Below are 57,671 nucleotides of genomic sequence, written 5' to 3'. Positions count from 1 at the left end.
GTTGTTTAATGTCATAATTTGGATCTTCCGCTTTATGATTTAAGCCATCTTTGATGGCAAATACCAATTTAGGGAATACAGCCGTTTTACGATTTTTGCCTAAGCCAGCAATGCGATTTTTCAAAATTGACTGTTGAATCAATTTAGAGGCCCAACTGGTCCCTAGACCAAAGCCGAAAGTGACAAACGGAGTTTGCCCATTCGCGGTATGCAAAGTGTTGACTTCATATTCAAGTGACTGGAATGCGTCGTAGCACTCTTTTTCTGTACGGGACATAGCAAAGGCTTCGGGATGATGAATATCCCACTCTTTTGCTATTTCTAAATGTTTGTCGTAACTGGCTGTCACATAAGGTTCAAGCACTTCATCGATACGGTTGATGGTGGTGCCGCCGTAAATATGGCTCGCAACCTGAGCGATAATTTGCGCGGTCACTGCGGTGGCGGTTGAAATTGATTTTGGCGTATCAATTTCCGCATTACCCATTTTAAAGCCATGAGTGAGCATGCCTTTTAAATCAATCAGCATGCAGTTAAACATTGGGAAAAAGGGAGCGTAATCCAAGTCATGATAGTGGATATCACCCTCTTCATGCGCTTGCACAATATCACGCGGTAAAATGCGGGTTTTAGCGTAGTGTTTCGCCACAATACCAGCCAGTAAGTCACGCTGCGTTGGGATAACTTTGCCGTCTTTATTCGCATTTTCATTGAGCAGATCGGCATTACTTTCTTCGATAAGGCCTTCAATCTCTTGCGTCAAGGCACTTTGCTTTTCACGCGCGATATCACGATCGTGTCGGTACTCGATGTATGAACGAGCTAATGCTTTATAGGGCCCTTGCATTAGCTCGTTCTCTACTAAGGTTTGAATCTCGGCGATATGGACTTCATCGTAATCTTTGAGCTTCAGTTCTACCGCCAACGCCACATTGAGTGCGTAAATAGCGATCTCTTTATCAATATGTTCAGCTGCACTTTCCACGGCAGATTGAATGCGATCACGGTTGAACGGGGCTCTCGATCCGTCACGTTTGATTACGATAGGTTTCACCATTTCTCCTTACCCCTAGCATACTCACAGAGTTATCCACAAATACACTATATAGAGCAGTTTATTATCCGACTGACACAATATATTGTGGTGCATTTAACGAAAACTCCCAACTCAGGGTATTGATTTGGATCAATAAAAACCGAGCATTGAACAAGATCAATGCGATCTTGGAGTAGTAGATCTCACTTAGAAAAGAAACGATGAAAATTGCAAATTTTTGATTTTTCCTCTTGAAATTTCACCGAACCTGATAGGCTAAGCCTTCGGATTCGATCAGTGAGGTATTGCGATGTTAAAATCAAAATGTGTATGTCAATTAGCGGCAGCAATACTCTTTATTCCCTCTTTCGCGACTTGGGCACAAAGTCTCACATTAGCGACATGGAATGTCGAATTCCAACACACTATTTCATGATTAATCGAGGTCATTTCGTTGCCAAAAAATATCATCCATACTTTTCTTGGAATGGCTTTTCTTGAAACACTGTCCTCGGGCGAGCCAAGTGATAATAGATGGCCGAAATGAAGTTAATAGGAATGTTCAATCCGCACATTGATCGACTTTAACAACTACAGCACGATTTTTACCCGCCGACTTGGCTTGGTACATTAAACTGTCCGCAACAGTAAGTGAGACTTTATCAGGAACAAGATCGTAATAGGCGCCACCCAAACTGATACTGAGCGTGATGGTATCATTGGCTACTCGCATTGGATTTTCATAGACAGATTGACAGATATATTGAGCTTTCAATTTGACCTCTTCAAAGGTATAGAGAGTAAGAATAATGGCGAACTCTTCTCCACCTAAACGAGCAATAAAGTCATTATTGGATAACTTTCTCTGTACATGTCTAACCACATGAATAATGGCTTGATCACCCACTTCATGGCCAAACTGATCATTGATTAGCTTAAAGTTATCAATGTCAAATACCAATAAGGTGAAGGGGACGGGAGTTCCTTGCAATTCTGCTATCTTTGATTGGAAGTGTCGGCGATTACTGATTTTTGTTAGCTCATCAGTTTGCGCCAATTTCTCTAGCAAGTGATTTGCTCTCTCTAAATCGATGGTTTTATGTATGACTGCGCGTCTTAACATCAAGATGTAAATACAGAGAACCATCAGAGCTACGCTAATGATGATCGGGATAAAATATTTTGGGTAAACCGTTTCCATGTAGATCCAGCGACTAAATAACTGCATTTTAGAGGCATCAGATACCTTATCTGTCGCATTTGCGAGCTTCTGCCAAAGAACGTCATTGCCCTCTTTTACCCCAAAGCGCAACGGCTCAGAATAGAGAAACTTAACTGGCACATATTTTTTCGGGCTATTTTCTGTAAACATAAAGAGATTAGCGACTTGATAATCGCTAATAAACCCTTCTAATTTTGCACTGGAAGCGGCATACAACATATCTTCATTCGTGGCAAAGTAGACCAAGTTTAATTTAGGTAAATATTGAGCTGCGTAATACGCCTCATAGCCACCCAATACAACGCCAACCTTAATATCGATTTCACCTGAAAATATTTTGTCAAAATCCGTACCGAGTAAGTGTTGATCTAAGAATACGTGCGTCTCGATCGCCATAATTTCAGGTCCAAAATCGAGGAATAGATCTCGCTCAGGTGATTGAATTAGACCCGCATGAACGTCGGCTTGCCCATGTTTAACCAGCTCTAGTGATTCGTTCCAGCTTACTAGTTTAAATTCAACATCGAACCCGCTTTGCTCAGCAACGACTTTCCAATAATCGACTAAGATTCCGGCAGGCTCTCCTTGCTTATTAATATACGAATACGGTTTCCACTTGGCTGAGCTTGTAATAAGCAGAGGTTGAGAAAGATCATGCTCGCTGGAGAGCGGTTCACCGACTTCTGCCGTAGAAGCGATGACTGGAAGCTGCAGCGCCAATACAGCCATCACTCGAGAAAATATCATCAATAACGCAGATTTCAGTTTCATGTTTTCCTAACTGGGGAGTTTGGTTGACTCAAACACGATTAAGCTTGCACCGCTTTTCTTGTTATGAAACACCTTTAGTTACAATCATAGCGAATTTATCCGTAATCTACCTATTTAAAACTGCATTTTTAATATCCATTGCCTGCTGACATTTTAAAGCTGATAAAAAGGGCGCTGACTACTCAGCGCCCTTTTTATAGTTAGAGCAAGGGAATAGTTAGAACAGAAAGATCAATGACGCATAACCGTATAATACAAAACAGGAATAACTAATAAAGTTAAGACGGTAGAAACAAAGATGCCGAAAATCAGGCTAATGGCTAAGCCATTAAAAATGGGATCATCTAAAATAAATACCGCCCCGATCATGGCCGCTAAAGCGGTAAGCATGATGGGTTTAGCACGAACAGCCGCAGACTGAATAACCGCTTCGGAAAATGCCACACCTTCTTCAACCTGCTGATTAATGAAATCAACCAGCAAGATGGAGTTACGCACAATAATCCCCGCGAGTGCTATCATCCCAATCATCGACGTGGCGGTGAACTGAGCACCAAGTAACGCATGTCCGGGCATGACGCCAATAATCGTCAGTGGAATTGGAGCCATAATGATCAACGGAATAAGGTAGGACTTAAACTGCGCGACAACCAGTAAGTAAATAAGGATCATCCCAACTGCGTAGGCAATGCCCATGTCGCGGAATGTTTCATAAGTGATCGTCCATTCACCATCCCAGAAGATTTCGACACCATTTAACCCTGTAGGTTGGTGGATATAATACTGTTCCACAGGTAGACCAAGTGCATTGATGTTGAACGCCATTTCAAACATACCGTATAAGGGGCTGTCTGTTTCACCCGTCATATCCGCCACCACCATCACCATTGGTAACAGGTTTTTATGCACAATGTAGTCATCCATTTGAGTTTGGCGAATAGTGACTAAATCAGACAATGGATATGCACTGCCCGCAGTGCTCGCTACTTTCATGTTCAACACTTGATCTAATCGGACTTTGACGTTTTCACTAGCTTGCACTTGAATGGGGATTGGGTACTTGCTGTACTCACTGTGCAAATAGGTGATCGGCTTTCCACCGACGGCCGTCGCCAAAGCATCGACTATCGAAGCATAAGGTACTTGATAGTGTGACGCTTTACTGCGATCAATCACTACTTGCCATTTTTGATGCACTTCCGGTAGATACATATCGATATCGACAATATCCGCTGTTTCGTGGAAGATCCCGCGTAGCATCCTTGCCGCTTGTGCCCGAATCTCATGTGTCGGACCATAAACTTCCGCTAAAATAGGTGACCAAACGGGTGGCCCCGGTGGAACTTCAACGACTTTGACTTTACCGCCAAATCGGCTGGCAACCTCATTAAGCTTGAGGCGTACTTCACTTGCAATCGTATGACTATCTTTATCGCGCTCTTTTCGCCCTAACAGGTTCACCTGAATATCACCTTGGTTGGCTTGATTGCGCATAAAATAATGACGAACAAGGCCATTGAAGTTGATCGGTGCGGCTGTACCTGCGTAAATCTGATATCCACTGACTTCAGGCACGCTATTTAACACCGTGCCAAGTTCAAATAAAACGCGTTGCGTTTTCTCAAGCGACGCCCCTTCAGGCATATCCAATACCACTTGAAACTCTGATTTATTATCGAAAGGCAGCATTTTTAAAACCACGGCCTTTGTGATTGGCAGTAATAGGGAGCCAGCAATAAGCGCAAATACCGCAAGCATCAAGAAAAGCCGGTTACGTCTTTGTGCAGCCGAGACCACGAAAGGATTCATGATTCGGTGAAAGATGCCTTGAGTTGATTGAGATTGTGCTTGATGCGATGAAGGCTTAAGAAACTTGGCCGCTAACCAAGGTGAAAAGACAAATGCAACCGCCAATGAAATCAGCATTCCCATCGAAGCATTGATGGGAATTGGGCTCATATACGGGCCCATAAGCCCAGAGACAAAGGCCATTGGCAACAGTGCGGCAATCACGGTTAAGGTAGCAAGGATTGTGGGTCCACCCACTTCATCAACCGCCGTAGGAATGAGATCCACCAGCTTGCGCTTACCTAACGCCATATGACGGTGGATATTTTCCACAACAACAATGGCATCGTCCACTAAAATGCCAATAGAGAAAATTAACGCAAAAAGCGAGACCCGGTTGAGTGTAAAACCCCATGCCCATGATGCAAACAGTGTCATCATCAAGGTGACAACAATAGCCATACCGACCACGATAGCCTCGCGCCATCCCATCGCAATAACCACCAAAATAACGACTGCAGTGGTTGCAAAAATCAATTTACCGATCAATGTATTGCTTTTATCGGCGGCGGTTTTCCCGTAGTCACGCGTGATTTCAACACTGATTCCGTGTGGAATTAACTGATTTTCAAGTTCTGCAACTCGAGCTTCAACCATCTCAGCCACACGAACGGCGTTTTCACCTCCTTTTTTAGCGATGGCTAAGGTAACTGCTGGATAAATACCTTGCTTATCACTGGTCCAAACTTGTTGGGTTGATGTATCAACACCCAATTGAACCGTAGCGACATCAGCTAAATATACCGGTGTCTGGTTATGCAGCCCAATCACCAATTGCTTTACTTCTTCAACTTTTGTTAAAAACTGACCAATTTGGATGGGAAACTGCTGATTTTCATGCGTCAGTTTCAACATTGGAGAGCTGTGGTTCGCCGCAGGAAGATGCTGATTCAGTTGATCTAACGTGATGCCAAAGCTGTTCATTTTAACGGGGTCTAAACGTACATCAACAATAGTAGGGTGGCGACCTATCGTATAAATATCTCGTGTACCATCAATGCGTTTGAGCTCTGTTTCTAAACCATGGGCCACTTGCGTTAACTGCTGGTTGTCCAAGGTGCCCGTTTTATCGGATAACGTAATGCTGACGATAGGCACATCTTCAATGCCTTTAGGTTTGATGATCGGCTCGCCCACCCCAACGCCTTTTGGCATCCAATCTTTATTGGAATAGAGTTTATTATAAATACGAACCACGGCGTCGTTTCTAGGGACGCCGACATCAAAGATAGCCACAATCATCGCACCATCGGGTTGTGAAAAAGAGTAAATTTTATCAATTCCCTCAATTTCAGAGATGATCTGCTCTGCAGGGTTCGTCACTAAACTCTCCACTTCCGCCGGAGAAGCGCCGGGAAAAGGAATATACACATCAGCAAAGGTCACATCGATTTGCGGCTCTTCTTCTTTAGGAGTAACCATTACCGCAAAAACGCCCATCAGTAACCCAACAATCGCGAGCAACGGCGTCATCGCTGAAGTCTGAAAAGCTTTGGCAATACGTCCTGAGACGCCTAAACGATTATCCATATCACTCACCTACTTGTGTAAATACACGGCTTGCGACCGTATCGCCTTGTTCCAAGCCAGATAATACTTCCACATATTCACCATAGGTTTGCCCTAATCGCACTGGATTTAGCAGTCGTTTATCATCAACGATGCGATATACGGCACTCAGTTCTGCTCGGCGAATCACAGCGGCAACAGGAATGAGCATCACCTCACGTTGACCATAATTAAACTCTGTCTTGACCCACATTCCCGGCATCACTTGCCCGAGCTTGTTAGTTTGATCTGCACGAGGCAACTCAAGACGGATTTTGAATGTATGAGATTGAGGGTCGGCATAGCTGAATAAGCTGTAATCGATTGGAGTTATTTTATCGCCCGTAGGCATAATGACTTGGAATTGAGCCACATTGGTGACTGCAGGCTGATAGCGCTGCGGAATAGCCGTTTCAACGCGTAACTCATTGAATGAGAAACCACTGAGTAGCGCCGTTCCTGGAGCCACCGTTTCACCCAGCTCTACATGTCGCTCCGTCACGACACCATCGTAAGGAGCGGTAATGTTGGTGTATCCAAGTGACTCCTTCGCTTGCACGACCGCAGCTTTTGCCGCTTTGACGGCCGCAGCAGCACTTCGAGCTTGAGCTTCAGCGCCATCCATTTGGTCTTGTGAGATCGCACCTTTAGGAAACAGCAGTTGATAACGCTTTAGTTGAGCTTGAGCTTCACGATTTCGAGCCTCTGCACTGGTTAACTGAGCTTGAGATGCGTCTAAAGAAGCCGATTGCTGAATAGCGCTGATTTCTAATAGCACATCGCCCTTTTTAACAAAATCGTTAACGTCGACATACACACCAACGACTCGACCAGAGGTTTGAGCCGCAACTGTCCCTTTGTTAACTGGCTGGACAACACCTTCGAATGCAATCTGCTGTGGTATCTGCTCATAGGTCACGATATAACGATCATCAGCATAGCCAACGACCCAATAACCGCTCGTGATTAAGGCAATACACACACTCCAGATTCGCCTTTTCATACCCATCCCTCATGTTAATCGTTACGGTTCAAGTTGCTTATTCCATTCTAGTTAGGTTAGGTCGTTTGCGTTTGCTGTTGTTTACTATTTTTAATGCAGATCAACAAATTAGTTGCACCAAGCCCAACCATCATTGAGGCAAAGAAGATCCACACATCAATATTACCCAAGGCAAGGCTCGATAGCGCAGGCCCTGGACAAATGCCGCCTAACCCCCAACCTAACCCAAAAATCGCAGCACCAGAGATAAGCCGGGTATCAACACTGCGAGTCGTCGCTAAACAGAACTTTTCTGCATTTATAGGCTGCTGTCTTGCTTTAATAACGATGAAATAGATCGGCATAAAAACGGCCAATGCGCCTCCCATCACAAACATTAAGCTTGGATCCCAAGCACCAGCCACATCCAAAAAACCTACGACTTTGGCTGGATCAGCCATTCCTGAGATAACCATACCCATACCAAACAAAATACCTGCCACTAACGAGGTTAATCTAAACAACATCTGATTCATTTTGACTCACTTATAGAAGATGAAGGCGTACAAACACAGTAATGGCAGCAACGCCCATGAAGGTACATGTCGCCGCAATAGAACGAGTGGATAGTCGGCCAACACCACAGATGCCATGGCCACTGGTGCAACCATTTCCTAATCGAGTGCCTACCCCAACTAATAGACCAGCAAGCGCCAAAACACCGTTATTAAAGTTAAACGTTTGCGGCACTTGTGCATTTAAAAACCAAACGGCAATAGCACCACCAGTTACCATGCCAAATGCAAATAACAAACGCCATGCAAAATCACGCGTTTTAGGTGTCATCAACCCCGTTAGTACCCCACTTATTCCAGCAATTTTGCCGTTAAACAGCAACATGATTGAAGTTGATACCCCTATTAAAACACCACCTAACAACGATTCCCAAGGAATAGAAAACAACATTATTTATCCTTTTAACCTATGACAAATGAACTAATTACAAAAAACGGTCTGCAAACTTTGAATAAGCTGTACAACCCGCGGATCCGATAGCGAATAGAAGACTTGCTGCGACTCCTTTCTTGCTTTGATCATATTTTGCTTACGAAGCACGGTTAAATGTTGCGAAAAGGCTGATTGACTTAACATCGAGCTTTGCTGCAATTCTCCAACGCCCACCTCACCATTAATTAACTGGCAAAGCACCATCAAACGCTCAGGATGGGCCATCGTTTTAAGCAACTCTGAAACCTCTATCGCATTTGTTTTCATTTGCTCCACATTGACTGATGTGATCTCCATCATTCCCCCTTCGCATTGCATTTAATTAGATAATACTAATGAATGAGCTTTAGTCAATGCTTATTTAGCTTATCCAAAATTAGATAAATTAACATTAGACATTGCTAATCAATAAATTTATAGTGACTTTAATTTACAACGGAGGGTAACAACATGACGATTGAAAATGGGGTAAGAATATTGGCGGGCAGCATGGTACTGCTGTCGATCGTTTTAACTGTGTTTGTCCATTCAAACTTTATTTGGCTAACGGTATTTGTTGGAGTGAACTTAATTCAAAGCGCTTTCACAGGGATTTGTCCAGCGGCCTTTTTCTTGAAAAAGCTTGGCCTGCACTGAGGATTTACTTACCTTACCATGCCGCTTTTGTTTAATTTTACTGGAGTAATTTATGACTAAGATTGTGATTATTGGTGGTGTCGCGGGTGGTGCATCCGCAGCGGCTCGTGCTCGTCGACTCAGCGAAGAAGCTGAAATCATTATGTTTGAGCGGGGCCCCTTCGTTTCATTTGCTAACTGTGGCTTGCCATATCACATCGGCGGTGACATCAAAGAGCGCAGCAATTTGCTGCTACAAACACCGGAAAGCTTTTTAGCGCGTTTTAATGTAGATGTGCGCACTATGAATGAAGTGCTGCGCATTAATCGTGCAGCGAAAACCATCACTGTACGCAATCTGCTCGATCAGTCAGAGTACCAAGAAAGCTATGATTTTTTGCTGCTTTCCCCTGGAGCGGGTCCTATTGTCCCGTCGATTCCTGGGATTCAAAACCCACTGACCCATTCGCTGCGCAACATTCCAGATATGGATAAAATCATCCAGACGCTGCAAATGAATAAACCTGAGCATGCAACTGTCGTCGGCGGTGGTTTTATCGGTTTGGAAATGATGGAAGCGTTCCATCACCTTGGTATCAAAACCACGCTGATCGAAATGGCTGATCAGGTAATGACACCTGTCGATAATGAAATGGCGGGCTTTGCTCATGCGGAGATTCGCGCTAAAGGCATCGATTTACGTTTAGGTGTTGCCTTAAAATCGGTCGAATATAAACCAGCGGCGACGTTACCTAGCACAGAATCGGGTGAAACTCTGGAGCACAAACACATCGAAGGTGAACTGGATCTTGTGCTCAGCAATGGTGAAATACTCACCACTGACATCCTGATTATGGCGATTGGTGTGCGTCCAGAAACCAAACTGGCTGCTGAAGCGGGCTTACAACTCGGTGAACTTGGTGGCATTTGGGTGAACGAACAGATGCAGACCAGCGATCCAGCGATTTACGCCGTCGGCGATGCGATCGAAGAAAAGGATTTTGTTACAGGCAAACAAACGCTGGTTCCACTCGCTGGTCCTGCCAATCGCCAAGGTCGCATGGCAGCTGATAACATGCTTGGTCGTAACGAAACCTATCAAGGAACACAAGGAACCGCAATCTGTAAAATATTCGACTTAGCCGTGGCATCCACAGGCAAAAATGAGAAGCAACTAAAACGTGACGGCGTTGATTACGAAAAAGTGTACGTTCACACAGCCAGCCATGCGAGCTACTATCCGGGCGCTGAAGTGGTGTCGTTCAAAATGCTGTTCGATCCAAAATCAGGCAAAATCTTCGGGGCACAAGCGGTGGGTAAAGATGGCATCGACAAGCGTATCGACGTGATGGCTGTCGCTCAACGTGCAGGTATGACAGTAGAACAACTACAACACTTAGAGCTGACTTACGCGCCACCATACGGCAGCGCGAAAGATGTGATTAACCAAGCAGCTTTCGTCGCGACAAATATAATGAAAGGCGATGCAAAAGCCATCCATTTTGATCAAATCGATTCGCTAAGTGACACGCATATTATTTTGGATGTACGTAATCCAAGTGAACGTGAAAATGGTAATCATCTCAAAGGCGACATCAATATTCCGGTTGACCAACTTCGTCAACGTATGGATGAACTGCCCAAAGACAAAGAGATCATCATTTATTGCCAAGTCGGGTTGCGCGGTAATGTAGCCTACCGCCAACTGGCCAATAATGGCTTTAAAGCACGTAACTTGATTGGTGGGTTCCGTACTTATCTGTTTGCAAAACAATAAAAGATTCAATTGAGTGCTGCTGATGCGGCACTCTTTTTAAATTAACCAATGTAAACCGCGATTGGCATATTAGTCTGTTCTTCAAGCTCTTTTAATTTCGCCAACAAAGTTGAGTTAATTTGATTGCCAGCGGTCAACATTAAGTTTCCATTGGGTAAGTACAAATCACGCTTAATTTTCATCCCCGGTTTCACTTCACTCAAACCAATGCACAATTCTAGGCCATCCTCCAAGTGTTTTAACGAAGTTACTACCATTAAAAAAGCATCCACGACAGTGGGGTCATACAAGGTTCCAGCCTGCTCTTTTATATAACTCTGCGCACTTTTGGTATGCATACGACGTGGATTATTTGGTGATGCAATATAGTAGTCATAATCTTTAACCACTTTAATAATACGTGAACACAAAGGTATTTCTTCACCATGTAAATGGCCTGGCTTACCAGTACCGTCATACAACTCATCTTGGTGGCGAATGATCTCAACTAGTGGTTCAAAGCGCTTAATTCGGCCTAAAATCTCGGCGCCTAATACAGAATTGGCGTTAGGACTCTGAGGAATTGAGGTTTCTGGATCAACAATCAACTTTTCAAGTTCTTTATCTTTCGCACCGATTAATCCTATTTGGTGCATCAAACCACACAAATAGACATGACTTACTTGGCTTTCAGGTAGTTTTAACCGCTGCGCTACTACCTTCGCTTGGTTGGCAATACGCTCTGCGTGATCGGCTGGGTGTCCCGTTCGATATTGAATGATCGCAGTAACCATACCTAGTATATCTTTAAACGTCTTGTTACGACTTATCAATAAATGTTCTAACTTTTTATTAGATGATTGCAGCTCTAACGTTCTCTCTTTTACCTTCTGCTCTAAATCTTGATTAAATTCAGCCAGCTTACGATTATTATCTTCCAAGGCTAGATTCACTACTTCGAGCTCGCTATTGCGTTTTTCTAACTCAATAGCCAAATGTTCTCGCTCTTTTGTCAGACGATAAAACTCCGCTGCTTTTGAAACGATCAATTTTAGGTTTTCGTTATCCCATGGTTTGCCAATATAGGTATGAATTCCGCCGGAATTTACTGCCCTGACGGTTGACTGAATATCACTATATCCAGTAAGCAGGATACGAATCGTCTCAGGATATAATTCTTTTGATTTTGCGAGAAAATCGGCACCATCCATCTCTGGCATCCGCATATCAGAGATAATAATAGAGACCTCATGTTGCTCTAAATATTCCAAGGCTTCCTTTCCGCTATTAAAAGAAACTATGTCATAATCTGTACGCAAAACCCTCGTTAGTGATTTTAGAATTTCGCTCTCATCATCTAGCAGCAGAAGGCTAAGTCTATCACCACCAATCGCTATTTTTTGTGCGACATTTTCCATCGTTCCTCCTCCATTCTAGACAAATAACTGACCACGTCGTCTGATGATAATGCCTGACTCACCAAATGCCCCTGGATAATGGAACAGCCCAAGGTTTTCAATTTATCCGCTTGCTCCTGAGTATCAACCCATTCGGCGATCACTCCCATTTCAAGTGATTCAGCACTGTCTATCATTGCCCTCAGAATAACTTCATTGGACGCTGATTTGCCAATTGCTTGAACAAATCGTCCATCAATTTTAAGTACATCGAAAGGCATTTCGCACAGATATTCATAGCCCGCATATCCAGTTCCAAAATCATCCAGTGCACAGCTCAATCCTAACCCTTTCAGTTTACTGAGTTCTTGTTTCGCCTGAATAAAATCCTCAATAAAGTCATGCTCCGTTATCTCTATTGACAAGTTATTCAAACCGCAACTGAGCTTTGTAGTTAGCTTAGTCAATAATTCGTAAAATTGCCCATTTATCAACATGTTCCCAGGCACATTAACACTGATATTTCGATCTTTAATTAGTTTCTGATGTTGTTTGATGAACATCAGTACGTCTTCCAATATTTTTTCGGTCAACACTGTAGTTAAACCATACTGTTCAATTATGGGTAAGAAGCTGGCTGGATATTGCCACCCATTCTCAACTGTTTTGCGCCTAGCTAATGCTTCAAATCCACAAACATCACCAGTTACCGTCGACAGTTGCGGCTGATAAAACGCGCAGAAATAGCGTCTATCGATATCGTTTAATACAGAAAATAGCGCCAATAACTCTCGGGATTGAGGATCATTATCGAGCCAGTAAATCGGCAGTTGATGATGCAAACGCACTCGCGAGCGTTCATTAAGGTCAGCAATAGATATATCATCGACTTGATGCAACGATTTGACATCACAGAGCAAAACCGTGTATCTGGTTTTAATAAGATGTGTGTCGACTTCAACAGGCTGAGAGAGTCGAGAACATAGGCGCATCACAACTTGATAACCTTTGGGGCTGTATGGAATGCACATAAACAGCTTATCTTTGTAGCGATATATGGTTTCCGGCTCTGTATTACCATCACTCAGATGCCACGCCAGCGTTTTAATAAATTGATTACCAAGCGCTCCGCCGTATTGATGGTTAATTTCGTCTAGATTAGCAATATTCACCATGACCAAAGCGTATGAGGAGTCACCATGTTTTTTCAATTCGATAATCTGTTCATCTAACGTACGCCGGTTTTTTAAGTTCGTCAGCACATCACTACCTAGCAATGCTTCACGCTCCAATAAACTCAAACGTATGGTTTCAATCAGCTCCTCTCTATCCCATGGTTTTTGGAGAAAACGATGCAATTTCCCTTCGTTCAAAGCACGAGACAAACCTTTGATGTCAGCTTGACCAGATAGAATAATGGTTACAACATGAGGATACTGATTGCGAATATTGACGACCAGCTCTGTCCCATCCATATTAGGCATTCGATAATCAGAAATCACAATTTCGATAGGGTGCCGCTCTAAAATAGTCAGAGCCTCAAGGCCGCTACTCGCACAATGAACCACAGAAAAATGCGGTTTGAATTCACGAGTTAAAGCTTTAAGTACCGCTGGCTCATCATCTACAAGCAGAATTTCTTTATATCGAAACATACAATTACCCCCCCAATCCTTTCATCGAATGATGAGGTGCAACATAAAGCGGTAAACGAATATAGACGCAGGTTCCTTGACCTATCGTCGACTGAATTTCAATTTTTCCGAGGTGCTCTTCTATGATTTCTTTCGCAACAGATAATCCAAGTCCTGCGCCATCACCGATACGCTTGGTGGTAAAAAAAGGATCAAAAACGTACACTAAATCTTCCGGACAAATGCCTTTACCGTTATCGCATACCGATAGACAGACACTAGATTTATTCTCGATTAATAAGCTGTTTTCCATATACAAGGCGACAGTGACTTCACCATCAGTATGAGAGAATGACTGTAACGCATTGACTAACAAATTAATCAGTACTTGTTGGAGCTTATGGGTTTGCCCTAGAACATAAAATGGTATTTGAGGAGGTTCATAATTTAAGCGTGCATTCAGCTTCATTTCACCCAACACCATATTAGTTGCAGAGCTAACCACGTCTCTTAAATCGACCATTCCAACTGATAATTTGGACTCGTGATAATACACATTCAAGCTCGCTACAATGTTCTTAATACGCGAAAGCCCCTCTAAACTTTCCACAATGATAGACTCGCTATCATCAAGTATTTCTGCCAACTGACGGTCGTTGATCTGCTGGATCTCTGGGTGTGCCTTCACTTGGGCAAGATAGGAACTTAACGTGTTGAAATTACTCATCACAAAACCGAGTGGATTATTGATTTCATGCGCAACACCGGCGGCCAATTTACCTAAAGAAACCCTTTTTACATCTTGCTCATTTCGTTGAAGATCACTACTACTCTCCCGCATAGACGACAGTAATTTTAAGGCCATCTCGACCAGTAACATGCCTTCTTGGATTTTTTCTAATTCACTTAAGTCAAAAGCATTCAGCGTTGTTCGCGCAAGAAACAGGCTATAGCGCCGCGTCAGTGAGGAGACGGAAAAGGTAACGCCACTTTTCCAAGTAGGAAAGTCATTGTGATAGTCTGAGAATTTCCCCGCATCATTGGCTAAATCAGGGAAGTAACTAAACTCCGTATCGGCTAAGACCGGGTATGTGCCTAACTTCATTGCATCGGTGATTGGAAAACTAGAACGCAGTATCTTGAGCCTCTGCTCAGAATTGTAAGAAAATAGCACGATATGTGTATTAGGGAATAAAGGCTGAACATGAGTAATAAACTGATCTAACTTGTCTTCTTGTGGTTGATTTGAAAACATAACTCCTAGCAAAGAAAGTACGACGTAGTGAAATGTTGAGTCCAAGCTGTGTTCTTCTTGAAAGCGTCTATTCTCTTCCTGTTGCTGGGTTTTACTCACATGCATACTCCCTAATCAAATAACGATAATTTTCACTCTATTGCTAGTGTAGCCAATTCGATTGCGTCTATCGGCAACGTAATGATGAATTCAGTACCTTTATTCACTTCGCTATGAACTGCAATGGTGCCTTTATGACCATTGATGATCCCGTACGAAACTGATAAACCTAATCCTGTGCCGGACCCAACCGCTTTGGTGGTAAAGAAGGGTTCAAAGATGCGATCTTTAATCGCATCAGGAATACCACTTCCCGTATCTTTAATGCGAATTTCAACCTGTTTCTCATTTAGCTTAGCTAATGAGATGGTGATGGTGCCTTCTCCGACAATCGCCTGACTTGCATTGACAAGAATATTAAGAAGAACTTGGTTAATCTGCATTGGCTGGCAATACACGTCAGGCACGTTTTCTTGATATATCTTCTCTAAAGTAATGTTGTATTTGATTTCGTTATTGATGATTTTCAGCGTTGATTCGATACAGTTTTCCAAATTTGCATAGCTCCATTCAGAACCATCAACGTGTGAAAACTCTTTCAAATTTTTCACAATGGCCATTACTCGAGATGAACCTTCTAGTGATTCTGAAATCAAATCTGCCGTATCTTCTAAAATAAAATCAATCTGTTTCTCTTGTAGTAATGACTCACACTTTGCCGCTAGAGCGGTATCATTTGCTTGTGAAACCTGCTGTTTTATCCCTTCTAAAACGGCGGCTAGCGTTTGAAAATAGTCACTAAGTGTTTGAATATTGGATGTGATAAACCCCACTGGATTATTGATCTCATGGGCGATGCCTGCTGAAAGCTGCCCAATAGAGGCCATTTTCTCTGATTGCAGTAGTTGTCCTTGTGCATCTTCGAGTTTTTTAATCAATACTTTTTGCGCTTGATGTTCTTGCTCTAATTGATGAGAAATGCGCTTAAGTTCCTGCTGCTGACTAGCTTGTATCGTTACGTCATAGACACATATACAGACATGCTCGATAGTCCCATCTTCACTATGAATAGGGATGATCTCCAAATCTTGATACATCTGTTCTTCTTCACCCGATACAGGGCGGGAACTTTTAAAGGGCAATAGGTGAGGTTTCTGCTCCCAGCTACTAAAGCTTGAAGTTTCAATCACCAATGCCGTATCAATTTTTCGTTTAAGGTAGTCGGCGGAATGAGGAAATAGTTCAAGTATGTTCTTTCCTTGCATCACATCACCATCAAAAATGACTCGGGATTGGAAATAGTCATTAGCTTTCACGATAATGTAATCCTGTCGTACTATGCACAACGCAAAAGAGAGTTGATCCAGCAGATCAGAAAGCAGTAAGCGGCTTTTTCCCATTCCAAACTCCTACATCAACTCATCGAGGTGAATGAGTACCTTATCCAATTCGTTGTCTGCAAAACAGATGATGGTTTTAGCAGAGAATGACGCTTTTTCGACTAAAAAAGAGATTTCCATAATTAAAGATAGCTTCCACTGAGAAATGGGAAGCGGCTGTGTTGACGGATAAAACAGCACTGGAGACTGAATTTTAGTTTTTATGTCTATTTGCTGACATAGACCCTTTAGACTTGCACCAGATAAAATATTCGAGATATCTAAAATGCTCTCCTCTAGGCTCACGACATCTTGAGCATCACCTGTTGATTGTTTTAGATCGCTCACTATCTGTTCACAGCCTTTTCTGCTCATTAAGGTCACTAACTCACCATCCATGCCACCAAAAAAAGACTGCCGAGTGTAGTAATAATCGGTTTCATAAGATTGCAGTTGCGCTAAATCCTCATCCGTTGCCACTCCAATACTGGGTACAGATATAGTGACGTGCAAATTAAGCAAGGTAGCCAGTTTATTTGCTGCTCTGCCCATTGAGATATTCATAAATTCTTGCAGGGCGTCTTTATGGTCTTCTGAAAGTGCCATTGTCATAATAGTCCTACCTCGTGCAATGTTTGTTTTAGCTGTGCTGGGTCAAGTGGTTTTTGCAAAAAGGTGACTGCACCGAGTTCTCTTACGCGCTGCTGAGCAAAAGGTTGAATATCGGCACTAATGACAATGACAATGCTTTTAGCATCAACGCTGTGCAGATATTCTAGGACTTGGAAGCCATCCATTTCTGGCATGGTCAAATCTAAAAACATCACTTCAGCGCACCCATTTTGGTAATTGACTAGGGCTTCTTTGCCATTTTGGGCTTCGCTGATTTCTACATCCCACTCTTCAGGAATCGCCCTCATTACCGCTTTTCTCGACATCTTTGAATCGTCTGCTATTGTAATTTTAATTGCCATGCTCGCTCCCTCTAACCAAAAAAAGTAATTATATAATTACTCAATAAATATGGGTTTTAGCTCAACTAATACGCTTGCAATGGAACTCGGTACACCGTCAATCAGTGTTTGGTAGCTCTCATTTTCCTTACATGCTTCTATACGATTTGCAAGCCCCACAATACTGCCAAGTACAACAGATTTGTCATCTGAAAAAAAATCACTCTTACTTTGATTAAGAACGATCTCTCCAATCTCTGAACCGTATCCCCATATCATCAGCATGTATGCCGTTACTATGTAGTAATCAGCATATTCTTGTTGAAGCTCTAAGAAAGAATCAACATTATGGATATCAGCGCCTTCCTCCATCAAAATCAATTTTCCGATTGCGGTAAGCAAGCTTGAGACAAACACCCGATCTTTATCTTGTAAGGAGTACCCCAAGTTTTTAGCCAGTAAACGGGATATATAGCTCACCCTCAGCGCCTGTTCTGAAATATCTTGGTGGGCCTTTTTTGAAACTAAGCTGTTAGCGTGATGGCTCAATAACGATATGGCGATGCTCTCCACTAAAGTCGCACCTAAACGTCCAACAGCTTCCGATAATGAATCTGTGGTTCGACGAAAACCCAAGTAAGAAGAATTGGCAATTTGAAACACTCGTGCGACTAATACAGGCTCATGGCTAATGGTGTCTGCGATTGATTGAAGATCACAAGTAGGAGAGGCAATAGTTTGTTGTAAACGGTGTATCGAATTGGGTAATACCGGAAGATCTTTCAAACTTCCGAGTTTAGTTCGGCACTCATTGTTAAACGGCATTTGATAAAGACGTTCGCTACATTCAAATAAGCGTTCAAAATCCTCTTGTGTGAATGGCTTAGGCAGAACGAAGTGGGAATACGCATGCGCTTTTTGAGGCAAATTCTCCTGCGTATTCCCAGTTAAAAGAGCTCTCACTACTTGCGGGTAAGTCTGCTTTACCTCTTCTAACAACTCATCGCCACATTTATGCGGCATGAGTAAATCTGAAATGATAATGGCTGGCGGTTGGCAATTATACTTATTCCATTCTGACAACCAATCTAGTGGCTCTGAAACGAGTATAATTTCCCATTCTGGACGAATACGCCTGATCAAACGAGCAATGGCTTTAAGCATAAAAACATCATCATCTATGCACATGACCTTCAAATGTACTTTTTCCATTTGATTCTCACTTAGCTTCATTGTTTTATTTATTCATATATTGGTTGATTTCGTCCAACAACAACTTACTTTGATCATTGATCGAACTGATTGAAAACTCGGTGTCTTGAGTAACATTGGTTAGATTATCAGTTGCGGCTTCAAGTTTCTGGAATTCAAATGCTAATACATCCGCTCCGACAAACCGAGATGACGATTTCATGGTGTGTGAAATGTGATGAATCACCTCAACTTGGTTGCCACAAAACGCATTGCTAAGTTTATTCAAAGCTTCCAATAGGCTTGTTCGATAGCCGCACAGCATCTCATTCACATTCTCTTCACCCACCATGTCCGCCACCCTACCTGGTGAAAAATACTGCAATCCGTCCATAAAGTGCACCCATGAGCCAAAAAAGTTGATATATGCATCCTGACTTCTAATCCAAAGCGTTAGTACTAGTGTAGACCATATTGCTTAAGTACTAACAAAAAAGAGCGAGTGAAGTGTGTGTATTAGCTTAATGCTGCATTGGTAACATCGTAAGAAATAAAGCAATTTCTACCTTGATGCTTTGCTTGGTACAAGGCTTCGTCGGCCAGATTGTAAATATTAGCGATAGACTCAGTGCCATTCGGCGTTAACGAGATGACACCTTGAGATAAGGTGACATGATCAGCAATTTCGCTGTATTGATGAGGATAGTGTGCTTTGATCATTGATTGTTGGATTCGCTCAGCGGCGATCAGTGCTTGTTCATAATTGGCATTGCCCAGCAGCACTAAAAACTCTTCACCGCCATATCGCCCTACATACTCACCAGTGCGCACAAATAACTGATTCACTGTTTGCGCAATGCTAATCAAGCAGTTATCTCCTTCTATATGGCCGTAGTTATCGTTAAACCGTTTGAAATAGTCCACATCGATTAAAATGAGGCTCATTGGAAATTTGTGCCGCCCATGCCAACTGATCATCTCTTTAAGCTTGTCATCTATAAATCGACGGTTAAAGACTTGCGTTAAGCCATCTTCATTTGCTTGCTGCTGCAAAACACCATTTAGCTCTTCAAGTTTAACCGTTGCGCGTTTAAGTTCTCGACGCATACTTGCAATACGCTGCATGGCTAATAATTTGGAGTTGAGTACCAGTTTATCGACTGGCTTGGTTAAGTAATCATCACCGCCTGCCTCTATCGCTTGCGCGATCATCGACGGTTCATCATGCCCACTTAAAAAGATAATAGGTACCCATTCATGGTATTGCTGACGTATTTTTTTCGACAATTCAAAACCATTCATGCCGGGCATCGAAATATCCATCAGAATCAGTTCTGGATCAAATTGGCAATAGCTATCCAATGCCGCTTGTCCACTGGCAACCGCCTCCACGTGATGACCGAGCTGTTTAAGACGAATGGTGAGTTGCATTCGATCCAGTTGTACGTCATCGACCAGTAAGATCCTCATAGAAGAGCCCGAACTTACCATCTGTAACCCCTTTAAATTTCAATCATATGCTTACGTATAACATAGATTTATTCACTTTCTTTGTTTAATTTTGCGCACAATATTGACTTTTCGCTATAAATTTTTAGCATGTAGCTTTTCCCCTAAAGAGATATCTTCATGTCTGAAGTAAAGCAAACCGAACAACCTGTAGTGGACTTAGACGCCATCTCGCCAGAATTGCGCCAAGTAATTGAATTTGATCAAGTGCCACAAGAGATGTACTACATGGTCGTGTCTATACATGAAGTCTCTGAAGAAGCGGTACGCGAGTCTTGGAACTCTCTACCAGCCAGTGCGCAAAATGTGTTGGATAATTTTGAACAGTTTCATGCGTTGATCTCTGTCAGCCAAGCTTTTGCTGGTGTCAATGTCATGGAGGAGTTCCCAACATTGAATTTACCGAAAGAGATGACAGACCAAGATAAAGAAGAGTACCGAGCAGAGCTTCTTGATCAAGTGCTGCATAACTGTGTGAAAGATATGGTTAAACAGATCAAAAAAGCACGCCGCGACCCGATTCTAAAACGCGATTTTAAAGACGTGTTTGCAAAATAAAACGCACACCATTGAGCATAAAGCCGTCAATTTTATATGACGGCTTTTTCTATTGAACCTGAACTCGAGATAAGAGAGGCTTAGGTTATTGAATCAATACATTAATAATGAAAAACATTAATGCGTTAAGACGATATCACGCTGCGACACGCTCACGCCTTTAATTTGCACATACAGCGAATCACCAACATCCAGTTGTAGCTCATCGGCCGCCCATTTGGTTACCGTAGCCCACAGGTAACACCCTTCGCCTAATTTGAGTTTTATCCCCACACTCTGTTTATCAGTACCTAGAGGCTGCTTTTCAAGCTGGCAAATCTGCGCAGGCAGAATATTACGAATTGACGTCCGGTTTGGCTTATCAAGCGCCACCGAAACATCATTTGCACGGATCTGTAATCGCAGTGCAGAGCCTACCTCGCCTTCCACATATTGCACCCAAAGTTTGACATCATCTGCAAGTGAGACCTGTGTGAGCGCATAATCTTTGTTGTGCTGGCAGATGTGGGCAGAAAACAGACTACTTTGGTCGGCAAGTGATTGCCAAGGACGCATATAATTTGAAGACCACACTTGCTCTAGCTCACCGCTTATCAGCACAGCGCCCTGCTCTAACACAACTAAATGATTAGCCAGACGCAAAATTTCATTCATGCTGTGCGTCACATAGAGAATTGGAATATGCACGCTATGAGCCAGCTCTTCCAAAAAAGGCATCACTTCACGTTTGCGCGGCATATCGAGCGATGCCAACGGCTCATCCATCAATAAAATATCGGGCTTGGATAGTAAGGCTCGGCCAATCGCTACTCGCTGTTTCTCCCCACCCGATAAATCATGCGGATAACGTGTAAGTAATGGCGCTAAAGCCAATAATTTTACGATGGCGGCGAAGTGGTCGGCATCCTTTTTTTTGACACCATAGTTTAAATTGCCATAAACGGTGTAATGTGGAAACAATCGAGCATCTTGAAAAACGTAACCAACGTTGCGCTTTTCAACAGGCAAGTTAATCTTTTTTCGTTGGCTAAATAGGATGCGGCCATTGATCTCGATTTCACCAAGTTCAGGCTTCACCAATCCACTGATAATATTGATGAAGGAGGTTTTCCCCGCCCCTGAACGCCCGAAAACCGCACAAATACCACGGCTTGGTAAAACCAAATCCGCATTAAGCTTGATATCACCTAACTGTTTTTCAAATTGAATCTTTAACCCACTCATCATTGAGTCCCTAAGCGCCGAGTCATTCGGCGGCTAATCACTTCAGAAATGAATAACGAAGCCAAGGCAATCGCGATGGAGATAATACACAAACGCATCGCTTCCATTTCGGCTCCTGGCGTTTCTAAAAAGTTATACATCGCAAGAGGAAGCGTTTGTGTTTCACCGGGAATATTGGACACAAAGCTAATGGTGGCTCCAAACTCACCTAGGCTGCGAGCAAAAGAGAGCATCGCGCCAGTGATCAGCCCGGGTATCGTTAAGGGTAATGTAATGGTCAAAAAAACTTTGAGTGGTGAAGCGCCTAAGGTTCGAGCCGCTTGCTCTAACTTAGGATCGACGCTTTCAAGGCTTAAACGAATCGCACGAACCATCAAGGGCAGTGCGATGATGACACACGCCAACACGGCTCCACGCCAACTGAAGCTGAAACGCAAGCCAAACATATTATCAAGCCACTGCCCAATTACGCCTTGTTTACCCATGGTGATCAACAGAAGATACCCCACAACCACTGGCGGTAATACGAGCGGCAAATGCACTAGGCTATCCAGTATACTTTTACCCCAAAACTGCTTTCTGGCGAGTAGCCACGCAAAAAACATTCCCAGCGGTAAGAGCCAAAGCACGGTATAAATCGCGACTTTTAAGCTCAGTTGCAGTGCAACCCATTCGTACTCAGAAAGCAAAGGAATCCGTTCCTGTCATCACGCTAAAACCGTAGTTCTGTAAGATACTTTTTGCTTGATCGCTGCGTAAAAAAAGCATGAATTGATTCACCGTATCACGCTCAGTTAGCTGCACTAAAGGATAATGGATGGCGCTGTGTAGGCTTGAATCAAATTCGTGTACCACTTTGACCTTATTGCTCATCAATGCATCCGTCTTATATACAATACCAAGTGCGGCTTCTTGACGTTCAACTAGCGCAAGCGCTAAACGTACGTTATTGGTTTGAGCCAGCATAGGGGCGAGCGACGACCACACTTTTAACTTTTCTAGTGCCTCTTTGGCATACATTCCCACAGGCACCGCCATTGTGTTACCTATCGCTAAACGTGAACCGTTCAAGGCGTCAAGCCATGCCGCAACATCATTTACTACCAGCGAATTGAGCTTCGACGATTGAGGGGCGATAAGCACCAGCTGATTTCCAGCCAACAATGTGACCTTATCGCTCGTCACAATGTTCTTGTTAAGCAAGTGAGTAACCCAGTTATCATTGGCTGAAATGAAAATATCCGCTGGTGCACCTTGCTCAATTTGACGAGCAAGCGCGGATGAACCCGCATAAACGGGCACAATGTCTAACGGTTGTTTCGGCTGGTAAGCCGCAATCAATTCATTAACCGCATTCGTCATGGATGACGCTGCATAAACAGTGATTTTCTCTTGTGCATAAACCGCCGTGCAGCACAGCATGGCGACGATAGAGAGCAGTATTTTTCTCATGTTAACGCTCCGTTAATTCTGGCCATAATAAGGCCAAGTTCAAATGCTCTTCAATCGCATCCGCAATGCGGTTAATGGCTTGTTCTTTTTGCGCCACATGATCGTAATAACTTATATCAGCGGCACCAGCCCAGTGACAGATAAGCTCAGTTGCGGGAAAACTATCAAAAATTCCGTGCATGTAAGTCCCCAACACTTGCTGGCAATCACTTAATAAACCGTCACGGTTGCCATTGTCTAACGTGATGATTGCTGAGGATGATGCATCATCGAGCGTTGTGCGTCCAACGTGGATCTCGTAGCCTGAGACCTTCGCTTTACCTTGCGGTAAAATAAGCTCGCCTTGAACATTCCTGAGCGTTTTTTCAGCGGTGAGTTCTGTACTGACGTCCAACAACCCCAGTCCTTCACTTTCGCCCGCTCCACCTTCAACGCCGAGTGGATCGCGAATTACCCGACCTAACATTTGGTAACCACCACAAATGCCCATCACTTTGCCTCCGAAACGCAAGTGACGTTTGATATCCTGATCCCAACCTTGCGAGCGAAGATACGCAAGATCGTCCCTTACAGATTTATTGCCCGGAAGCAGAATCAGATCCGCATTTTCGATCCGTTCACCCTTTCCCACATAACGTAAGTCAACATCAGGATTTAAACGCAACGCATCAAAATCAGTATGGTTACTAATGCGAGTCAACACTGGCACCACAATATTCAATTTACTGTTGCTGCTGAGGGTTTGCGCTTGAGTGATCGCATCTTCAGCTTCTAAATCAAAGCCATGTAAATAAGGCAGCACACCAATGACGGGTTTACCCGTTTTTGCTTCTAACCAATCAAGGCCAGATTGCAGTAACGCAATATCACCTCGAAAGCGGTTAATCACAAACCCTTTTACACGCAGCTGTTCCGATTCAGAAAGCAGTGCTAACGTGCCATACAGATGAGCAAATACACCGCCTCTATCAATATCGGCAATGATAATCACAGGTACATCGGCCGCTTCAGCAAACCCCATGTTAGCAATGTCGTTTTCGCGTAGGTTGATTTCAGCCGGGCTTCCCGCCCCTTCAATCATGACACTTTGATACTCGGCTTGTAACCGAGCGTAGGAATCAAGCACAGTATTCATCGCGACTTTTTTATAATCGTGATAACCCGTAGCTTCCATATTCGAGAGCGCTCTGCCTTGCAGGATAACCTGCGCACCCGTGTCTGAATTTGGCTTGAGTAATACAGGGTTCATGTGTACCGATGGCTCAACGCCACACGCTTGAGCCTGAACAGCTTGCGCTCTCCCGATTTCGCCACCATCGGCCGTCACCGCACTATTGAGCGCCATGTTTTGCGGCTTAAAAGGGGCTACTTTTATTCCTCGACGTGCTAACACTCGGCATAAGCCTGCAACTAGCACACTTTTTCCAGCGTCGGAAGTGGTGCCCTGCACCATCAATGACCTTAATGTTGATTCCATATTAACTCTACGATAGGCGTTTGCTGGTAATCATACCGTCACAGCTGCTACTCACTCAATAAAATGAATGGAATATTAATGTTCCGCTCAGAGTGTGTTCAACATCTTAGTGTTTAAATCGCTTCATCAAAACAACAAACCCATAAAGGAATTAAAAATGAAACGTACAACACTAGCCCTAGCAGCTTCGATGATTATTGCTCCTGTTTTCGCTTTTGCAGGTAACCATAACCAAAATAGTAGTGCCATCAATTACAATGGTCCTATCGAACTTACGTCTGTGGAATCGTTGCTAAAAGACACCAATATGTTTACAGAAAAGCATGTTGTGGTTGAAGGAAAGTTGATTCGTCAAATCAGAAAAGACACATTCGTATTCAGTGATGGCAACGGTGAGATTCAAGTAGAACTGGATGATGACATCCACTTCACAGCACCACTCAATGCCGAGACTAAGGTTCGCCTTTATGGCGAATATGAAGGAGGACTGACACCTGAAATCGAAGTGGATCAGATCCAAGTTCTATAATCATTACTGTTTATTGCTCTCTTGATGGTAAAACATAAAAAATAAGATGGATTTTTTTGTGAAAATGGCCTGTAATTTGCAGGCCATTGCTGTATCTTATTCAGCTTAATTTTCATCTTTTCAGGACGAAGCGTACATGTATAAAAAAGCGTACTCACTAGGCCTAGTCGGTTTGTCATGCGTTCTTTCTTTCTCTGCGCAAGCTAACAATTTTAATTATAACTTCTTTGAAGTCAGAACCGCTATCAGCCCTGAATCCTCAGGTGCAGAATTTAGTACTTATTTAACCGATAATACACACCTGGTCGCTCGTTACGATTCGAGATTTGACGGAGATTGGGATGCCGCTGGCGGAATTGGCTTTAACGGTCCAATAAACCAATTTGCCGATGTCTACGGACAAATGCTTGTTCACCACATTAGACCTACCGATGAACAGGGTGGCAAAAGCGAAACCCAGTTGGAGTTTAATATTGGCAGCCGGATCTGGTTATCGAGCCAAATTGAAGCCAATATTAAACTGGGTAAGAACGATGAACACTCGGTATTTTGCGCTGGATTACGTTTTCACTCTACCGAACAATTATCGTTAGGAGCTGAAACCAAAAACAACGGCGTTTACGGCCCACAGATCGTCATGAATGTTCGTTTTCAGTTCTAAAACGTAAAACGGCCTTCAGGCTTAAGCGCATGATGCTTCTTCGCTACTTGTGCGCTTCTTTTGACTCTTTGTATCAACAGAATTACCCCACAAATTTGATGTACTCCACGATATCAGATATTTGGAAGCGACTTCTCATATATCAGCGATATACTATGCACTCAATAACTTATGTGTGCCGCTATGTTTCGCTCTTTCTATAAATACTTAGCTCAATGGCTATTTGTTAGTGTCGTGCTTGGGGTTGTGCCCTTTCTTTATTTCGTCAAAGAATTCGACAAAGCTCACGAACAAACTGTGCAAATGATCGAACAAAAAAGCCATTCTCAACTCGAATACAATAAGCACGAACTGCTTACTGCGTTTAATGACGTTTACAATTCCACTCAAATATTGTCAAACAACACCATGTTGTACAGCGCGTTACGTCTTCCCTCCACCGAAAATATCGAAGCGGTACAGGCGTTTTGGTTATTAGCAGCTCGTATTCAAATCCTTTATTCTCGGCTCAGGCTTTTTGATATAGCGGGTAACGAATTAATTCGCGTGAATCAGAGTAATGGATCAACAGAAGCAGTACCAAGATCACAACTAAAAAACAAATTGCACCGAGACTATTTTCAGTATGCGCAAAACCTTTCCCCAAACCAAATTGGGATCTTCGGTGTTGATAGTGAAAGAGAAGAAGAAAATTATGGCGTTACTTCCCAGATAACCGCAGTATTTAGGATTATTGCACCAATAGATTTTGATGGAAAAAGGCAAGGCTATTTTGTAGCAAATCTTAATTTAACCCAGTTGTACAAAAAATTTAACCAGAGGTTAAATTCACTGAGTCGCCCAGACATCATCAGTTTCAAGGGGCAGTATATTCATCATGAAAATGAGATCTTATCTCAGCAAGAAAACCCGTCGAAATACCACCTGCTGAATATTAACAGTGTCGCCCCTATACTCTGGAAAAGTATGCAAGAGCAAGCTTCTGGCACGGTATGGGATAACAACTGCTGGTATAGTTTTACTCAAGTTCCTTTGCAATCCATATTCCCTGAAATGGAGCCAATTTACCTAATTCAGTCATTAAATGGTGATGCGCTCAATAAATTGCTTTCTGCCACAGAGCTAAAAATTAGCTTTCAAGCGGTTGGCATAGCTCTATTAGTAATGACGATTGCGGCCGGTTTTATTCGTTGGAACGCAAACCACGATAAAAACAGTATTGAGAGCAAACTGGCTAGGGCGGCGATGAATGGTATGTCCGCTATGGTGATTACCGATCGTAATAACCGCATTATCAAAGTAAACAATGAGTTTACCCGGATCAGCGGCTACACCTTAGCCGAGGTAAGAGGTAAACAACCTTCCGTTTTTTCCTCCGGTAAGCACAATCAAGCTTTTTACATGAATATGTGGAAAGTGCTGCAAGACGAAGGGTTATGGGAAGGTGAAGTCATTAATAAGCGTAAAGATGGCTCAATGCAAACCGAGATCTTACGTATTCAAACCATCCGTGATTCAGACGGAATTATTCAGTTTTATGTGGCCTCCTTTGTTGATATTAGTCATCGCAAAGAGCTAGAAAATCGCCTGCGTGAGCTCAGCGAGAAAGATGCGCTCACCAACATTTGGAACCGCAGGAAATTTGATCAAGAAATGCGTTCAGAATGCTTACGCGTAAAACGTTACCAAGCTCAAGTGCAGTCGTGCTTAGCGATTATTGATATCGACCATTTTAAACGTATTAATGATAAATTAGGCCATGCAGAAGGCGATAAAATCATTCGTTCTGTCGCAACACAATTAAGTGAGCACCTAAGAGAAACGGACTTTTTAGCTCGCATCGGAGGCGAAGAGTTTGCCATCATTATGCCTCATACACCACTGGCAGAAGCTGAGTTGGTCATGCACCGTTTACGAGTAGCCGTTCACTTAAATCATCGTTTAGAAGTGTCGATCAGCGGTGGCATCACTGACATTACAGAAAAACCAGAAGAAGTGTATAAACGGGCCGATATTGCATTGTATGAGTCAAAAGCTTCGGGGCGTAATCTTGTCTCGGTATTGACCAGTGTCGAGATGGAAGAATTTGCTTGACAATTAGCACCATTTAAGTGCATCGAGAAATAAAACGGGTTTATTTTTGTGCAATTATCGCAAACTTAGTTTGTAACGTATTGTTCGCTATCATTTTTACTTTTGGCTTAAAACTTGTACTACTCTCTAATATGGTAAATAGATTGCACATATTTAGGGAGAAATAAGATGCAAGAAACACTAACCGTTGTGTTAGCAGGTGGCGTCGGTTCGCGGCTATCTCCGCTAACTGATGACAGAGCAAAACCGGCTGTACCCTTTGGTGGAAAATATCGAATCATTGATTTTACACTCACCAACTGCCTACACTCAGGGCTGCGAAAGATTTTGGTCCTGACTCAATATAAATCTCATTCATTACAAAAACATTTACGTGATGGCTGGTCTATTTTCAATCCAGAACTCGGCGAATTCATTTCTGTGATCCCCCCGCAGATGAGAAAAGGCGGAAAATGGTACGAAGGAACGGCGGACGCTATCTATCACAATATGTGGCTACTTTCACGCAGTGATGCCAAACACGTCGTTGTTTTATCTGGTGATCATATCTACCGGATGGACTATGCCTCTATGCTTGAAGCTCATAAGCAAAAAAATGCTGCACTGACTATCGCCTGCATGGATGTCCCAAGAGAACAAGCTTCTGCCTTTGGCGTGATGAATGTGGATAATGACTTCAAAATCACCTCATTCATCGAAAAACCCAGTGACCCACCCTCCATGCCTAATAATCCTCATCGCAGCTTAGTTTCTATGGGGATCTACATTTTTGATATGGAAGTATTAAAAAGTGCTTTGATTAATGATGCTGAGCTGGAAAACTCGAGTCACGATTTTGGCAATGACATCATTCCCAAATTGATTGAAAGCCATGCTGTTTATGCGTATGAGTTTTGCGGTGACCGGGGGCGAGTCGCTAAAGATTGTTACTGGCGTGATGTCGGAACACTTGATTCTTTTTATAACGCTAACATGGATTTACTCGAACCCGTTCCACCAATGAACTTATACCAAAAGAACTGGGCCATTCGAACATACGAAGCGCAATACCCACCTGCGCGCACGGTTTCTTCGGCAACAGGTAACGAAGGTATATTCATTAATTCGATTATTTCAAACGGTGTGATTAACTCTGGAGGTTCTGTACAACACTCCATTATTTCTTCAAACGTCAGAATTGATGATGGTGCAACAGTGGTCGATAGCATTTTATTTGATGATGTTGAAGTCGGCGCAGGGTGTCAGCTCATGAGGTGTATTATTGATAAACATGTAAAAATCCCTCCACATACTCAAATTGGCTTAAACCCAGTTGAAGATGCCCAGCGTTTTCGTATTTCAGAAAATGGCATTGTTGTGGTACCCGAAAGTTATCAATTCTAAACTTATATTTTTGCCCACTTAATTTATCCCTCATTAAAATGAAGCCTTAGCACACGCTAAGGCTTCTTACTTTACACTGAGTTCAAAACATACTGATTAATCACGCTTAGTTATGGGCACGTTGTTGCATCCCAAAACCAATTTGACTGAGTCGGTGACTCCCAAACGCCGGGGTTGTTTTTGGCAATAAAACATTTCCCGTTGTAAATCACAACATCGCCAGTTTTCACCTGTGTGGATCCTGGAACCCAAGTAATGACATTGCTAGGATTCGTGGTACCACCGGTATCTCCACCGTCACTGCCACCAGAAGATAGGTCAGCAAGTGGAAGATCCGGTTGTTCAAACTTGAAGGCGTAATCGACACCATTAATGTTTACGCTGTAATTTGCAGGCCCAGAAATAGGGAGGTAGTAAACCATATCCAACTCATACACGCCGCCTGCGGGCAGAGCTTTCCAGTTCGGTAAACTAAACGCTACGCGGTGCATGACACCGTCTAAGCCACCGACGTTATTAGCGCGAGTATGGCCAGAAGCAATCACCTTCAAGCCACCACCAGATTGGTCTTTAGCATTATCAGGTGCAGATACGGGGATATCAAACTGGAACTCAGTACCTCCGGGGATCTCTTGACCTGTGTTGTTAGTAAAGCTGATTTTAGGGTTGATTGGGTAGTTTTGATCACCCACCTTAAATCCACCAACGGAGACCGCGATGTCTACCGTTTCATTGCCAATCGTGCTCGTCGCAAGTGTGTTGCCATAAGGCGTTGCCGACTTAAACTTGTCATAAATCGCTTTCGTCATGGTATTACCCATGTGGTATTCACCATTTCCGCTTGCACAAGCTTGCTCTGTTGAATCCACTTGAGTGCGTTGGCCATTGGCGTCCAATACATAACAGTTATAATCGCCTGCTAACTCCCAAAACATGATGCCGCCGATCTCTTTATCGATGACATAATCGGCTTTGGTGTTGATAGACTCTTTATCTTCAGTTGATAAGAACACCCCTTTATCGGCATTCCACAGCCAAGGCGCGACGGCAACGCTGTCGTAGTGACGTTGGTAAAGACCGACAAGTTGATCGGCAGGCTCATTCACTGGATCAAGGTTATAAGCTTGGGCGTAAGAGCCCCAAATTCCCTTCTCTAGGTTTTTGGCATGCCACATTGGGTTTGAACCTGCACCCATCTCGTTTCCTTTCGGATCGGTGTCGTGCCACATGTTGTCAATACCCACCGCGCCGTGGCCACAGTTGTTTTTCTCACCCTCACCAGTGCCCGGAGCACATTCAGCTTGGTTAGGTAATGCCGCTCGCCCCCATAAACCATTCTCTCCACCCATGACACCTTGCCAGCCGCGCGTGTAGTAAGGAACGCCGATGTTGATACGCCCTGCGGGCATAGAACCGCGGAAATAATGATAAGCCCAGTCAGTGTTGAGATAACCAATACCACCGTATTGAGCCGTACCATATACGTTCCACTGTGCTAACTCTGAATCTTTACCAGTGTCATACAAAGCCGCGTTGTGACCCACGTGATCATTCCATGCGCCGTGTAAGTCATAAGACATGATGTTCACATAATCAAGATACTGAGTGACATCAAACGTCTCCATACCACGCAATAGATAACCAGAAGACGGTGCTGCAATCGTCAGCATGTAATGGTGGCCATCTTGTGCCGATGCTTGATCAAGCTTCTGACGTAGTACCTTCATTAACTCTTGGTACGACGCCCATAAATAAGCACGGCGAGGTTCCATAATCGCTTTATCATCTGGATTACCTGCGCCCGCCATTGAGGTTGGATATTCATAGTCGATATCGACACCATCGAATTGATATTTACGAATCATTTCAACAGCCGATGTTGCAAATTTTTCAATACCAGCGTGGTTGATAGAGCCATCAGCGTTGGTTGTCATCGTATAAAAACCACCATCGGCGACACGGTTGCCAGCCGCATCAAAGTGCCCGCCAGTTTCAGCCCAGCCTCCGATAGAAATTAAGGTCTTAACATCAAATTTTTTTTTCGCTGTTGCCAACGCACCAAAATGACCTTTAAAGCCTAATGCAGGATCAATCTCAACCCCAGGCCACTCTTTGCCCACTGCCGCATTATTGGGATCGTTCACATCGCCCACATTCACTTTGCCATCGGAACCTATGCTGACGAAGGCATAGTTAATGTGCGTGAGCTGCTCCCACGGGATGTCTTTTACAAGGTAAGCCGATTGCGGATCATCACCCGCACGCCAACTGGTGAAATAACCGATAACACGACGTGGATGATCCGCCCCCATGATCTCACGACCTTCCGCATCGTAAACGGTGCAATAAGGTACATTCACACCTTCGGTTTGATATAAACCATCAGGACGACAATTATTAGCTATTGGCGCGCCATTGACTGTTAAAGTCGCTAACGTGGAATCTGTCGTCGCACCAAGGTTATCAGTGGCGCGTGCAAACACCGCCAAGTTACCCGCTTTTGTCGCGGTGTATTCTAAGGTATACGGAGCACTAACAGCCGTTCCAACCAGCGTTCCCGCAACGAAGAAATCAACTTTATCGACGCTTCCATCAGTATCAGCAGCGTTTGCGGTTAAGGTGACTAAAGCCCCCACGTCAACGGAAGCCGCAGAAAGCGTAATATCAACGGTTGGAGCCTGGTTGCCTGGTTGTTGTGCCTCTTTCACCGTTAAGGTCGTTGCACTTTTCACGCTGACATCACCTTTATCATCGATGGCTACAACACTGAATTCATGCTGACCAGCGGTTGCGACCCACGTGGCTTTATAAGGTGCCGTGGTGACTATACCCACAATTGCACCATCGACAGAAAACTCGACTCGAGCAACGCTGCCGTCACTATCGGTTGCGTTCGCACTTAATATTACGGTATCACCGACAGCAATCACATCTGCTGCGGAAGGTGAAGAGAGATTCGCGGTGGGTAGCTGGTTCTCACCACCGGAAGTGACGCAAACATCCAACACTTTCCACTGGGCATAATCACCGGAAAAGTTGGCTGGATCGTTACCTTGAGTCCAATAGTTAGCTTGGTAGGCGGTACCACTGTGCTGAACCTTGTTACCGCCAGTATAAACTTTTGACGATTCCCAAGGGCTTAGTGTCGTGCAATCAACGGCTGCATAGCTGTTAAAAGCCATCAAGCAAGAGGCCGTTAAAGTGCTCAGTGTAAAAACACCCTTTGCCACTGTCCTGTTGTTTAAATGCATAGCTGCTCATTCCTTAAGTTATTGTTTCACTATAAAAAGCCTCGTATCAAGAAGAAACCAGACTTTAATTCTCACGTGAAACAACTGTAGGACAGAGCGATAAATAAGCACCTCAATTTGTTCAAATATCAAAAATCACTCGCAACAAGTTGCACTATTTCTGCAAAAGAGACATCGTTATTTTGCATCAACAACTAATTATTGGTTAATTTTCCGATTCTAAAAAAAGCGCCGAAATCAGAACAATATACGGACTACCTGCCGGTTATTTAACTTACACACTATCAAAAAGAGCAAAAAATATGTAACAACACTAATTGTTACAAAAATGTAGAGTTTAACTTTATGCGCTATTTCTAACGCTGTACTCCTCTTGGGGTTTCATTAAAATGTCGCTTATATTCTCGACTAAACTGAGATGCGCTGGCATAACCAACTAAACGAGCGGCATCGTTCACACGCTTGCCTTCCACACGAATCAACTCTTTCGCTCTGTTAAGCCTGACTTTTTTTAAATATTGTAAAGGAGATTCTAACGTCACCAGCCTAAAGGCGTGGTGAAACGCCGAAACACTCATGTTGGCTTCTTCGGCGAGTAACTGAACGGTAATGGACTGATCATATTCTTGATGTACTTTACTCAACGCTTTGGCTATCCGGGCGTAGTGTCCTTCTTGATGAGCGAGATCAAAAAGCACATAACCGTGCTCGCTGGTTAATGCACGAAACACAATCTCCTCGACTAAGCTTTCGCCAAGCACTTTAGCTTCAAGATCATCAACCAATGCAGACATCAAACGAATCGCACTTGCTTGCATCTTTGCGCCCATTTCTACTGATTTCAGCCCGCATTTTGATTTGTCTATGCAATCAGATAAAAAGCCAGAAGCCTCAAGTCGATCAACCTGCTTAAGGAGAAGTGAGTGATCGATATTAATAGTCAAGCCCAATAACGGTTCACTTTCTGACGCAAAAGCTTCGCACTCAAGTGGTAAAGGTACCCCAACAACCAAGTAATCATTGGGGCCATAATTTACGGGTTGGCTACCAATATGAATGCGTTTATGTCCTTGCCCCAACAATATGACACCGGATTGATACACAAGGGGTTGTCTACCATTACCGCGGCTGCTGCGATAAAACAATACGCCCGGCACTGCCGTTTGGTGAATACCTTCCAAATGATCTAAAGATTGTTTTTCAATGTATTGCTGCATCAGTTGCGCCAGTTTACTCATTATGCCCCCTTATCAAAACTGAAGGAAGAATACGACAATTAGAGAATTAGGCAATTAATTTCGAGAAATTGGTCTATATTGACTGGATAATTAATACTAATATGCACATCGTAAAACACTGCCTTGGAGGCGCCGCCTCCTTTTCTATAAGCAAAGGTGAGAATAATGAAATTTACTTATGTTAACCCTACTCTAATTCACTTCGGCCAAGGCCAAATCTCGGCGATCAGTCAGGTGATTCCAACTGACCAAAAAGTACTGGTGATCTACGGTGGCGGTTCGATCAAAAAAAATGGTGTTTATGACCAAGTCGTGAGTGCACTCACTGACCACCAATGGGTCGAGTTTTCAGGTGTAGAAGCAAACCCAACCAAAGAAACCTTAGATAAAGCGGTTGCTATCGTCAAAGAACAGGACATCGACTTTATTCTTGCCGTGGGTGGTGGTTCGGTTATCGATGGTTCAAAATACGTTGCCGCGACGGCTAAGTATGATGGGGATGGCTGGGACATCATGGTGGGTAAACATCAAGTTACTGAAGCTACGCCTATCGGTGCAATTCTGACTCTGCCAGCAACCGGTTCTGAATCCAACATGGGCGCGGTCATTACCAAAGCACAAACACAAGACAAACTGGCCTTTATGGCTCCAGCGGTACAGCCTAAGTTCGCAGTGCTTGATCCAGACGTAATGAAATCACTGCCTGAGCGCCAGTTGATCAACGGTATTGTTGATGCTTGGGTACACGTCTGTGAGCAATATTTAACCTTGCCAACCAATGCAATGGTTCAAGACGGCTATGCCGAAACTTTACTTAAAAACTTGCTGGTATTGGGTCAACAATATGACCAGCGTGATAATGATGGATGGCGAGCAAACCTGATGTGGACAGCGAACCAAGCACTAAATGGCCTGATCGGTACTGGCGTTCCACAAGATTGGGCGACTCATATGATTGGTCACGAGTTCACCGCATTATGGCATGTTGATCACGCCCGTTCGCTAGCGATTGTGCAGCCTTCCCTACTGCGCAATCAACTTGAGAACAAACGCGCTAAACTTGAGCAAATGGGCAAAAATGTCTTTGGGCTCAATCAAACTAGCGATCTTGCCTTACGCACAATCGATGCGATTGAAGCCTTCTACCACAGCTTGAATGTTCCAACTCAATTTGCGGATCATAACAGTAGCAAGCAAGCGGCCATAGACGCAGTTATCGCTCAACTGAACGCACATGGAATGCTTGTTTTGGGTGAACAGCAAGCCATCACGCTTGAAAAATCACGGGAAATTTTGGAACAAGCTATCATTTAGCCTCATTTTTTAGGCGAGTGAATAGTGATTTCCACATTCCAATAGCATAGATTCAGCTACATCAAGCAGCGCAATTGGGCGCTGCTTTTTTTGTACTTTTTTTGTATTGGATACTTTATGTAGCGGCCTTTCATTACCATGCCAGCATTATCAAACTGATCCACCACCTAAAATTAAAAAACTAATGACGACTTTTAAAGTCATCCTTTTCTAAACCATGTTTTTTCATTCGTAAGTAGAGCTTTTTACGCGGTACTTGCAGATAATTTGCGGCATCAGCGACGCGACCAGAATGGAGAAATAATGCATCTTCAATAATTTGCTTTTCGTAATCATCCACCAATTCATCAAGCGGTGATAAAAGATCAGACTGATTGTACAAACGCTCTTTTCCCGTCAGTTTTACAATACCTATCGCATATAATTCAGCTACATTTCTCAGCTCTCGTACATTTCCCGGCCATTGATGTGCACGCAGTAGCGACAAATAACTCAGTTCTACCGCTGGCAAAGGTTTCGCCAATTTATTACAACTCTGCTTGAGAAAATAATGGAACAAAGTAGCGATATCATCGGGACGATGTCGAAGTACAGGCACCTCTATCACGCCTTGGTTTAACAAATAATAGAGCTCTGGCTGCAACCGATTAGCCGTAATCAAGGCCTCAGGTTCCGTACCTAAAATAGCAATCACGCGCGTTCGAGCTTTGCTTAGGCGTTCTTGGTTAAGCATCCTCTGAGTCAAATAACGCTGCAATTCTTCAGAAAGTAATTCGATGTGGTCTATTAGCAATGTACCGTTTTCACTTGCATCTAATTTTTGTTCAATCTGTGCGAGCGTGGTCGCTGATGAAACGGTTAATTCCACTAGAGATGAAGCATGATTACCCTGTGTCAGTTGGTGGATGAGATATGCAATAGTATGCCGCCCAACACCCGATTCTCCACAAATAACAACATGACTGTTGAGCATTGAATACTGAGCAACATGGTGGCGAATTTGCCCCATTTGAGCGGATTTTCCGATGAGTTCGCATTTAATTGAGTTGGCCATAGCCGTTTTTTGTTGTACAAAATGACGACGAATATCGAGATTTTTCTTCACTAAGCTCAATAACTCCGCAGGATTGATTGGCTTTTCAAGAAAATCGCATGCCCCTATTTTGACCGCCTCTACCGCCATAGGAATGTCTCCGTGGCCAGTAATGACAATCACAGGAATATGCTCATCAATCGATTTAATCGCTTTAAGCAATTCAATGCCGTTCATTTGTGGCATATAGACATCAAGCAATATCACTCCAGCCCAATCAGAATGGATAAACTCACACGCTTTGGTGGGGTTAAGAAGTGCTTTTGATGGCAAATTAGCTATCGACATAAGATGAGAATATGAGTCAAGGACATCTTGGTCATCATCAATCAATAAAACAGAATAATTATGATTCATAAGGCAACTCCAGCACGACCATTGCACCTCGGCTGACTGTCGAGGCAAGATAAATTTGACCCTTTATTTTTCCTATGAGCGAGCGGCAAATATTCAGCCCTAAGCCCAACCCTACTTCTTTGGTCGTGGTAAAGGGCGTAAAGAGTTTTTCAACGACATCATGAGCAAATCCAGCCCCTGAATCGCATACTGCAACAACGTGATGCGTTGGCGTACTCGACAGCAATATCACGTCAACTTTTTTGTGCTCACATCCCACAACCGCTTCACAGCCATTTACCAACAAATTAATCAATACCTGTTCCAAGCCGATTTGATCTGCAATGACTTGAATTGGTTGATGAATATGGCTTTGCAATACTATTTGTTGACGTTTCGCTTTCGTTTCAACCAACAACATAGCCTGACCGATAACATCAGTAATCAAGACAGGGGTAAGGGTTTCATCACTGCTACTTTTACGAGAAAAATGACGTAGCCCATTGATGATTTTGCCCATTCGCTCTGTTAAATGTTCAATATGATCGATGGAATGTCTGATTTGCTCTGTTTTCTTCTGCTCTAAAGCAAGGTTTACGCTATAGAGATAAGTCGACATCGCGCTTAATGGTTGATTCAATTCGTGCGCTAAACTGGTCATCGTTTGCCCGACCACCGCCATTTTAGCGGCTTGTACTAACTCACTTTGTGTTTTTTTAAGATGGTTTTCGGTCCGGTGGTGCTGCTCAATTTCAGCGAGTAACTGATGATTTTTTTCACGTAATGAATGAGTTTTTGCTCGAACTCGCTCTTCTAATAATCGATTAGCGTGCTCTTGATCGGTAACATCCGTAATCGTGATGATAACTTTATCGCTTAAACCGTGGGTATACTTACGTAAATACAAGCGCAAGTAATAAGGTTTATTTACATCGCCTAACGATAACGTAATGACATCTGCACCATTTTCGATCAACTTAGCCTCTGGGTTAAACAGTGCTTGCAACTGCGATTGAGTTGACGTTGAAAAACAGAGCCAAAAGGCTTTCGGGTCCTCATTCTGGTCTATATTCAAGCGAACACGAGCGCTTAAGTTAGCCGATTCAATATAACCATCCAAATCACAAGTGATTAAACTCGCTTGCGTATTGTTAATCAAACTCAGTGCGTTGGTTCGGTCCATTTCCTCCACTTTTTTACCATACTGAACCAATTTTTCACTGATCCGGCCAATTTCATCTCTGCCGTCTACCACAATAGGGTGTGAAAGATCATTATGAATGATGGCATCTAAACTGTCGCTAAGGCGGTTAAGTCGGCCCACAATCCGACGATTGATGAAATAGTAAGTCAAAAACAAACTGATAATGATCGATAAGCTAAAGCAGACAAACAGAATACGGTTACCATGAGAAACCAGTTCCGTGGTCTCTTTTTTCGCTTGAACAAACGACTCATCGGCGTTGGCGACCAACATCGCAATATCAGTATGTTGGTGGAGAAGCTGTTGCTGAACTTCAGCTCGAATATCATCAAGCTGGGCATTTAAACGCACCATAGAACGTAAGTTTTGATGGAAAGAGCCATTCAAACTCAATACATCCATTAGCTCACTGAGTAATTGTTGATAGGCGATGGTTGCAGGTTGTGAAAAAATCGGCGCACTCTGTGCGTACAGTTCTTCAAGGCGGAACTGTAGTACTTTCATGCCATTATTCACTTGGCTAATATGCTTAGATTGGATGAGCTCTTTTGCGAACATAAACGTTTGAGCCTCACCATCTAGGATAGACTGGACAGCCCCTAAACTCGCAAACAGCATGTCGCTTTCATTACCTTTCATTTTACGCTCTAGCTGCCACTGTATTTCTTGGCGCAGCGGAGTCAACTCAGAACCAATATCTTGATGTAGCCATTGGATCTGCTCTTGAAGTAACTCAATTTGACGACTTTGATCAATCCGTTGCCCGACCAGAAGACCAAATTGCTCACTAAGATTACGTAGCCGTTGATACCCAGCAAGCAGCCGTTGCTGCTCGTTGTTCAATTCAATCTCGCTTAATATTTTGCTGATCGTCGTTAAATTGTTATCCAAACGTTGCCGTTGCTCATCCAACTCAACTTTGTTACGCGTATTTGAGATGATTTCGATCCGTCTTTTAATTTCCGAACTACTGCTTTCGAGCAGATAACTGGCATTATATTTAGGAACACTTTTATCAAGCAGCTCGCTCACTTGATTATCTAAACTATTCCATGTTCCCCATGCGACGATGCTGACAATCGTCAACAGCAAGGTACTACAAGCAAAGGCCAAAACCAGTCTCGCGCCAATCGTGTTGTATTTCGGAAAAATCATGGCGTATCGACCCGGTCCAAGTTTTTTAGATCGGACAAAGCTTCTTCTAAGGTTAATGCCAACTGCATCTTCCAACGATGCGTCAGTTCCGCTACTTGCATAGAAATGGCGGCGGAGTGTGTCTCATACTGCACATCATCAACACTGATTTTTTGCCATGACTGATATACCACGGCTAACTCTGTTTCGGTCACAGGTAAAGAGAACACTCGAGTTTCAATATTTTCAATGAGCTTCAGAGCTGGTTCATTGTGTGCGTACTTGGTTTTAGCATGATTGATTGCGAGCCAAGTGTCTTTTAACTGAGGTAAGCGTTTGGTAATCGCAATTTCAAACAATAAGTTAACTAACTCCTCACGATGTGTAATGGATGCCATGGACAACTGTGTATATGCCTCATTAAACAGGGATTTATCGTTTATCGCATGTTTAGAAAAATCATTGCTATCCATATTCGTTTGTACCGCTTTTGACATCAATAAATCGATGAATGCCTTCGCATATTGATCATTTTCACGCAGGCTCACTTGGGCGACGTATGTGGGCATTAGGGTAAAACTTTCATCATAGCGAAATTGCACGTGCTCAAATTTTCGTTCTAATATGCTGGCATAGCTATCAATCGTTGGGCCTATCCCAAATTGCCCTTTGGCTACATAATCACTCACACCAAAACTGCGTGAGGAAATTGTCCCTAAATTTGCCCCCACGTTCAGTAAAATCCGCCACCCTTGTTGCCAACCATATTTAGCAAGAATGCTCTCGACCATTAACTGAGTAGTACCCGAACGTGTTGGGGTACTCATCGTGATGTGGTCAAAATAGATAAAATTAGCCAGATCGGTGAACGACGTAGGCGTCGGTAAATGATGTAAGCTGAGATAGTCACGATTCCATACCAAACCAGCGCCAGAATAGCCTATCGTCACGACTTTATCAGTTGGCGGTAACATGTAGGGTTTTAACCATTCTGGTGGTTGCAAATGGGCAGGTAAGGTTGCGAGCTTATTGCTATTTGCTAAATGCTGCATTAAAAAAGGCGATGAGCTCAGCACTACATCAATATTCTGGATATATCTTTTATTAAGCAGTTGAATACTCGATTGTGCTCTACGGTGGACAACTTGCACATCAACCCCTTGATACTGTTTGCTGAACTCTTCAATAAGAGGTAGCAAGGGTTCACGTGAAAATGTGGTCAGTATGACTAACTCATTCTCTTTTGCATAAGCGGTATTGATAGCCGCCGCTATCGATCCTAGTAGCACCATCCATTTGCACCAGCGTAATAAGGTACAAGAACGGGAAACCGCTTTTAAATCACAAAACCCTAAAAATTGTGCGTTCACTCAAAACTCTACCGTTTAGCTAAAAATAAATTATTAAACATTTGTGTCAGTTATGACGCAAAACAGCGTATTACAATTTCAATTTTATCAGCAAAACATAATTTACCCTTCGCTGAATTCCCATTTTTGACCCATTCACACTCTCAATTTGAGTCATTTCTGCCTCAAATTGGCACTTTTGAGCCCCATACCCATTTGTTTGAAGATGCCTTCCGACAACGAAACAACCCTATTTAGTAATAACCCTATTTAGTATTTGATGAATGGAGAGCTCCATGCTTAACTTTTTTAAAACTCGCCCAGATCTACCGCTATCGGATAGCTCTCAGGGCGCAATGCAATCGCGTTTCAAAAGTTTTCAATGGCAAGTATTCTTAGGCTTAGTCTTTGGATACGCCATGTTCTATGTGGTTCGTATGAGTTTAGGCGTCGTTAAAAAACCGATGCTTGATGCGGGCATCGTATCGATAGAAGAACTCGGGATCATGGGATCAGCCTTCTTCTTCACCTACGCATTTGGTAAGTTTTCGAACGGTTTCCTTTCTGACTACGCCAACATCGGCCGATTTATGTCGTTCTCACTACTGCTTTCTGGTGCCACTGCCATATTCATGGGGTTGAACACCACGGCATTCTTCTTTGTGTTACTTTGGGCCGTCAATGGTTGGTTCCAATCGGTGGGTTCTGCGCCTTCTTGCGTCTCGCTTTTCCAATGGTTCTCACCTAAACAACGCGGAAGCCGTTATTCAATTTGGGGAGGATCTCGAAATATCGGCGAAGGCATCACTTGGATTCTAACAGCAACGCTAGTGAGTTATTTAGGCTGGCAAGCAGGTTTCATCGGTGCGGGCATTGCTGCCATCATCGCTGCATTGATTATGTTCTTTGTACTGAAAGATCGTCCGCAAACCTATGGTTTACCTGATGTTGCAACAGCATTTGGTGAAGAGCCCGAGTTCAAAAAAGCCAACGATCCAAAAGAAACACGTCGCGCTCAACTGTTCATTTTGAAGCAGCCGACTGTCTGGCTGATTGCCGCTGCTTGTGCCGCGATGTATATCTCTCGCTATGCGATGTCTTCTTGGGCGGTATTATACCTACAAGAAACCAAAGGCTACTCACTGATTGATGCTGGTTTTGCAATGTCCACTTACCCTATTGCAGGCCTCGCGGGCGCTATTTTGTCTGGTATCATTTCAGATAAAGTATTCAACGCTAACCGTCATATCCCAACGCTACTTTACGGATTTGCCAACATTGCAGGTATGTGCTTGATGTTCTTCGGCCCTGATAACCGTATGGTAGATGCTGTTGCTCTAGGCTTAATTGGTTTTGCGATTGGTGGGCTTGTCGTATTTCTTGCTGGCCTAACGGCTTGTGACTTAATGCCTAAAAATGCCGTCGGTGCCGTAAAGGGCTTTATTGGTTTGTTCTCTTACTTAGCCGCTTCGGCTCAAGAACTGGTGTCTTCATCACTGATTAAAATGACGGAAGTGGATGGCGTAACCAAATATGACTTTACTCAAGCACAATATTTCTGGTTGGCCGCTGGCGTGATTTCTTTACTGCTTGCGACTACGGTATGGAATGCCAAGAAAGTAACGGATATTGATGCTCCTACGGGCCAGATACTGGAAACGAAACCAAGTCTCTAATCTATAACACCCTTGATACAGGGGGATAATCCCCCCTGTTATTTTCTTATTTTCATTCTTATTTTCTATATCCAAATCACTTGAAAAATCGACCAAATGTCGGCCGAGAGCAATGGACAAGTGCAATTAGCACCACCATAACTTCAAGTCAAATGGCTATAGCGAGTGTCGTTATAGGATACCACTATGTGTAAAACAAAAATCGTTGCAACGCTTGGCCCTGCAAGCCAAAGCCGTGAGATGATCACTAAGCTCATTAATGCCGGTGTTAACGTTGTACGTTTAAACTTTTCTCACGGCACCGCTGACGAGCATATTGAACGCGCGATGTTAGTACGTGACATTTCACAAAAGCTTGGTGTCAGTGTCGGCATATTAGTCGATTTGCAAGGACCTAAGATCCGTATTTCCTGTTTTGAAGACGGTGCGATCACTCTAAAAGCGGGTGACTCATTTATTCTCGATGGGCTTCACCCCACAATGGCTGGTAACCAAGAACGTGTGGGCTTAGATTACCCGCAGCTGATTCAAGACTTGAAGTTGGGTGATACTTTACTGCTTGATGATGGCCGAGTACAACTCCGGGTCGAAGAACTCAACAAACCACAGCAGTGGGTAAAAACTCGCGTCATAAACAACGGTAAGCTGTCTAATCGCAAAGGCATTAATTTGCTCGGTGGTGGCCTTTCCGCGCCAGCACTGACGGACAAAGACAAACGAGACATCATCACTGCCGCGAAACTCCAAGCCGATTTTCTAGCCGTCTCATTTCCACGTAATGCCCAGGATTTACATGAAGCGCGCCGGTTAGCGGTACAAGCTGGCTGTCATGCACACATTGTCGCCAAAGTAGAGCGAGCCGAAGTGGTGAGCGATCAAAAGAATATGGACGCGGTCATCAATGCATCCGACGTTGTGATGGTTGCTCGTGGTGATTTAGGCGTTGAAATCGGTGATGCTCGCCTACCCGGCGTACAAAAAGCGTTGATTGCGCGCTCAAACTATTTAGGCAAACCCGTTATCACCGCAACACAGATGCTGGAGTCGATGATTGACAACCCGCTGCCAACACGCGCAGAAGTGCTTGATGTAGCGAACGCAATTATTGATGGCACTGACGCTATTATGCTGTCAGCAGAATCAGCGGCGGGAAGCTATCCCATTGAAGCAGTAGAAGCGATGGTGCGTATCGCTCATGGTGCAGAACAAGAGTTAGGCTGTGCGCAAAATTCATGGGATAAACTGCATCATTTGTGCAGCGATGCGGGCAAAAGCTTCGCGCTTTCCTCCATGATATCGGCGACTAAGGTTCATAAAGATCTTGGGGTCGCCATTTTAACTCAACAGGGAGAAACACCCCTGTTGATGTCTCGTTGTCAAAGCCAAGCTACCATTTGGGCACTCTCCGACAGGCCTGAACTGCTGCGTAAATTAACCATTTTGCGCGGCGTTACACCAACCTATATTCCATCATTAGCGACACAAGCGGATTTGCTGTCTCAGCAAGTGCTTAACGCTCTGGCACAAGACGCGGCTAACCGCCATATTTCATCCATTTTGATGACACAATTAGAATCGATCGAAGGCGTGGGTAATATTAACGTCTGTCGTTTATTGACGTTGCCAGTAGTAAAAGAATTAGCCGCGTAGAATGTAGGGTTCTGCGCCGCTAATCATGAGATCATTAAAATTATTCAGTGATCTCAACACCTCCCCCTAAAAAACCTTGCTCCACAGGGAACTTGGCCTGCGCTTGTCGCAGGCCCTTTTTAATGATGCCAACAGCCAATTATTTATATAAACAGTAACCTGAGTGAATGAATGGATTGAGCGGCTAAGGCTTCTAATTCCGCTTGTAGCTCCTGATAAGTTTGCGCAGAGTCAGCACTTTTCTCAATGACTAAACACAGATCAAACAAGGCATGCAAACCTAAGCTGCCAGCTGAACCTTTCAATTTGTGTGCTAACGACTTAACGACCTGAGCCTGTTCCCTCGATTGACGAAACTCGTGTAGGTATTCATGCGTGCAATCGGCGAACAGCTCAATGATTTCATTCATCTTGTCACGCCCTAGCACTTCAATATCCGCGAGTAGGATCCGCTCGTCCATAATCGGACGAGCGGATTTTTGGCTATCCGAGGTTACATGCGTAGGCACAATCAACTCAACGGGTAAGGTATTGTGTTCAATACGTTGCTGGACAAGTTGTGCAAGATCTTCTTTGACTAAAGGTTTGGGCAAATAGCCATCAAAACCAGCCGCTAAATAGCTTTCCACCTCTTCATTAAACACATGAGCCGAAATAGCAATCATCGGTGTGGGGCGTAGATGCGAATACTGTTCACGTTCGATAAGTTTGAGCTGCGCCAACAGCTCAACACCATTAATGTCAGGTAGATTAATATCGAGCAGTGCGATATCAAACCTGTGTTCACTAAACAGAACCCGAGCTTCAGCGCCTGTTTTCGCGGTGAGCACATTATGACCGAAACTGGCCAAAAACCCTTCAGCAACCATGCAGTTGACAGGGTTATCCTCCACCAGCAAGGTGTTGGCCTCTCGCGTCGCGGCTATCGGCCTTTTAACCACTTCATTCACTGCCTCTCCTCGCTGTAAAGGAACAGTAAACTCAAAACGGCTTCCTTTGCCTAAATCTGATTCAAGCTTAAGCTCGCCGCCCATGGCTTCAACAAGCCGTTTGCTGATAGCCAAACCAAGCCCAGTACCACCTTTGTAACTTTGCTTACTGGAAGCTTGAGTAAACGCATCAAACAGCCTAATTTGATCCTGTTCACTGACTCCAACACCGGAATCCGACACTTCAAATGTCACTTGATTAGGCATTTCAGCATCAAGACTGACATAAATATCCACATAACCTTGATCGGTAAATTTGATGGCATTACCCACAAGGTTCGTCAGCACTTGACCTAAGCGAGTCATATCACCCACCCAAAAAGAAGCAACATCCAGTTCAATCTGCTTGGTAAATTCAAGCGACTTTTCTTCAGCACGTCCTTTCATCAGTTGGTAAACATCGTCCACCATTTGATGCAAATTAAAGTTGGCATTGCGAATTTCTAAGTGTCCGGCCTCAATTTTTGAATAATCCAGCACATCATTCAAAATGGACAACAAGGTGTGGCCGCTGCGGTTAATCACGTCCACATACTGGCGCTGTTGAACGGTTAATGACATCTCTTGTAATAAACGAGCCGTGCCTAATACGCCATTCATTGGTGTGCGGATTTCATGGCTCATGGTGGCCAAAAATGCCGATTTAGCACGGTTGGCTTGCTCGGCTAAGTTGCGAGCTTTGGCATGATTCAACACTTCCATATTGAGTTTCTCATTGGTGTGTTGTAATTGTTCTGTTCGCTCGGTAACCACTTCCTCTAAGTGCTCTTTGTGTTCTTGTAACGCCTCTCTCGCCTGCGCTTCACTTTCCGCAACCACTTTAAGAGACTGCGCGGTATTGCGAGCCGTGATGATCGCCTGCCCCATTTGCGCCAGTTCATCCTCTCCTTGGACTGCCACTTCCACCTGCAGTTGCCCTTTTGCGATGGATAACAGTGCCGATGAATATTCGGCTAAACGTTTTACCACCGACAGATAGACGACCTTCCACATAATGAAAGCTGCAATGAGAAGGCCAACCAAGGTTAATAAGGTCAATGTATACTGTGCCATGTTCAAGGTTGTAGAGAGCTGCGCAACAGCGTGAGTCGTTGTACGATTGGAGTCATCCACTAAGCGGCTGACGGTAGTATTGAGATCTGAAAACTGTACTAAGGTGTTTTGTGTGAGCGATTTCGCGACCTGTTCGTTATCATAACGTTGCTGCAAAACACTAAAAACCACTTTGCGCTTTTCTAACTCATTAAGCAGCTCTGTCATTTGCTTCGAACGCGTCGGGTCTTCTACCGCGCGTACTCTGCGCTGCATGATGGTGAGGTTATGCAAAAACTCTGTTTGGATTTGTTGGATTCGCTCAACATCGGTAACCGTGCGTGTCTCTTCGATGTGGCTGAGCATTTTGAACGCCAGCAAATGAAGCTCATGCAAGCGCTCTGAAAGATCGAGGTCCACTTCCACTAAAGCGTCTAACGCTTTGTACGCTTGTGACGTTTTATCGGCTTGTAACAAGTCATAAATGTGCGTCACATTCGCCACTGCGATGGTACTGGTATTGAGCACTTGAATGCGCGTCAGCTCTTCCAATTGCAGCGCCAGTTGTCGCATCTCTTCCACTCGAACACTTAAGTCATGTGCCAGATACAACTTACGCTCAACCGTAATACCAAGCTGAGCCAGTGTATCGATAACGCTTTGAACATCATTTTCTAGGCGCGTCAGCAGTTCTGAATCAAAAGAATCGGCTCCCAACTGCTTGATGTGATTAAGCAAAGATTGGAGCTGATCGAAAAGCGCTTTGCCATACTGCTGGCGCTCTTGCTCTGTTTTTGAGTTGGTTAACATTTGCACAGACGTAATGATTCGTGTGCTTAACTCCGACACTTGACGCGCTTCCAGCATCGAAGGAATGGCAGAATTCACCACATTACGTTCGGTTTTAGCCACCAGCGAAAAACCAAACACACCGATCAACGCCGATAACAAAACGAGCAGGGCCATTACCGAAAAGGACAACATTAATTTTCGGCCAATACTGGCTTTGGCTAACAACATGGCACCCAACCTCAAACATTACTTCTTAAGCAACACGGAATGGGCTATATTTTGCAGTGTTTACTCACGTTATGCCAACGAATAGCGAATGCAATTGATCTTAAACCTTATTTCCCCAACGCTTTTACTGCTGATTTTAAGCTTGATTAGCAGCACAACATTCGCCGAACCCCATAAGAAAGTCTGCGCTTTATACCCTCACCTCAAAGATTCCTATTGGTTATCAGTCAACTATGGAATGGTTGACGAGGCGAGAAAACAGAAGTTGAATTTACGCGTGTTAGAATCGGGTGGTTATCCTAATCATGAACGACAAAAAGAACAGCTTTCATTGTGCGTTCGTTGGGGCGCTGATGCGATCATTCTCGGTACTGTTGCGCCGGATCTTTACACAACGGACTTAAGCACATACGTCGCTTCTACGCCTGTGTTTGCAACGGTTAATCAGCTCATTCTCAATCAGCAGCAGGCTGCACGGCTACAAGGTCAAGTGGGTGTCGATTGGTATTGGATGGGATACTACGCGGGAAAATATCTTGCTGATAAGCACCCACAAGGCAGTGGGAAAACCAATATAGCTTTGCTACTTGGCCCGAAAACCAGTGGTGGTACTCAACCCGTTAGCCAAGGTTTTTATCGCGCAATACAAGACAGCGATATCAACGTAGTGGAAAGCCTATGGGCAGATAATGATAAAGAACTGCAGCGTAATTTAGTACAACAAGCGCTGGAGCGAGCTGACCTTCGCTATATTGTGGGCAGCGCCGTCGCGATTGAAGCGGCGATCAGCGAATTGAGAACCTCAGGGATGACAAACCACATCGGTTTGGTGGCAACCTATTTAAGTCATGGCGTCTACCGCGGGCTGCTGCGTGGCCGAGTCGAATTTGCGCCAACGGATAAAATGGTCGAGCAAGGCAGGCTTTCCATTCAACAAGCTGCGGCTTTTTTCAATCAGCAACCTTATGAAAAAAAAGCCGCACCGATTATCGAATCCTTAACGCCTATGTCACTCAATCCGCAGATAATTGCAGATTCGTTATCTCCATCTGAATATAGGCCGACTTTTAGCGTAAAAGAGATTGAATAAAAGTGGCGATTTCGCTATTTAACATACTGATTTGAATCATAGGAACTCTTCAATGCAAACAACGACTCGGACTATGCCTGCGCATAAGCATGTCGCTCTCGTCGCTCACGACAACTGCAAACCGGAACTACTTCGCTGGGTAAAAGAAAATAAAGAAAAACTACAGCGCCATTTTTTATACGCGACAGGAACCACTGGCAACATGCTCAGCAAAGAGACTGGCCTTGCTATAAAAAGCATGATCAGTGGTCCGATGGGTGGCGACCAACAAATTGGCGCGTTGATTTCTGAAGGTAAAATTGATGTGTTGATCTTCTTCTGGGACCCACTCAATGCCGTACCGCATGATCCCGATGTAAAAGCTCTGCTACGAATTGCCAGCGTTTGGAACATTCCAGTTGCCACAAACCGCGCCAGTGCTAAATTTTTGTTCTCTTCACAGTTGATAGAGCAAGAGGTCGATATCGAGATCCCTGATTACCAAGCTTATCTAGCTGAACGCATGTAACCTATAACCTTCACATACGCACAGAGACACACAGTCAAAATCCAAATCACCACATAAGACAACTTGATCGCCTGCGTGAACGCATCCCTTTTCAAAGGATGCGTTATTTTTGCTTCACCACTGGGTAATCCCCTGATAGCAATTCGCGAACAAAAACCGAGCCACTGCCCGAGTGCGTGATCCACACTTTTTCTTTAGCGCGGGTCATTGCAACGTAGAATAAACGGCGCTCTTCGGCATAGGGGAAATCATCATTCGATTGGCTCAATGCACTATCGATATGCAGCGCTTTCACTCGAGCCGGAAACTGCCCCTCATCAACACCGAGCACAATCACAAAATCGGCTTCTTTACCTTTACTGGCGTGACAAGTCATAAATTCTATATTGAGTGAGCGGTAATGCTTTTTCCAGTCCTTAAGCCGCTCTGGTTTATGATAATGGTTTCGTCCAAGCAATAGCACAGATTGTGTACCATTCGCTTGGCGATTGAGTTGATCTAAGATCTTTTCAATGTTGTTACTTGGTGCAATAAAAACTGATTTTTGCTTTTGCTGCTTGAAGCTGTTAAGTGTTTTTGGTAACTGATTCGGATTGGCTTGAATAAACTGGTTAGCCACCGCACCCAACTGATCATTAAAACGATAAGTCGTATCCAGATAATGAACCGTCGAGTGTGGGAAGCGCTCACTAAACCCAGTCGTAAGATCAACGTCAGAACCAGCAAATTGATAGATTGACTGCCAATCATCACCCACTGCAAATAAGTTACACGCTCCTGGCTGCTGCTCACACAAAGATTGGATCAACGCCAATCGCTGTGGTGAAATATCTTGGTATTCATCGATCATGATGAATTTCCAATTCGATTTAAATTTGCCCTTTTCAACGTATTCCGTTGCGCGGCTGATCATCATATTAAAATCGATTTGATTTTGCTCTTTGAGCATTTGTAACCAAGCTTGGTAACATGGCCAGCACAAAGAGAGCTCACTGTTCAGCCTTGAATAGTCTGGATGGTCAATCAAACGTTGTTGCAACTCCTTTTTCCCAAGACCAAGCATAGCCAGTTGCTCAAGCTGCTTTTCCAACCATGCAATCAGCTTTGGGTTTTCAACATGGCTGCCCAGTTCATCATCACCAGCTAAATAAGCAATTGGCCATTTAGATAAATGCTTCTGCCAACGCTTAAAATTGGTCGGCGTCATCCAATGTTTCTTCAACCAATCAATACACCATGCCAACTTTAAGTTACTGTCTAGAGCTACAGGCGAAATGATCGCTTCTCGCCCTTCGACCTCGTTTAAAATTTTCAGCCCTAACTGATGGAAGGTATTAACGCGAACGTGTTCCGCCGCCATGCCGATTTTGCTATCTAATCGCTGTTCCATCTCTTTCGACGCATCGCGACCAAAAGCCACCAGTAGAATTTCGTGGGCCTGTGCAAGGTGACTTTGGAGTAGATACGCAACACGCGCCGTCAAAACGCTGGTTTTGCCCGAACCTGCACCCGCTAGGATGAGGTTGTGATCATCATTGAGTAGCACTGCGTGTTGCTGCGACAAATTAAGTGGAGAACTTTCAACTTGAGAGAATAAGACTTCCCAGTTTTGACGTTCCAATTCAAGCCAGTGTTGATTTCGCTGGGCAAGGGACGCCGAGCGATCCGTAAGCCAAGGCGAGAGCTGAGCAATAGCATCAGGTAGCCGTTGACGTGCTTCGGCTAATTTCATGTCCATCGTCGAAAAATCAGCTTCCACTTGCAAAACCCAAACATCTAATAAGGAGTGTGGCAAAAAAGAGGGTAAACGCTTCAAGCGATTGAGCTCTTGCTCCCAGCGAGGCAGATACTGACTCAACTGCACACATTGACGATTGTGCCATTGTTGATAAGCCGCTACCGCCGTATGGGCAAACTGTCGGCATTCGGGCCAAGGCAAACCTTGCACCAACCATGATTGCTGAACGCCTTCATCTTCATGCGCAAAAAACTGCAATGCTCCCCAAAACAAACCACGCTTAACACGGACTTTACCGTTCCAAACCGTGAACGGGATCCGCTCTTCGCTGACAGCCGAGGAGATAATCAAACGCTGTTGGTCAAGTTCAACTTGGTTATATTCGTCTTGAATGAGAAATTGTGCAGGCTTATTTGCGCTCAGCTGCATGGTTTTATGCTCTTTTATAAGAATGTGAATATGATATACCAATCACAGTGGGCATTGAAAAATTAATGTCAAGATTACTGTTGTTGATTTTGTAATCAAGTAGACGTTTTTCTTTATCTTGATCAGAGTGTTAATCAACGCTTCTGTTACACTATGGTTTTCTTTTTGGATGTTGAAGTATCGTGCCGCTCTCTAGCAAAATTCGCCTTTATTGGGCGAATAAAACTGTCAATTACAGCATTCTCATTTTGATCACTCTATTAGGTGTGGTCATTCCTGCGTGGCACTACAACCTCAATACTTGGATTACGCCACTGATCCTTGGCGTGATTGCCGCAGCACTGGCTGAAAGTGATGATAGTTTCAGTGGACGGTTAAAATCCCTCACTCTGACATTTATCTGCTTTGCTATCGCTGCATTTTCTATCGAACTGCTTTTCCATACCCCGCCACTGTTTGCGATTGGGTTATTCATCTCCTCGTTTGGTTTTATCATTCTTGGCGCAATTGGCCCACGTTATGCCAGCATCGCCTTTGGCTCCTTACTTATCGCCATCTACACCATGTTGGGTGCACACCAAAGCGTGAATTTGTGGTTTCAACCCGTTTTGCTCCTGACGGGTGCCGCTTGGTATTACTTCATGTCGATGATTTGGCATATGTTTTGGCCAATGCAACCAGTACAGCAAAGCTTAGCGAATGTTTTTTTGCAATTGGCCAATTATCTTGAGTCCAAAAGCCATCTCTTCCATCCCGTATCGAACTTAGTCCCTCACCCATATCGAATTACTGAAGCCAATTTAAACGCGGCAACGGTTACCGCACTCAATCAATGTAAAGCCACTTTGTTGAGTCGTTCAAAAAGAGGCCATATTGATGGTGCCAGTGACCGATTTCTCAACATCTATTTTATGGCACAAGATATCCATGAACGTGTCAATTCAAGTCATTATCGCTATCAAGAGCTTGCCGAACACTTTGGCCGCTCAGATGTGCTGTTTCGCTTTAAACATTTATTAGAAACACAGGCTAAAGCCTGCCGTGAAATAGCCCAATCGATTCAGTTAGGGCGAAGCTATCAGCACCATTCAGAGTCAATCATGGCTCTGGATGAATTGCAAAGCTCATTAAACTACCTACAAGAACAACAACGCCCTGACTGGCGAATGCTACTAGCGCAATTAGGTTATCTTTTCAATAACTTAGCAACAGTAGAAAAGCAACTCAATAACGTTAACAACCCTGATGCTAACAAGCTCGAAGAGGGTATGTTGTATGATACAGAAGCCCACACTCTTAAAGCCATGTGGTTACGGGTGAAGGCAAATCTGCATAAAGATTCCATGCTATTTCGTCATGCGCTGCGTATGTCTATCGCACTCACTATCGGTTACGGAATCATCCAAGGTTTTGGTATTGAACGAGGCTATTGGATTTTACTCACGACACTGTTTGTTTGTCAGCCAAACTACTCAGCCACTCGGCAAAAACTGACGGCCCGAATCATTGGCACGTTATCGGGGCTGTTTTTAGGCGTGCTGCTATTAACCTTGTTCCCATCGCCAGAAAGCCAATTGGTCTTTATCGTACTATCAGGTGTGATGTTTTTCGCCTTTAGATTAAACAACTACGGCTATGCGACTGGCTTTATTACTCTTTTAGTGCTGTTTTGCTTTAATCAATTGGGTGAAGGTTACGCCGTGGTACTGCCTCGGCTTGCCGATACTCTGATTGGCTGCGCATTGGCCGTCGCAGCGGTAGTGCTGATCCTCCCTGACTGGCAATCAAAACGATTACATAAAGTCATGGCGGATGCGATCGATGCCAACAAAGCCTATTTGGGACAGATTATTGGTCAGTACCGCATCGGTAAAAAAGACAACTTGAGCTATCGCATCTCACGGCGCAATGCCCACAACCAAGACGCAAATTTAACCGCAGCGATCAGTAATATGCTGGCAGAACCGGGGAAATATCGCGCGGCAATCGATGAAAGTTTCCGTTTTCTGACACTGAACCATGCACTGCTCAGCTATATCTCTGCTCTTGGAGCCCATCGGACACGCATCGAAGATGAAGCAACGCACCAACTGGTACTTGAAACTCACCGAGTGATCCACCAACACCTAGAGGTGTTGCACAAACAACTTTATGAACATTGTGATGAATGCGATACCAGCGACATTGACGATGCAGGCTTAGAGAAACGCTTAGCCGAATGGCGTGAAGAAGATGAAAGCTCGGTAAGAATGGTCTTACAACAGCTGCACCTTATTTATCGCATGCTACCTGAGCTTCACTCTCTCGCCAGTAAGTTTGCCGTCCGTGTAAACTAGCAATTGTCGTAATAATGAGAGCGGCTCAATTTCGGGCGGCTCTCACCTTTCTCTTGTTATAACTTGACATTTTTCGGACAAAAAATCGCCACGTCGAGAATAATCTCAGATTAAGTATTTTCTTACAGGTGTAAGGCCATGAAAGGACATCAAACTTACCGCGGTGAGAAGGCAGCGCATTTTTTACTGAGGCATGAGTCGATGACGCATAATCAATTTGAGTCTTTAAAATCACAATTACAGCATTTAACACCTCAACAACTGCGTTTATTACAAGGCGAGATAAAGCACTCTTTGGAAAATGAATCGAATAATTTACTCACTGATGATGAGCTGAATGTGCTTTCGAGCCTCTTTTCCTAGTCACGAATTTCTTCTTGTGCAAAAAGTAAACGGAGCCTAAACTTTAGACATCGACGAGGGTAAGCTTATGTCTATATCTGGTGTTCATTCTGGCTATCAACTGATCAATCAGTCAAATAAAATGGCTGAGGATGCGGCTCGTGAGCTCAATATGGAAAAAGACATCTCTCCTGTTGATAAAGCGGACAAAGCGCTTGCTTTTAATAAAGTTGAGTTTGATAAAGTTGTTGCTAAAGCTGAAGAAAAACCTGAAGAAATTGATAGCCTACTAAAATTGAACCAAGCTACACAATACAACCGCATTGGCACCAATATTATCCAACGAGATCAAGACATGCTGGGTTCAATATTGGATATCCAAGCCTAACTCTTCACACAACTTGCAACACAAGCAAATATTGTGTTTATGTGCATGGTTAGTACAATGCCCGCAAATTCTTTACCATGATTCGCTATGCCTAAGCTAAACCTGCATCGAAGAGATTATGTTTCTATTTTGGGTGGTGATATATCAGCCCAGCAGCTAGAGCAAATACTCCAACCCAAACTCACTTCTCCAACGCTCAAATTAACACCAAGTCCGTATTTAACCGCAAAAAATGTAGAACGCCGTTGGCAAGTACTTAATACGCGAACGAGCAAAAGTGCGCTTTTAGATGACTCAACAGAGCAAGATATGCTCAGCTACCACAAAAATATTGAGCATTTTATTGGCACAGTCAAAGTTCCAGTTGGGATCGCAGGGCCATTACGAGTCAACGGACTGTTTGCCAAAGGTGATTATCTCGTCCCGCTAGCTACAACCGAAGCCGCTTTGGTTGCCTCTTATCATCGTGGTGCAAAACTGCTTACTGCGGCAGGAGGTGCAAGCGCCATGTTGTTAAATGAAGGCGTTACTCGCACGCCAGGCTTTGCATTTTATAACTTAATCGAAGCTGGGCAGTTTGTGGCGTGGATAGTGACTCAATATGACCACTTTAAACAAGTTGCAGAAAACACGACAGCACACGGAAAACTGTCAGACATTAATGTCAATATTGAAGGGAACCATGTCTACCTCGTGTTTGAGTTTTTAACCGGCGATGCATCAGGGCAAAACATGGTCACTATTGCCACCAATGCCGTGTTCCAAACCATTCTGGCGAATACTCCTGTGCAGCCTGAATACGCATTCCTTGATGGCAACCTATCGGGTGATAAAAAAGCCACTAGCCAAACACTGCGTAGTGTGAGAGGAAAAAAAGTGACTGCCGAGGTGCATTTATCTGCCGAACTCATCCATAAACATCTGCATACGACGCCACAGTCTATGATGCAATTTGGCCAAATGACGACTGTTGGTGGAGCATTAAGCGGCGCGATAGGCATTAACGCGCATTACGCTAATGCACTCGCTGCTTTGTATATTGCCTGTGGGCAAGACGCCGCTTGCGTTGCTGAATCGGCAATTGGTATGACACGCATGGAAGTGGACAAAAATGGTGGTTTGTACGCCAGTGTAACCTTACCCAATTTAATGTTAGGGACCGTTGGTGGCGGTACAGGGTTACCGAGTCAAAAAGCATGTTTGGATATTCTCGGTCTGCACGGTACTGGTCATTCGCAAGCGTTAGCCGAAGTGGCAGCATCACTCTGTCTGGCTGGTGAACTTTCTATTGTCGGTGCGTTCTGCGCTGGCCATTTTTCACGCGCCCATCGCAAACTCGCTCGTTAAGGTATTGCCTCTCACAATAAAAAAGGCGCTACGTATTCACGTAACGCCTTTTTTATTGGTTAAGTGAGCATATGCATTAGAAAATAATGATCGAGATCAAAATAAAAAAACAAAAAACTAACTATTTCGACTAAAAAATGGTCTCATACGAACATTACAGAACAAAAACGAAATAGGTACGCTCAATGAACAACCATTCTGTTTGCAACTCGATTGAAGCCGAAAACAATGTGCTCGACATTATTGTTGTCGGTGGCGGTATCAATGGGGCAGGCATCGCCGTAGATGCTGCTGGCCGCGGGCTGAAAGTTGGCCTGTATGAAGAAAAAGACTTTGCTAGCGCTACCTCTTCTGCGAGCTCAAAATTAATTCATGGTGGGTTGAGATACCTAGAACATTATGAATTTCGTTTAGTCGGTGAGTCATTGGCTGAACGCGAAGTGCTGTTGCGCAAAGCGCCTCACATTGCAAAACCAATGCGATTTCGTCTACCACACCGCCCTTTTCTAAGACCTGCTTGGATGATTCGTGCCGGACTTTTTCTTTATGACCATTTAGGCAAACGAACCTCACTACCTGCCAGCAAAAAAATAGCCCTTAACGCGGGTGTGGTGACTAAAAATGAGATGAAAATGGGTTTCGAATACTCAGACTGCTGGGTCGATGATGCTCGTTTAGTGATACTGAATGCGATGCAAGCACGTGAACTCGGTTCCGAAGTAAAAAACTATTGCCGCGTTGAATCAGCTCGTCGTGTTGACGAGTTATGGCATGTGACTTTGTTTGATGAAAAAACACAAACTCGTTTTACTCGCCGCAGTCACGCGCTTGTCAACGCAACAGGTCCTTGGGTTAAACAGTTCATTGATGAGCAGATTGAAATTACTTCTCCCTACGGTATCCGGCTTATCAAAGGATCACATATTATCGTGCCGAAAATTCACGATGAAGAGCAGGCGTATATTTTACAAAACGAAGATAAACGGATCGTCTTTGTGATCCCCTATCTTGATCACTATTCAATGATAGGCACCACCGATGTTGAATACCGAGGTGATCCTCGTCAAGTGAAAATTAGCGTCGAAGAAAAACAGTACTTATTGGATGTTGTGAATAAGCACTTTATCCATCAGGTCACATTAGATGATATTGTGGCTGACTTCAGCGGTGTACGCCCGCTATGTGATGACGAGTCTGACTCACCACAAGCCATTACTCGGGACTATACACTCTCATTGGATCAACAAGCTGATAATGCGCCACTACTTTCTATTTTTGGTGGAAAGTTAACCACTTATCGCAAGTTATCTGAATCTGCTATGGGTCAATTAAAACCATTTTTTAATCAAATGTCTGACAGTTGGACCGCAAACAAACCACTGCCTGGTGGAGAAGCCTTTTATCCAGCACAGCTCAAACAGCAGCTTGAGCAGCGCTTCCCAGATCTTGATAAAGCGACCATTAACCGCTGGATCACTAATTATGGTAGCCGAGCTTCGGTGATGCTCGATAATGTTCAAAGTAGTGCTGATCTGGGTAAACATTTTGCGTTTGGGCTCTATCAATGCGAAGTCGATTATCTCTTACATTATGAATTTGCTTCTTCATGTGAAGATATCCTATGGCGCAGAAGTAAACTCGGCTTAACATTTAACACTGAACAAATTGATCAGTTAAATGATTATATCGACCAATCATCAACTTGCGAATGTCAACGCATCAGTGCTTAACACAAGATGTAGCCACTAGAATTAAACTTGAGAAAAGCTCTTAGAAACATGATCTTCTGAGAGTTTTTTACTTTTTCTTAGTAGGTGACGTAAAAATCACGGGGTATAGTAAAGCTATATTTCCGTAACGACGATGCCACTCAATGCCAATTCCGAATACTAACAGCGACGATCTCATCAAACTCCTTAAGCCATGCATGAAAATCCTCGTCACTATTGAATTCGGACCTGAGGATTCTTACAGCTTTTCAACGACAATTGTCGGATGCAAACGTGAAAGATATGTACTGATCGATATGCCCGTTAAAGCTCGTGAAGACTTGGTGATGCGAAAAATAGTTAATATCCAAATCATTTTGCGTGGGATTTGTGACACTGAATTAGGTCATATACTCGCGTTCAAAACCTCGATTATTCGTAGTATCTCTAAACCGTTCGGATTACTGTTTATCAAGTTTCCTAAGCACTTTGTGACCAAACCAATCCGTGAGCACGAGCGCTATAAACTCTCTTTGCCAGCCGTTATGCATGAAGGAGAGCATCAATTTAAAGGGAAATTGATCGACTTTTCTATTTCTGGCTGCGCGCTATTTATTCCTGGCTTGCACCATTTAGAAAAAGATATGTTCATTGAGATAAAGTCCACACTCTCCCCACTTCTACCACAAGATCTCGCTTGCCAAATCGTCAGTGTGCGTCAACAAGGTAAAGGAATGTTAGTAGGCGTTAAATTTCTTGAATCAATTGCAATGACAGCTGCATTGAAAAAAGAAATATTAGAACGCGCTTTTATGGCTGGTAGCGTATAAGAATGTTACGCAGTGCTTTATTTCTGCCGTTTTTGGAAGTGACAAAAAGCCTCATGCAATGCTTTCTCTTTGATAGGTTTAACTATCACATACTCTGCACCTGCGGCCATAAATGCTTCGTTAGTCGATTGCATACCATCAGCTGTA

The 57,671-nt window shown here is 43.8% G+C and carries 46 protein-coding genes (2 of these 46 cut by a window edge); 18 read left to right on the top strand and 28 right to left on the bottom strand.

Features of this window, described 5'->3' with window-relative positions; all coding sequences use genetic code 11:
- From nrdD to AACV32_RS13090, 7 genes are all read right to left on the bottom strand, one after another.
- Window positions 1-1,054, bottom strand: the start of a protein-coding gene (gene nrdD / locus AACV32_RS13120; protein WP_026028505.1) for an anaerobic ribonucleoside-triphosphate reductase. 1,067 nt of this gene lie to the left of the window's left edge; 1,054 of the gene's 2,121 nt are visible here — the first part of the coding sequence; the start codon lies at window positions 1,052-1,054; its stop codon lies off the left edge, out of view.
- Between the two features lie 544 nt (window positions 1,055-1,598).
- Window positions 1,599-3,029: a transporter substrate-binding domain-containing diguanylate cyclase gene (locus AACV32_RS13115; protein WP_017049596.1), complete on the bottom strand. Its 1,431-nt coding sequence runs from the start codon at window positions 3,027-3,029 to the stop codon at window positions 1,599-1,601.
- 231 nt (window positions 3,030-3,260) lie between these two features.
- Complete coding sequence (locus tag AACV32_RS13110; RefSeq protein ID WP_026028506.1) at window positions 3,261-6,407, bottom strand: efflux RND transporter permease subunit; 3,147 nt, start codon at window positions 6,405-6,407, stop codon at window positions 3,261-3,263.
- Window position 6,408: 1 nt separating this feature from the next.
- The gene (locus tag AACV32_RS13105) at window positions 6,409-7,428 is read right to left on the bottom strand and encodes an efflux RND transporter periplasmic adaptor subunit (RefSeq protein WP_026028507.1); all 1,020 of its coding nucleotides are present in this window, start codon (window positions 7,426-7,428) and stop codon (window positions 6,409-6,411) included.
- Between the two features lie 56 nt (window positions 7,429-7,484).
- Complete coding sequence (locus AACV32_RS13100; protein ID WP_017049599.1) at window positions 7,485-7,943, bottom strand: YeeE/YedE family protein; 459 nt, start codon at window positions 7,941-7,943, stop codon at window positions 7,485-7,487.
- A gap of 10 nt (window positions 7,944-7,953) precedes the next feature.
- The gene (locus AACV32_RS13095) at window positions 7,954-8,373 is read right to left on the bottom strand and encodes a YeeE/YedE family protein (RefSeq protein ID WP_017049600.1); all 420 of its coding nucleotides are present in this window, start codon (window positions 8,371-8,373) and stop codon (window positions 7,954-7,956) included.
- A gap of 30 nt (window positions 8,374-8,403) precedes the next feature.
- A complete protein-coding gene (locus tag AACV32_RS13090; protein ID WP_013867870.1) occupies window positions 8,404-8,733 on the bottom strand; it encodes an ArsR/SmtB family transcription factor in 330 nt (109 codons plus the stop codon).
- Window positions 8,734-8,865: 132 nt separating this feature from the next.
- Between AACV32_RS13090 and AACV32_RS13085 the strand changes: the two genes are divergently transcribed.
- Entirely contained in the window at window positions 8,866-9,051 is a 186-nt protein-coding gene (locus AACV32_RS13085; RefSeq protein WP_017042380.1) for a YgaP family membrane protein, read from the top strand.
- Window positions 9,052-9,103: 52 nt separating this feature from the next.
- Window positions 9,104-10,807: an FAD-dependent oxidoreductase gene (locus AACV32_RS13080; RefSeq protein ID WP_017050708.1), complete on the top strand. Its 1,704-nt coding sequence runs from the start codon at window positions 9,104-9,106 to the stop codon at window positions 10,805-10,807.
- A 41-nt stretch (window positions 10,808-10,848) separates the two neighbouring features.
- Here the strand turns inward: AACV32_RS13080 and AACV32_RS13075 are convergent, their stop codons facing one another.
- The 9 genes from AACV32_RS13075 to AACV32_RS13035 all read right to left on the bottom strand — a co-directional run bounded on the left by AACV32_RS13075 (window position 10,849) and on the right by AACV32_RS13035 (window position 20,125).
- Window positions 10,849-12,204, bottom strand: coding sequence for an HD domain-containing phosphohydrolase (locus AACV32_RS13075; protein ID WP_017046422.1), 1,356 nt, complete (start codon window positions 12,202-12,204; stop codon window positions 10,849-10,851).
- Complete coding sequence (locus AACV32_RS13070) at window positions 12,180-13,838, bottom strand: EAL domain-containing protein (RefSeq protein ID WP_017046421.1); 1,659 nt, start codon at window positions 13,836-13,838, stop codon at window positions 12,180-12,182. The genes AACV32_RS13075 and AACV32_RS13070 overlap by 25 nt, the downstream gene beginning before the upstream one ends.
- Before the next feature lie 4 nt (window positions 13,839-13,842).
- A complete protein-coding gene (locus AACV32_RS13065; RefSeq protein WP_017048758.1) occupies window positions 13,843-15,177 on the bottom strand; it encodes a sensor histidine kinase in 1,335 nt (444 codons plus the stop codon).
- A gap of 26 nt (window positions 15,178-15,203) precedes the next feature.
- A complete protein-coding gene (locus AACV32_RS13060; RefSeq protein WP_017047214.1) occupies window positions 15,204-16,511 on the bottom strand; it encodes a sensor histidine kinase in 1,308 nt (435 codons plus the stop codon).
- A gap of 9 nt (window positions 16,512-16,520) precedes the next feature.
- A complete protein-coding gene (locus AACV32_RS13055; RefSeq protein WP_013867877.1) occupies window positions 16,521-17,102 on the bottom strand; it encodes a chemotaxis protein CheC in 582 nt (193 codons plus the stop codon).
- Entirely contained in the window at window positions 17,099-17,464 is a 366-nt protein-coding gene (locus tag AACV32_RS13050) for a response regulator (RefSeq protein WP_013867878.1), read from the bottom strand. The genes AACV32_RS13055 and AACV32_RS13050 overlap by 4 nt, the downstream gene beginning before the upstream one ends.
- 36 nt (window positions 17,465-17,500) lie before the next feature.
- Entirely contained in the window at window positions 17,501-18,676 is a 1,176-nt protein-coding gene (locus AACV32_RS13045; RefSeq protein WP_017046419.1) for an HDOD domain-containing protein, read from the bottom strand.
- A gap of 4 nt (window positions 18,677-18,680) precedes the next feature.
- On the bottom strand, window positions 18,681-18,986 hold the full coding sequence (locus AACV32_RS13040; RefSeq protein ID WP_017048759.1) for an Hpt domain-containing protein: 306 nt from the start codon (window positions 18,984-18,986) through the stop codon (window positions 18,681-18,683).
- Window positions 18,987-19,150: 164 nt separating this feature from the next.
- The gene (locus AACV32_RS13035) at window positions 19,151-20,125 is read right to left on the bottom strand and encodes a diguanylate cyclase domain-containing protein (RefSeq protein WP_017046417.1); all 975 of its coding nucleotides are present in this window, start codon (window positions 20,123-20,125) and stop codon (window positions 19,151-19,153) included.
- Between the two features lie 138 nt (window positions 20,126-20,263).
- Between AACV32_RS13035 and AACV32_RS13030 the strand changes: the two genes are divergently transcribed.
- Window positions 20,264-20,701: a DUF3069 domain-containing protein gene (locus AACV32_RS13030; RefSeq protein WP_017046416.1), complete on the top strand. Its 438-nt coding sequence runs from the start codon at window positions 20,264-20,266 to the stop codon at window positions 20,699-20,701.
- A gap of 117 nt (window positions 20,702-20,818) precedes the next feature.
- Here the strand turns inward: AACV32_RS13030 and modC are convergent, their stop codons facing one another.
- The 4 genes from modC to AACV32_RS13010 are packed head-to-tail and all read right to left on the bottom strand — an operon-like array spanning window position 20,819 to window position 24,854.
- Window positions 20,819-21,925 carry a molybdenum ABC transporter ATP-binding protein ModC gene (gene modC / locus AACV32_RS13025; protein WP_026028329.1) on the bottom strand — a complete coding sequence of 369 codons (1,107 nt, stop codon included), beginning with the start codon at window positions 21,923-21,925 and terminating at the stop codon, window positions 20,819-20,821.
- Window positions 21,925-22,614, bottom strand: a complete 690-nt coding sequence (gene modB, locus AACV32_RS13020; RefSeq protein ID WP_017046414.1) for a molybdate ABC transporter permease subunit — start codon at window positions 22,612-22,614, stop codon at window positions 21,925-21,927. The genes modC and modB overlap by 1 nt, the downstream gene beginning before the upstream one ends.
- A complete protein-coding gene (gene modA / locus AACV32_RS13015) occupies window positions 22,604-23,377 on the bottom strand; it encodes a molybdate ABC transporter substrate-binding protein (RefSeq protein ID WP_017048761.1) in 774 nt (257 codons plus the stop codon). Before modA ends, modB begins: the two co-directional genes overlap by 11 nt.
- A 1-nt stretch (window position 23,378) precedes the next feature.
- The gene (locus AACV32_RS13010; RefSeq protein WP_170895228.1) at window positions 23,379-24,854 is read right to left on the bottom strand and encodes a cobyric acid synthase; all 1,476 of its coding nucleotides are present in this window, start codon (window positions 24,852-24,854) and stop codon (window positions 23,379-23,381) included.
- A gap of 157 nt (window positions 24,855-25,011) precedes the next feature.
- Here AACV32_RS13010 and AACV32_RS13005 point away from each other — a divergent pair, with 157 nt between their 5' ends.
- From AACV32_RS13005 to glgC, 4 genes are all read left to right on the top strand, one after another.
- Window positions 25,012-25,383, top strand: a complete 372-nt coding sequence (locus AACV32_RS13005; RefSeq protein WP_026028331.1) for a YgiW/YdeI family stress tolerance OB fold protein — start codon at window positions 25,012-25,014, stop codon at window positions 25,381-25,383.
- Window positions 25,384-25,519: 136 nt separating this feature from the next.
- Window positions 25,520-26,044 carry a hypothetical protein gene (locus AACV32_RS13000; protein WP_017046411.1) on the top strand — a complete coding sequence of 175 codons (525 nt, stop codon included), beginning with the start codon at window positions 25,520-25,522 and terminating at the stop codon, window positions 26,042-26,044.
- 183 nt (window positions 26,045-26,227) lie between these two features.
- On the top strand, window positions 26,228-28,138 hold the full coding sequence (locus tag AACV32_RS12995) for a sensor domain-containing diguanylate cyclase (protein ID WP_170895227.1): 1,911 nt from the start codon (window positions 26,228-26,230) through the stop codon (window positions 28,136-28,138).
- 168 nt (window positions 28,139-28,306) lie between these two features.
- Window positions 28,307-29,521, top strand: a complete 1,215-nt coding sequence (glgC, locus tag AACV32_RS12990; protein WP_013867890.1) for a glucose-1-phosphate adenylyltransferase — start codon at window positions 28,307-28,309, stop codon at window positions 29,519-29,521.
- 110 nt (window positions 29,522-29,631) lie between these two features.
- Here glgC and AACV32_RS12985 read toward each other — a convergent pair whose 3' ends face one another.
- Both AACV32_RS12985 and AACV32_RS12980 read right to left on the bottom strand, forming a co-directional pair.
- Complete coding sequence (locus tag AACV32_RS12985; RefSeq protein ID WP_017048765.1) at window positions 29,632-32,772, bottom strand: chitinase C-terminal domain-containing protein; 3,141 nt, start codon at window positions 32,770-32,772, stop codon at window positions 29,632-29,634.
- A gap of 356 nt (window positions 32,773-33,128) precedes the next feature.
- Window positions 33,129-34,010, bottom strand: coding sequence for an AraC family transcriptional regulator (locus tag AACV32_RS12980; RefSeq protein WP_017048766.1), 882 nt, complete (start codon window positions 34,008-34,010; stop codon window positions 33,129-33,131).
- 165 nt (window positions 34,011-34,175) lie between these two features.
- On the opposite strand from AACV32_RS12980, the gene AACV32_RS12975 reads away from it, so the two are divergent.
- On the top strand, window positions 34,176-35,324 hold the full coding sequence (locus tag AACV32_RS12975) for an iron-containing alcohol dehydrogenase (RefSeq protein WP_026028332.1): 1,149 nt from the start codon (window positions 34,176-34,178) through the stop codon (window positions 35,322-35,324).
- Between the two features lie 181 nt (window positions 35,325-35,505).
- On the opposite strand, the gene AACV32_RS12970 is transcribed toward AACV32_RS12975, so the two are convergent.
- The 3 genes from AACV32_RS12970 to AACV32_RS12960 are packed head-to-tail and all read right to left on the bottom strand — an operon-like array spanning window position 35,506 to window position 40,461.
- Complete coding sequence (locus tag AACV32_RS12970; RefSeq protein ID WP_170895226.1) at window positions 35,506-36,774, bottom strand: sigma-54-dependent transcriptional regulator; 1,269 nt, start codon at window positions 36,772-36,774, stop codon at window positions 35,506-35,508.
- Complete coding sequence (locus AACV32_RS12965) at window positions 36,764-39,112, bottom strand: ATP-binding protein (protein ID WP_017047227.1); 2,349 nt, start codon at window positions 39,110-39,112, stop codon at window positions 36,764-36,766. The genes AACV32_RS12970 and AACV32_RS12965 overlap by 11 nt, the downstream gene beginning before the upstream one ends.
- On the bottom strand, window positions 39,109-40,461 hold the full coding sequence (locus AACV32_RS12960) for an ABC transporter substrate-binding protein (protein ID WP_170895225.1): 1,353 nt from the start codon (window positions 40,459-40,461) through the stop codon (window positions 39,109-39,111). Before AACV32_RS12960 ends, AACV32_RS12965 begins: the two co-directional genes overlap by 4 nt.
- A gap of 275 nt (window positions 40,462-40,736) precedes the next feature.
- Here AACV32_RS12960 and AACV32_RS12955 point away from each other — a divergent pair, with 275 nt between their 5' ends.
- Both AACV32_RS12955 and pyk read left to right on the top strand, forming a co-directional pair.
- Window positions 40,737-42,116, top strand: a complete 1,380-nt coding sequence (locus tag AACV32_RS12955) for an MFS transporter (RefSeq protein ID WP_088733419.1) — start codon at window positions 40,737-40,739, stop codon at window positions 42,114-42,116.
- Window positions 42,117-42,302: 186 nt separating this feature from the next.
- Entirely contained in the window at window positions 42,303-43,766 is a 1,464-nt protein-coding gene (gene pyk / locus AACV32_RS12950; RefSeq protein WP_019280880.1) for a pyruvate kinase, read from the top strand.
- A 143-nt stretch (window positions 43,767-43,909) separates the two neighbouring features.
- Here the strand turns inward: pyk and torS are convergent, their stop codons facing one another.
- The gene (gene torS, locus AACV32_RS12945; RefSeq protein WP_249339493.1) at window positions 43,910-46,807 is read right to left on the bottom strand and encodes a TMAO reductase system sensor histidine kinase/response regulator TorS; all 2,898 of its coding nucleotides are present in this window, start codon (window positions 46,805-46,807) and stop codon (window positions 43,910-43,912) included.
- A gap of 88 nt (window positions 46,808-46,895) precedes the next feature.
- Here torS and torT point away from each other — a divergent pair, with 88 nt between their 5' ends.
- Both torT and AACV32_RS12935 read left to right on the top strand, forming a co-directional pair.
- Window positions 46,896-47,897, top strand: coding sequence for a TMAO reductase system periplasmic protein TorT (gene torT, locus AACV32_RS12940; protein ID WP_017048774.1), 1,002 nt, complete (start codon window positions 46,896-46,898; stop codon window positions 47,895-47,897).
- Window positions 47,898-47,949: 52 nt separating this feature from the next.
- Window positions 47,950-48,405, top strand: a complete 456-nt coding sequence (locus tag AACV32_RS12935) for a methylglyoxal synthase (protein ID WP_026027464.1) — start codon at window positions 47,950-47,952, stop codon at window positions 48,403-48,405.
- A 103-nt stretch (window positions 48,406-48,508) separates the two neighbouring features.
- Here the strand turns inward: AACV32_RS12935 and helD are convergent, their stop codons facing one another.
- Entirely contained in the window at window positions 48,509-50,572 is a 2,064-nt protein-coding gene (gene helD, locus AACV32_RS12930; protein ID WP_170895223.1) for a DNA helicase IV, read from the bottom strand.
- Between the two features lie 182 nt (window positions 50,573-50,754).
- Here helD and yccS point away from each other — a divergent pair, with 182 nt between their 5' ends.
- The 6 genes from yccS (at window position 50,755) to AACV32_RS12900 (ending at window position 57,524) form a co-directional block, all read left to right on the top strand.
- On the top strand, window positions 50,755-52,908 hold the full coding sequence (gene yccS / locus AACV32_RS12925; protein WP_170895222.1) for a YccS family putative transporter: 2,154 nt from the start codon (window positions 50,755-50,757) through the stop codon (window positions 52,906-52,908).
- 138 nt (window positions 52,909-53,046) lie between these two features.
- Window positions 53,047-53,271: a hypothetical protein gene (locus AACV32_RS12920; RefSeq protein ID WP_013867905.1), complete on the top strand. Its 225-nt coding sequence runs from the start codon at window positions 53,047-53,049 to the stop codon at window positions 53,269-53,271.
- Window positions 53,272-53,338: 67 nt separating this feature from the next.
- Window positions 53,339-53,638: a hypothetical protein gene (locus AACV32_RS12915; RefSeq protein WP_013867906.1), complete on the top strand. Its 300-nt coding sequence runs from the start codon at window positions 53,339-53,341 to the stop codon at window positions 53,636-53,638.
- 87 nt (window positions 53,639-53,725) lie between these two features.
- A complete protein-coding gene (locus AACV32_RS12910) occupies window positions 53,726-54,985 on the top strand; it encodes a hydroxymethylglutaryl-CoA reductase (protein ID WP_017046400.1) in 1,260 nt (419 codons plus the stop codon).
- Between the two features lie 185 nt (window positions 54,986-55,170).
- On the top strand, window positions 55,171-56,715 hold the full coding sequence (glpD, locus tag AACV32_RS12905; protein ID WP_170895221.1) for a glycerol-3-phosphate dehydrogenase: 1,545 nt from the start codon (window positions 55,171-55,173) through the stop codon (window positions 56,713-56,715).
- Window positions 56,716-56,858: 143 nt separating this feature from the next.
- Window positions 56,859-57,524: a PilZ domain-containing protein gene (locus tag AACV32_RS12900; protein WP_019282225.1), complete on the top strand. Its 666-nt coding sequence runs from the start codon at window positions 56,859-56,861 to the stop codon at window positions 57,522-57,524.
- 17 nt (window positions 57,525-57,541) lie between these two features.
- Here the strand turns inward: AACV32_RS12900 and luxQ are convergent, their stop codons facing one another.
- On the bottom strand, window positions 57,542-57,671 hold the 3' end of the coding sequence (gene luxQ / locus AACV32_RS12895; RefSeq protein ID WP_170895220.1) for a quorum-sensing autoinducer 2 sensor kinase/phosphatase LuxQ. It continues 2,417 nt past the right edge of the window; only the last 130 of its 2,547 coding nucleotides appear in the window; its start codon lies beyond the right edge, outside the window — the gene reads right to left on this strand; its stop codon occupies window positions 57,542-57,544.

The sequence above is a fragment of the Vibrio sp. B7 genome, assembly GCF_963888765.1.
GTDB classification, from domain to species: Bacteria; Pseudomonadota; Gammaproteobacteria; order Enterobacterales; family Vibrionaceae; genus Vibrio; species Vibrio anguillarum.
The sequence above is the reverse complement of the archived record's forward strand: the minus strand, read 5'-3'. Positions and strand labels throughout refer to the sequence as shown.

Bases quoted from the DNA above. Each gene is read 5' to 3' on its own strand.
- AACV32_RS13090 (WP_013867870.1), bottom strand. From the start codon at position 8,733: ATGCAATGCGAAGGGGGAATGATGGAGATCACATCAGTCAATGTGGAG.
- AACV32_RS13050 (WP_013867878.1), bottom strand. From the start codon at position 17,464: ATGGCAATTAAAATTACAATAGCAGACGATTCAAAGATGTCGAGAAAA.
- AACV32_RS12995 (WP_170895227.1), top strand. From the start codon at position 26,228: ATGTTTCGCTCTTTCTATAAATACTTAGCTCAATGGCTATTTGTTAGT.
- AACV32_RS12955 (WP_088733419.1), top strand. From the start codon at position 40,737: ATGCTTAACTTTTTTAAAACTCGCCCAGATCTACCGCTATCGGATAGC.
- AACV32_RS13055 (WP_013867877.1), bottom strand. From the start codon at position 17,102: ATGACAATGGCACTTTCAGAAGACCATAAAGACGCCCTGCAAGAATTT.
- AACV32_RS13065 (WP_017048758.1), bottom strand. From the start codon at position 15,177: ATGCATGTGAGTAAAACCCAGCAACAGGAAGAGAATAGACGCTTTCAA.
- AACV32_RS12910 (WP_017046400.1), top strand. From the start codon at position 53,726: ATGCCTAAGCTAAACCTGCATCGAAGAGATTATGTTTCTATTTTGGGT.
- AACV32_RS12920 (WP_013867905.1), top strand. From the start codon at position 53,047: ATGAAAGGACATCAAACTTACCGCGGTGAGAAGGCAGCGCATTTTTTA.
- glpD (WP_170895221.1), top strand. From the start codon at position 55,171: ATGAACAACCATTCTGTTTGCAACTCGATTGAAGCCGAAAACAATGTG.
- AACV32_RS12985 (WP_017048765.1), bottom strand. From the start codon at position 32,772: ATGCATTTAAACAACAGGACAGTGGCAAAGGGTGTTTTTACACTGAGC.
- AACV32_RS13080 (WP_017050708.1), top strand. From the start codon at position 9,104: ATGACTAAGATTGTGATTATTGGTGGTGTCGCGGGTGGTGCATCCGCA.
- AACV32_RS13070 (WP_017046421.1), bottom strand. From the start codon at position 13,838: ATGTTTCGATATAAAGAAATTCTGCTTGTAGATGATGAGCCAGCGGTA.
- AACV32_RS12975 (WP_026028332.1), top strand. From the start codon at position 34,176: ATGAAATTTACTTATGTTAACCCTACTCTAATTCACTTCGGCCAAGGC.
- torS (WP_249339493.1), bottom strand. From the start codon at position 46,807: ATGTTGTTAGCCAAAGCCAGTATTGGCCGAAAATTAATGTTGTCCTTT.
- glgC (WP_013867890.1), top strand. From the start codon at position 28,307: ATGCAAGAAACACTAACCGTTGTGTTAGCAGGTGGCGTCGGTTCGCGG.
- AACV32_RS13010 (WP_170895228.1), bottom strand. From the start codon at position 24,854: ATGGAATCAACATTAAGGTCATTGATGGTGCAGGGCACCACTTCCGAC.
- helD (WP_170895223.1), bottom strand. From the start codon at position 50,572: ATGCAGCTGAGCGCAAATAAGCCTGCACAATTTCTCATTCAAGACGAA.
- AACV32_RS13115 (WP_017049596.1), bottom strand. From the start codon at position 3,029: ATGAAACTGAAATCTGCGTTATTGATGATATTTTCTCGAGTGATGGCT.
- AACV32_RS12965 (WP_017047227.1), bottom strand. From the start codon at position 39,112: ATGATTTTTCCGAAATACAACACGATTGGCGCGAGACTGGTTTTGGCC.
- AACV32_RS13030 (WP_017046416.1), top strand. From the start codon at position 20,264: ATGTCTGAAGTAAAGCAAACCGAACAACCTGTAGTGGACTTAGACGCC.
- AACV32_RS13100 (WP_017049599.1), bottom strand. From the start codon at position 7,943: ATGAATCAGATGTTGTTTAGATTAACCTCGTTAGTGGCAGGTATTTTG.
- pyk (WP_019280880.1), top strand. From the start codon at position 42,303: ATGTGTAAAACAAAAATCGTTGCAACGCTTGGCCCTGCAAGCCAAAGC.
- AACV32_RS13045 (WP_017046419.1), bottom strand. From the start codon at position 18,676: ATGAAGCTAAGTGAGAATCAAATGGAAAAAGTACATTTGAAGGTCATG.
- modA (WP_017048761.1), bottom strand. From the start codon at position 23,377: ATGAGAAAAATACTGCTCTCTATCGTCGCCATGCTGTGCTGCACGGCG.
- AACV32_RS12915 (WP_013867906.1), top strand. From the start codon at position 53,339: ATGTCTATATCTGGTGTTCATTCTGGCTATCAACTGATCAATCAGTCA.
- AACV32_RS13105 (WP_026028507.1), bottom strand. From the start codon at position 7,428: ATGAAAAGGCGAATCTGGAGTGTGTGTATTGCCTTAATCACGAGCGGT.
- AACV32_RS12900 (WP_019282225.1), top strand. From the start codon at position 56,859: ATGCCAATTCCGAATACTAACAGCGACGATCTCATCAAACTCCTTAAG.
- AACV32_RS13000 (WP_017046411.1), top strand. From the start codon at position 25,520: ATGTATAAAAAAGCGTACTCACTAGGCCTAGTCGGTTTGTCATGCGTT.
- AACV32_RS13005 (WP_026028331.1), top strand. From the start codon at position 25,012: ATGAAACGTACAACACTAGCCCTAGCAGCTTCGATGATTATTGCTCCT.
- AACV32_RS12980 (WP_017048766.1), bottom strand. From the start codon at position 34,010: ATGAGTAAACTGGCGCAACTGATGCAGCAATACATTGAAAAACAATCT.
- modC (WP_026028329.1), bottom strand. From the start codon at position 21,925: ATGAGTGGGTTAAAGATTCAATTTGAAAAACAGTTAGGTGATATCAAG.
- AACV32_RS13110 (WP_026028506.1), bottom strand. From the start codon at position 6,407: ATGGATAATCGTTTAGGCGTCTCAGGACGTATTGCCAAAGCTTTTCAG.
- torT (WP_017048774.1), top strand. From the start codon at position 46,896: ATGCAATTGATCTTAAACCTTATTTCCCCAACGCTTTTACTGCTGATT.
- AACV32_RS13060 (WP_017047214.1), bottom strand. From the start codon at position 16,511: ATGGGAAAAAGCCGCTTACTGCTTTCTGATCTGCTGGATCAACTCTCT.
- AACV32_RS13095 (WP_017049600.1), bottom strand. From the start codon at position 8,373: ATGTTGTTTTCTATTCCTTGGGAATCGTTGTTAGGTGGTGTTTTAATA.
- AACV32_RS13035 (WP_017046417.1), bottom strand. From the start codon at position 20,125: ATGGTAAGTTCGGGCTCTTCTATGAGGATCTTACTGGTCGATGACGTA.
- AACV32_RS12935 (WP_026027464.1), top strand. From the start codon at position 47,950: ATGCAAACAACGACTCGGACTATGCCTGCGCATAAGCATGTCGCTCTC.
- AACV32_RS12970 (WP_170895226.1), bottom strand. From the start codon at position 36,774: ATGAATCATAATTATTCTGTTTTATTGATTGATGATGACCAAGATGTC.
- AACV32_RS13040 (WP_017048759.1), bottom strand. From the start codon at position 18,986: ATGGTGGGTGAAGAGAATGTGAATGAGATGCTGTGCGGCTATCGAACA.
- AACV32_RS13075 (WP_017046422.1), bottom strand. From the start codon at position 12,204: ATGGAAAATGTCGCACAAAAAATAGCGATTGGTGGTGATAGACTTAGC.
- AACV32_RS13085 (WP_017042380.1), top strand. From the start codon at position 8,866: ATGACGATTGAAAATGGGGTAAGAATATTGGCGGGCAGCATGGTACTG.